Here is a 56564-nt window from a genome sequence, read left to right as displayed (position 1 = left end):
GGGGCCACGGCATGCGCGAGCCCTACCAGCGCTCGGAGCTTCGCCGGTTTGCGCAACAGATAAAGGCGGCGCTATAAGCCTCTCCCGTGTCCGTCCTGAAGTTGAGTCCCCTGAAGTTTGAGCCCCGCGATGAGCTTCCGCCTGTTTGACGCGCCCTTGCGCGAGCCGAGCCAGTTCGTCGGCTTCGCCGGCAACATGATCGACCGGCAATCCGAAAACCGCGCCGACGATTCCGTCGAAAAGGCACTCGCCGATCCCTCGGCCAGGCTCTTGCTGATGCACGGCGGCCGGCTCTACCTGAAGCTCGGCGATGGTGGCTTCGACCCCTGGTTCACTGCCGCCGAAAGCCAGTCGCTCCAGGCGTCGCTAGACCATGGCATCCTGCTCGGCTTCTCCGACAGCAGCCCGGTGCTCGCCGTGCCGGCCGGCATCGATCCCGAACAAATGCCGGAGACGATCAAGGCCATCGACTATCGCTCGGTCTATATGCAGGGGCTGATCGACGAGGCGGCGGCCGGCGCGATGGCGCAAGGGGCAGCGCTGCTCGCTTGGCATGCGAGCCACCGCTTCTGCGGCAAATGCGGCACCGTAACCGAGATGCGGGCCGGCGGCTACAAGCGGCTTTGCCCGGCCTGCGGCACCGAGCATTTTCCGCGCACCGACCCGGTGGCGATCATGCTGACGGCGACGCGCGAAAAGTGCCTGCTCGGCCGCGGCCGGCACTTCGCGCCGGGCATGTATTCGGCACTTGCCGGCTTCATCGAACCGGGCGAGACGATCGAGGCGGCGGTGCGCCGCGAAACGCTGGAGGAAGCCGGCATCCGGCTTGGCCGCGTCGTCTACCACGCCAGCCAGCCCTGGCCGTTTCCCTATTCGCTGATGATCGGCTGCTTCGGCGAACCGCTCGACGACGACATCCAGGCCGACCTCAACGAGCTGGAAGACTGCCGCTGGTTTTATCGCGACGAGGTGCTTTCGATGCTGGCCCGCGAGCATCCGGGCGGCCTGGTCACGCCGCCGAAGGGGGCGATTGCCTATAATCTCATCCGTGCCTGGGCAGACAGCGAATAACCAGTAAAACATCGGGGGAGCAAAAAGAATGATCCGTCATACGGTGGTGTTCAGGCTGAAGCACAAGGAGGGCTCGACCGAGGAGGCAAAATTCCTCGCCGACGCCAAAGTGCTGGCGGCCGTACCTGGCGTGGAGAAATTCGAGCAGTTGCGGCAGGTCAGCCCGAAGAACGACTATCGCTTCGGCTTCTCGATGGAGTTCGCCGACCAGGCTGCCTATTCCCGCTATAACGACCATCCCGACCACGTCGCCTTCGTTCGCGACCGCTGGGTCCCGGAGGTCGAGGCGTTTGTCGAGATCGACTACGAGCCGCTGAGCTAGATCAGAATCCAATTGCTCGGAACGAGCAAGTTCGACCCGTTGCAGTCTTGACCAGCCGCACAACAGACGGATGGTTTGAGCCCAGAGTTGATCTACAGAACCCCATCCGGCTGCAGTCGAGCAGGGATCATGATCGGTACCAATGGCGCACTTTCGACACTAATATACCCGCGACATCAATAGCTGGGGCAATTTGCGCGGGGATCATGCTTTGGCGCCGTAGATGCGTACGGATGCCCGACAGGTCGACAAGCTGATCGATTGAGCAAAGCAGTCGAATTCACATCCATGATCCGTACGCGACATTGGCCGTCGCATGCGTAGTGGTCCGGAATGGGGTCGTGAGCTGACGTTTGTCATGCGTTTCGCGTGGCCGCACCGGCTGCCTCTGGTTGGGCGGCTGGAACTGCGTGCTTGCGCGTCATGAGATTCCTCGGGAAAAGGCCGCTGATTGGCGCCGCCTGCCATTGTGCTGCGGGCCCTTCGGCCACGGGATTCATTTTCGGGTGAAGTGTCGCAGGGTTAACGCCAATGACCGCGGAGCAAGTACCGTCTGACCAATCGGCGGACTCGGTATCGTCTTCGATGAACCTTCACGAACGGGTTATCCCTGCTGCGCCTGGAGCACACCCATCATAGGCGCGGCGGGTCCTCCTTCCAATCGGCGAGACAACGGCGCGGCCAGGGGGACCGCGCCCCGCCCGCGCGTCAGACGAAGAAGAAATCGGAGGCATCGATCACCGCGGAGTCGAAATTGGCGATCTCTACGGTTCCCTCCGCGAAGCTCAGCACGGTCGACAGTCCGTCCTGCGTGACGGCGACGTCCTCGAAGCTCTCGACGCCCGTATAGGTCGCGATCTCGATGCGATCGGCGCCGTTCTCGAAGCCCCGGATCAGGTCACTGCCGAAAGGTATCAGGTCGAAGACAAAGACGTCCTCGGCGCCGGCCTCGCCAAAGAGGGTATCGTCGTCCGCGCCGCCGGACATCCGCGCGCCGTCGCCGCCGGCCCAGAGCCGGTCGTCGCCTTCACCGCCCTTGAGCTCGTCGAAGCCATCGCCGCCGAAGAGCCGGTCATTGCCCTCGCCACCCGCGAGTTCATCATCGCCGGCATCGCCCTGGATTCTGTCGCGGCCCTCGTCGCCATCGATCTCGTCGTCGCCCTCGCCGCCGAACAGCCGGTCGTGCCCCTCCTCGCCGGAGATCTCGTCATCGCCGGCGCCGCCATAGGCGCGATCGTTGCCGCCGCCGGCCTCGATCTGGTCATCACCGCCGCGACCCCGGATCACGTCATTGCCGTCCAGCGCGATGAGCTGATCGTCCTCATCGGTTCCGACGAGCCGATCCGAGCCGTCCGTGCCGACCCGCCGGCTGATGCCGGTTGCTTCAACCAGGGCATTGACTGTTTCGCCGCTGAGCGGCGCATCGCTGACGGCAACGAAAGCATCGTCGAAATCGCCGTCGAAGTCCTCGGTGCTGGCCAGGCCATCCTCAAAGCTCACCACCTCGACCCCGGCGAGGCCGTCGTCGATATCGCTTGCAAGGGCGTTCTCGCCGGCCACCGGGTTCAGGAAGTTGAAGCCGTCGCGGTTGCCGACCGAATGGAACGCCCGGATCGGCAGCAGGTTGCCGTCGGCGTCGGTGACGACCGGCGCCAGCCGGTCGTAGATGGTGGCCGGGCCAGGCGTGTAGGTCGTCGCGTCGTCGCCGTCGTAAACGTCGGCGACATCACCTGAGGTGAAGTCGCGGAAGTAGAGGCCGCCGTCTGCGTAGTCCTCGAGCTCGAGGCCGAGATCCTCGACATCCGGGATGAGGAACAGGCCGAGCGACTGCCCGGCCGCAACTGTCATCGTCGCCTTCGCGCTGGCCTCGACGTCCTCGGTGTCGGCAAAGAGGATGCGCGCCTCGCCGATCTCGCCCGTCGCTGTGTCGAAGGTATAGGCGCCGATCGCGCCGTTGGTGCTCGCGTCCTCGCTGAGGAAGGTGATGGTCTTGGCAGCGCCGTCCCCCGCGAAGGCGAGCTCTGTCGGATCGACGGGGGCGGAGACGTCGACCTCACGCCTGTTCTGGATCTCGATGACGAGCTCGGGCTCATCCTCCGAGAACACCACCTCCTCCTCCAACACTAGGCCGATGCCGGGCGCGAAGTATTTGTAGGCGCCCACGCCGGGCTCCAGCCCCGAAGTGTCGAGGATCTTGACGACACCGTGAAAGGAACCGAAGTCGGTCTCGACGTCGAGACCGGTCGCAATTACCTCGCCTTCGTCCTCCGCCACGCCGGCGTAGAACTCCTGGAAATAGCTGTCGCCCGGCATCGGTGCCGTGCGCATGATCCATCCCGGCGCGGCCCCATCGACGCCTGCCTCCCATGATCCGCCGAAGTCGGTCCCGATGAACTCGCCCTCGTCGTTGTAGTTGTAGTTCGTCGCGATCTCGCCCAGATACCAGACGTTGCCGTCATCGGCCTGCGCGTACCAGTCGAGCGTGTCCTCGACGAGAACGCCGTCAGCATAGGCCGTATCGCGGACGACGACCGTCTCGACGCCCTCGATGATCTTCGTCTCGAACGTGGGGAAGTGATCGTTGCGCTCCGTCTCCTCCTCGCCGGTCTCGGGATCGATAAGCGCGGCGCCGTAGCTATTGATGGTGCCTCCGGGCAACGGGAAGAACGTGTTGTCGATATTCGTGGAATTGCCGAACGTGGCGGCGGCAAAGTCGGGAAGGAGAGCCATGGGGATACCTCTCTGGTTTCAGCGACCTGAGCGTGGTCTCGGTAGCCGTTCCGGCCGATCAACACCCGCTGCGGCACGCGCCGCTCTCCGATAATGCTCTCACGGATATTTCCGGAGGAGTGACGCCAGCCAGCGCTGCGATCGTCGGATCGAGTTTGCCACGTCGGTGCGCAAATAACAGTACCCTCTAATTTAGTCCTTTATTGGCCCGTCTCGTTCTCTCCGCCTATGGCATGATCCTCGGCAACCTGCCTGGGTTCGGGAAGTCGAGGCGTTTCTCGAGATCGACTACGCGCCGCTGGGCTAGGATCCAACCGCTCTGAACGAGCAGTTCGACCCCAGTAGGCATCGAAGCACATCGCTCAAGTCCGAGATGCGCACGGAAAGCGGATGGCCAGGGTGAACGGACCATCGACACGGCCAAAGGGCTCGCTTCGAGACGCCTGCCTTCGCCAGGAAGCTCTCAGTGCGCCATGGTCACGGTGATTTTCCCGATCCGGGATCGCATGCAAGCCAGGGATGTGGAGGGGTCAATCGCGATCTGGGCTGCGCTTGACCTAGTGTCGTCCGCGTTCGCGACATTTTGCGAAGTCCGAGAACTGGGATTCGATATTCGAAGGGGTTTTCTTTCGAAGGCAACACGTATAACGTGCATGAAGAGGTGGAGGGGTGCCCGATCGGCCAAGCGGCGGTGCTGGTCTGCAGGGTTCCTTTTCGGAATCCAGTCATCCGGTCAATCCCTTGCTTGGCGCGACCATCACAGGATGGACGCCGTGGTGACCCGGCCCATACCATTCCGGCCCATACCATTAGAGCCAGGGCATTCTTCTCTGCGTAGGCGGATGCCGCCGAGAATGAACGTGAAGCGGCAGCCAAAGTTGGCAATCGCAAGAAATGCGGCGGTACTCGAGGCCGGTCCCGTTCTCTCGCGGCGCGCCGATGAATGGCGCATCTACGACATCCACTACGGGGATCGCGATCACTACGGGGATCTCGATGACGACTGGCGGCTGAGATTCGTGCTGGCCGAGGCGATCGAGGAAGAAATTCCGTAAATTCCGGGCGCAGTCAGTGCCCGGAGATAGCGCAGTCGAGTGAGGCGAAAGAGGAAAGAGAGAGATGCTGAAAGTCACAATTCCGGTGCTTACCGCCGTAAGCGTCGTGGCGGCGTCGATGTCGACGCCAGCCCATGCCCACCATAATCATGATGGCGCGCTGATAGCCGGCCTCGTCGCCGGCGCGGTATTGGGAGCCGCGGTCAGCGCGCGGCAGCGCCCGCGCCCGCGCTACTATTACGGGCAACCTTACCCTCCAGCTTATTATCGTCCGCCGCCCCCCTCCGTCTACTATTATCCTCCACCCCGGCGTCCTGCCTACTATCCGCCCTATGAACCGTACTGACGTCCGGCGAAACCGCGTCGAGATCCGTCGGTCGTCGCCTTCAACGTTGCACCAAGGATAGGAGGCTTCAAATGCACATCCTTTCACCAATCATCGCTGTCCTGATCGCCGGCGGCCTCATCAGCTTCGCCAACGCACAGCAGCCCGCGCCGGAAAATCAACCGCCTGCTGAACAGCAACCCGCGCCCCAGGGTCAACAGGCGGCCGGGACCGAACCATTGCCGCATCCGATCGATTGTACCTTTACCGAGGCCCGCCTCTGCAAGACAGGTTCCGGTTGCAGTGCGGCCGAGGCGCTTGGCGAGGTTCCACTGCCGGCGCGTTTTCTCATCCATTTCGAGCAGCAAATCATCGCGTCGGTCAATGCGGACGGCCTGCCGCATGTGTCGACGATCGGTGTCCTGGCTCAGTCGGGCGACAGCCTCATCCTTCAAGGCGTCGACGGGGCGACCGGCTGGACGATCCAGGGTTCGACAAGTGACGAGATGGCCTCCTTCACCGTGGCCTCGGACCACAGCGTGTTGAACGCGTTCGGAACCTGCAAAGCGATCGAGTGACAGCCGTGTCGCCCGGCCGGCCTGGATCGTCACCTTGCGCGCGCCTGAACTGCTCGTCAATCGTGCGTGACCGCCGCAACGGAGGCGCGTAGCGCGCCGGCGAAGTCGGGATGGCCATAGAGGTCGTTATGGCCAGCCGCTATGGCGATGTGGCTGCGCAGATTACGGGCGGCGTCGCGCAGGGGTGTCGAACGTGCCGCGGGGACGATGGTGTCGTGCTCGGCGATGATGACGGCCGCGGGGACATCGAGGTGGCGCAGAGCTCTTGCCGCCTCCATGCGATGCCGCAGCAAGAGGCGCACCGGCAGCCAGGGATAGTGGTGAGCGGCGAGTTCGCTCAGCGAATCGAAGGGCGTCACCATGACGATGCCGCGCAGCCGCCGGGCCGCCGCCAGATCGACCGCAACCGAAGCGCCGAGGCTGAGGCCGATGGCGACGATGCCGGCTCTGGCATCGGTGGCCAGGTGGTCATGAGCGCGTCGGGCGTCCTCGAACAGGGCGGAGGCCGACGGGCTTCCGCTGCTCGGCGCATAGCCGCGGTAGTGCAGCGCCGCGACCTCATATTCGGGGAACAGCTGGTGCAGCATGAGGGCAAGCGCGTCAGCATTCCAGGCGTTGCCGGCGAATCCCAGCAGAAGCGGGCGCGGCTCGGCCACCGCCTGTCTTGCCGGCAGGCGTACCAGAACGACGCGCTCGCCATCCTCCGTCGCCAGCTCGACATGGCGGGTCCCGGCCGGCAGATCGGGCCCGAAAGCCGCAAAGCCGGCCGGGAAGATCAGCCAGGACTGAAGCACATACGCGACCGTGACAACGACCGCATACAATCCAGCGACCGCGAGCGTCAGTTTCAGGAGCCACATCGCAGGAATGTCGCCCGGCGCACGTCACCTGGCAAGGCGCTACGTCAGGACGCCGCGGAGGGAGCAAACGATCCGTTTCTAGAGATCGAATAGGAGCGCTTGGTTGAGGCTGAGATTCGAGACGATAACCATGGCCGGCCAACATCTGAGATTATCGCGGGCCTCCATGACTTCGTCATCCTAGGGCGGAGCGACGCGAAGCGGAGCGTAGACCCTAGGATCCTGTGTGTTGGTTCAGGTGTATGGTTTGAAGTGGGAAGGAGGCCGAGTGGATCCTGGTCGTCCTTTCGGACAGGCCGTGGCATGGCCCGGTCCCTTCCCACCGGTGAACCATCAACCTGAACAGTTGCACGGGGCTGTTCCAAGCAGACCCCGCACCACAGGAAGAGGCATGGACATGATAGTGCAGAACTATGTCGGCTGCGACATCTCCAAGCAGTGGCTCGATTTTTTTGATGAGACAAGCAACCGATATCAGCGCATCGCCAACCAGGCCGATGCGATCGCTGCCTATGTGGCGGGCCTCGACCCCAGTCGAGACTTCATCGTCATGGAGGCGACAGGCGTCCATGACCGGCTGCTGCGCCACGCGCTGGCCAAGGCAGGCGTTCCATTCTCCCGGCACAACCCGGCGCACACTCACCCCTATGCCAAGTCGACGAGACGGCGAGCCAAGACGGATCGTCTCGATGCCAGGATGCTGAGCGGCTATGGCCGCCGCTATCAGCCTGCACCCGAGCCGGGGCCGTGCGAAGAAAACGAGCGACTTCAATCGCTTGCCCGTCACCGTGACCAACTGGTCGATATGCGGGCAAGGCTGAAGAAGCTCCTCGGTGAGGCCTTCGAGGAGACTGTCGTTGCCGAGCTGGAAGACATGATTGCCGGCTTCGACACACGCATCAAAGCGCTCGAGAGCCGGATCGCCAAAGTCATTCGTCAATCCGAGGACACCGCCCGCGATTATACGCTGATGATCTCCGTGCCCGGTGTCTCCAAGATCAGCGCGCTCTCGCTCCTAGCGCACCTGCCCGAGCTCGGCCAGCGCTCGCCTAAGTCGATCGCGGCACTCGCCGGCCTTGCCCCGTTCGATAATAAGAGCGGTAAGCTCCAACGCAGGAGCCAGATCCAGGGCGGTCGATCGCGTGTGCGTCGGGCTCTCTATATGGCGGCGCTGAGCGCCATCCGAGCCTGTGACCGCTTCAGAGCTTTCTACACCGACCTTGCAGCCCGCTCAGGCTCCAAGAAACTGGCCATCATCGCCGTCGCAAGGAAGCTCCTGGTCGTCCTCAACGCCATCATCCGCGATAAAACCGCATTCGCATGAACACAGTTGCCATGCCGTGAGTTCGGCCGAAGAACGCAGCGGTTAGAATTGCGGTTGATCCGCTACAGTGCGTGCTGTCTCATTAACCTTGCTGCCCAACGTCACAAGCGGAATTCAGTAACGCTGTGCAGATCGAAAGACACGGCATGGATCCTAGGGTCTCCGCGAGGAGCTTCGCTCCTGCTCCGCCCTAGGATGACGAAACACGGGGCTCCGCCCAATCTAAAAGACCTCAAAGAGCCAATCAGCCGTTGGCCAAGAAAACTTGCGCTAATCCGCCACCTTCCATTGTTCGCGCGATTCGCTGGCCGGATAGACGCCGAGAATCCGCATTTCGCGCGAGAAGAAGGCAAGCTCGTCGAGCGCCAGCTTGACCAGCGGATCGTCAGGATGGCCCTCGATGTCGGCGTAGAACAGGGTCGCCGTGAACGCGCCGAGCTGGTAGCTCTCCAGCTTGGTCATGTTGATGCCGTTGGTGGCGAAGCCGCCCATCGCCTTGTAGAGCGCGGCCGGCACGTTGCGGACGCGGAAGATGAACGTAGTCATCATTTTAGCGGCCGCGGAGGGGCGGTCGGCCCATCGCCTGTTCTTGGTCAGCACGACGAAGCGGGTGACGTTTGAGTCGGTGTCCTCGACATTCTCCTCGATGATGTCGAGCCCGTAGAGCGTCGCGGCCAGCGCCGGCGCCAACGCGGCCATGGTGCGGTCCTTCAGCTCGGCGACCAGCTTGGCGGCGCCCGCGGTGTCGCCGGCGACCACCGGCTTCCAGCCGTTCCTGCGGATGTATTTGCGGCATTGGCCGAGCGCATGAATGTGGCTGTGCACGCTTCTGATCTCGTCGCGCCTGACGCCCGGCAGGACCATCAGCTGGAAATGGATCGGCAGGAAATACTCTCCGACGATATGCAGCTTCGATTCCGGCAGGAGATGGTGGATGTCGGCGACGCGCCCGGCAATCGTGTTCTCGATCGGGATCATGGCGAGGTCGGCCTTGCCGGTCTCGACGGCATTGAAGGCATCCTCGAAGGTCGGGCACGGCAACGGCTCCATATCAGGGAACATGTTGCGGCAGGCGGTGTCGGAATTGGCGCCCGGCTCGCCCTGGAAGGCTATTCTGTTGGTTTTTTCAGGCATGCCAAATGTCTCGGATTGACCAAATGTCTCAGGTTGAAAGGATGCTTCTGGCGCGTTCAAGGTCGTCCGGCGTGTCGACGCCGAACGGTGCGGACCGCACGATCTCGGCGTCGATGCGCATGCCGGCCTCCAGCGCCCGCAACTGCTCGAGCTTCTCGCGCCGTTCCAGCGGCGACGGCTTCAGTGCGACGAAGCGTTCGAGCGCGGCGCGGCGATAGGCATAGAGGCCGATGTGGTGATAGAGCGGCCCCTCGCCCCATGGTGCCGTGGCGCGGGTGAAATAGAGCGCCCGCAGCCGTGTCCCCGACAGCGGCGAGCCGACGATCTTGACGACGTTCGGATTGGTCTTTTCCTCGTCGCGGACGATCTCGATGCCGAGCGTGGCGATGTCGACGGCCGCATCCTCGAAAGGCCTCAGCGCGGCGTTGATGATGTCGGGATCGATGGTCGGCAGGTCGCCTTGGACATTGACGATTGTTTCGACCTTGCGCCCGGGGTCGAGCGTGGCCAGTGCCTCGAAGATGCGGTCGGAGCCCGATTCGTGATCCGCCCGCGTCATCACCGCCTCGAAACCGTGCGCGCGCACCGCTTCGGCGACGCTTGTCGTATCGGTGGCGACCACCACCCGGCCGAGCCTGGCCTCGGCGGCGCGGCGGGCGACATGGACGATCATCGGAGCGCCGGCGATGTCGGCCAGCGGCTTGCCCGGCAGGCGGGTCGAGGCCATGCGGGCCGGGATGAGGATGAGCGTGGACATCGGGATGACGAAGCGTTCGAAAGAGGACGGGAAAAGTGGCAAAAGGTCTCACTGGAAGCGCCCTTATAGGTGTTGCAACGCCAGAGCAAAAGACCTAGTTTCCGCCCGATTTGACCGCCTCGCGAGGTGGTTCACGATTACCGACGGACGGAGTGGACGGATCGGTCCGCCGGAAAAGGGAGCCTGGGGCGTATGGACTCTTTCGAAATCAACAAGCTGATCGGCGGGCTGCTGGGAACCGTGTTCGTCGTCTTCTCGGTCGGCATTGTGTCCGATGCGCTGTTCGCCTCCCCCACACCGGAAAAGCCCGGCTTCGCCATCGAGGCAACCGAGGAGCCCGCCGAGGGCGGCCCGGCAGCCCCGGCGGCGGAAGCCAAGCCGATCGCCGACCTGCTGGCCAACGCCAATGCCGAAGCGGGTGCCGCCGTATTCAAGAAGTGCCAGGCCTGCCATTCTGGCGAGAAGGGTGGTCCGAACAAGGTCGGCCCCGATCTGTGGGACATCGTCGACCGCCCGGTCGCCGAGCATGCGGGCTTCGCCTATTCTGGCGGCATGAAGGAGTTTTCCAAAGACGGCGCCGAGAAGTGGACCTACGACAACCTCAACCACTTCCTCACCTCGCCGAAGAAGCTCGTGAAGGGCACGGCGATGAGCTTCGCCGGCCTGCCGAAGGACGAGGACCGCGCCAACGTCATCGCCTATCTGCGCACGCTGTCGGACAGTCCCAAGCCGTTGCCGACGCCTGGCGCTTCGGCCGATGCGGCAGCGCCCGCCGAAGGCGCGGCGCCGGCCAAGCCGGCCGAAGGTGAAGCACCGGCAGAGGGTGCGGCACCGGCCAAGCCCGCGGAGGGTGCAGCGCCGGCCGAGGGCGAGGCGCCGGCCAAGCCGCCTGAGGGTGAAGCACCGGCGGCACCGGCCCAATAACGCAATTGTCATGGACATATCCCTAGAAAAGCCGGGTTCAGCCCGGCTTTTTTAATGGGAAAAGCGCATGTGCGGCGACAAAGCCGGCCTGTCGCGGTTTTCATGAGCGTCAAATGATCTAGATTGTCCGACAGCTATCGCAAAGAGGAGAAGGCATGACGGTTGGCCGAACGTTTCTCAGATCGGTGCTGGTTGTGGCCGCTTTGGCCGGCGGCCTTCAGGCAGCGTTCGCCCAGGAATGGCGTACCACCTCGTCGCTGATCGGCGAATCCAAATATGGCGACAACTTCCAGCACTACGACTACGTCAATCCGGACGCGCCGAAGGGCGGCACGCTGAATTCGGTGGCGCCCGGCACGTTCGACAGCTTCAACCCCTATATTGTCCAGGGGACCTTCGCCGCCGGCTTCGTCCCGTTCGGCGGCGGGCTGCTCTACGATACGCTGATGGAGCAGGCGACCGACGAGGGCAGCGTCAGTCATCCGCTGATCGCCGACGCCTACAAACATCCGGACGACTATTCCTCGGTTACCTACCGTCTCGACCCGCGGGCGAAGTGGCATGACGGCAAGCCGATCACCACCGACGACGTGATCTGGTCGTTCCAGGTGCTGAAGGCCAACAGCCCGCAATACAGCCGCTATTTCGAAAACGTCACCGATGCCGTCGCGATCTCGGACCGCGAGGTCGAGTTCCATTTCGACCAGAAGGGTAATCGGGAGCTGCCGAAAATCATTGGCGATCTCGTCGTGCTGCCGAAGCACTGGTGGGAAGGCACCGACGCCAAAGGCAAGAAGCGCGACGTCACCAGGCCGACGCAGGAGCCGCCGCTCGGCTCCGCCGCCTACAAGATCGCCAGCTTCAAGCCGGGTTCGGAAATCGTCTGGCAGCGCGTGCCCGACTACTGGGCGGCCAAGCTGCCGGTGAAGATCGGCCGCGAGAATTTCGACACGCAGCGTTTCACCTATATTCTCGATGAGAACGCGGCTTGGCAGGCGTTCACCAAGGGCGGACTTGAGGACATCCAGGCGGAAAACAGTTCCAGACGCTGGTCGACGGCCTATAATTTCCCCGCGATCAAGCAAGGCGACGTCATCAAGAAGGAATTCAAGACCGAAACGCCCGAGCCGATGCAGGGTTTCGTACTCAATCTGCGGCGCCCGCAATTTCAGGATCGCCGAGTACGCGAGGCGCTGACCTACGTGCTCGATTTCGAAAGCATGAACCGCACGCTGTTCTTCGGCCTCAACACCCGTACGAGCAGTTATTTCCAAGGCACGGAACTGGCATCGAGCGGCCTGCCGCAAGGCAAGGAGCTGGAGATCCTCGAGCAGTATCGAGACAAGCTGCCGCCGGAGCTGTTTACAAAGGAATTCAAGCTGCCGGTCTACGATTCCCCACAGGCCGAGCGCAAATATCTGAAGGCTGCGGTTGACCTCTTCGCCCAGGCCGGCTGGGTCATCAAGGGCGGCAAGATGGTCAATGCCGAGACCGGCCACCAGTTCAAGCTGGAAATCCTCGGACGGGACCCGAGCGACGAGGTGATCGCCAATCCCTATGTCGACAATTTGCGCAAGATCGGCATCGATGCAGCGCTTCGCATCGTCGACCCCAGCCAATATGTCAACCGCACCCGCGGCTTCGACTTCGACGTGGTGACGGGGATGTTCGGACAGTCGGATTCCCCCGGCAACGAGCAGCGCGATTTCTGGAGTTCAAAAGCCGCCGATGCACCTGGCTCCCGCAATCTGATGGGCATCAAGAACCCGGTGGTCGACGCGCTGGTCGACCGCGTCATCTTCGCCACCGATCGCGACGATCTGGTTGCCGCCACCCATGCGCTCGACCGGGTTCTGCTGTGGAGCTACTATGTGGTGCCGCAATGGCACAGACCGGTGGTCTGGCTGGCCTACTGGAACAAGTTCGGCATTCCCGACAAGCAACCCGCCTATGTCGGCGCCGACATCGATTCCTGGTGGATCGACAAGGACAAGGAAAAAGCGCTGGCAGCAAAATACAAGAGTGGCAATTGATGGCGGCGCTCCCCCGCCGCGACTCTCTGGCCCGCCGCGACTTTCTGGCGCTCAGCGTCGCGGCCACGGCAGCGGCGCTGCTGCCCGGCCGGGCCTTCGCCACCATCCCGACCGGCGTAAAACTGCACGGCCTGTCGGCCTTCGGCGATCTCAAATACAAGGCTGACTTCACGCATTTCGACTATGTGAATGTCGATGCGCCAAAAGGCGGCCAGATGAATTTCGCACCGCCGAATTCCACCTTCAATCAGAGCTTCCTGACGTTCAACACGTTGAATTCCCTGGTGTTGAGAGGGGACTCGCCGCCGCGCACGGAACTCTGTTTCGATTCGCTGATGGCGAGCGCGCTCGACGAGCCGGACGCGGTCTATGGCCTGCTTGCCGAGTCCGTTACCCTGTCGGATGACCGCAACGGCTTCCGCTTCAGCCTGCGACCGCAAGCGCGCTTCCACGACGGTTCGCCACTGACGGCTGAAGACATTGCCTTCGCGTTGACGCTTTACAAGGACAAAGGCCATCCGAACCTTTCCCAGGCGTTGCGGCATATGACGGAAGCGGTCGCGGTCGATCCGGTTACCGTCGACCTCACCTTCAACGGCAAACAGTCCGCGCAGAATATCCTTGCGGTCGTCGCAATGCCGATCGTGTCCAAGGCCTTTTATACGGCCAATGAATTCGATGCCTCGACGATGAAACCGCCGCTCAGCTCCGGACCATACAAGATAGGGCGCGTGGCCGCCGGACAGACAGTCGAATATGAACGCGTCGCCGACTATTGGGGCCGCGACCTGGCGGTGAACCGCGGCCTCTACAATTTCGACCGCATCCGTATCGACTTTTACAACAATCGCCAGGCAGCGTTTGAAGCCCTGAAGAAAGGCGACACGCATTTTCGCGAGGAATTTACCGCGCGGGTATGGGCGACCGGTTACGACTTTCCGGCGCTGAAGGACGGCAGGGTCGTCAAACGCGAATTTCCCGGTGAAAAAACGCCATCCATGCAGGCTATGGCGCTGAACCAGCGCCGTCCGCAATTCCGCGATGTCCGCGTGAGACGGGCGATCGCCAATTGCTTCGATTTCGAATGGACCAAACGGGTTCTGTTTTACGGCGCCTACGAGCGCTCGCAATCGAACTTCGAGCGGTCGGATTACAAGGCCGAGGGCCTGCCCTCGCCCGAGGAATTGGCCCTGCTGGAGCCGTTCCGAGCCGAGTTGCCGCCGGAAACCTTCGGCGAACCGGTGATGCAGCCCGTCTCCGACGGTTCGGGTCACGACCGCAAGCTGCTGCGCGAGGCTTCGAGACTGCTTACTGAGGCCGGCTGGAAGCGAGCGGGCAATTTCGTCGTCAACGAAAAGGACGAGCGACTGCGGGTGGAAATGCTGGCCGAGGATGATGGCCTCGTGCGCATTTTCACGCCATGGGCCGAGAATATGAAGGCGATCGGGATCGACGCCTCGATCCGGCAGGTCGATTCGACGCAGTACGAAGCGCGGCAGAGCAATTTCGACTTCGATCTCAACATGCTTGCCTGGTCGATCGGGGCGACGCCCACCGCCGACGGCCTGGAAATCCTCTACGACTCCCGGATGGCGAAGACGCCGGGGATGCGCAACTATCCCGGTACGGAAAGCAAGGCAATCGACGCGCTGATCGAGGCAGCCGGCAAGGCGCAGAGCCGGATCGGCCTCGTCACGGCGCTCAAAGCACTCGATCGGGTCTTGCGCGCGCGGCTCGACTGGATTCCAACATATCACCTCACGAATCACCGAACCGCCTATTGGGACATGTTCGGCTTTCCCGAGCAGAAGCCCGATTTCGGCTTTCCGGTCGAGGCGCTGTGGTGGTTCGACAAGCACAAGGCGGCAAAAATTGGCAAAGCCTGAAATTTTCGCTCAAAGTACGCAGAGGGCCTGATGGGCGCCTACATCCTGCGCCGCATCCTGCTGATGATCCCGACCCTGTTCGGCATCATGGCAATATCCTTCGCCGTCATCCAGTTCGCACCGGGCGGGCCGGTCGAGCAGGTCATCGCCAGGCTGACGAACCAGGGCGGCAGCGACCGCCTCGGCGGCGGTGGCGGTGGGGACGCGGGCGGCAGTAGTTTCGATGCGGCCGGCGAGGTCAGCTCGAAATATCGCGGCGCGCAAGGGCTCGACCCCGAATTCATCACCAAGCTGGAAAAGCAGTTCGGCTTCGACAAGCCGCCGCTCGAGCGCTTCGGCATGATGCTGTGGAACTATGCCAGGTTCGATTTCGGCGACAGCTATTTCCGTGACATTTCAGTGATCGATCTGATCCTGGAGAAGATGCCGGTGTCGATCTCGATCGGACTGTGGATCACGCTCCTGTCCTACCTGATCTCGATCCCGCTCGGCATCCGCAAGGCCGTCAAGGACGGCTCGGCATTCGACGTCTGGACCAGCGGCGTCGTCATTGTCGGGTACGCCATCCCGGGCTTCCTGTTCGGCATCCTGCTGATGGTGCTGTTTGCCGGCGGATCGTTCTATGACTGGTTCCCGCTGCGCGGCATCACCTCCGACAATTGGGACCAGCTGTCCTGGCCGGCGCGGATTGTCGACTATTTCTGGCACATGACCTTGCCGCTGACCGCGCTGGTGCTGTCGGCCTTCGCCACGACGACGCTTCTGACCAAGAATTCGTTCCTCGAGGAAATCCGCAAGCAGTATGTGGTGACTGCGCGCGCCAAGGGCCTGTCGGAACGGCAGGTCCTCTACGGGCACGTCTTCCGCAACGCCATGCTGATCGTCGTCGCCGGTTTTCCGGGCGCCTTCATCTCGGCCTTCTTCACCGGCTCGCTGCTGATCGAGAACATCTTTTCACTCGACGGCCTCGGCCTTCTCGGCTTCAGGTCGGTGGTCGAGCGCGACTATCCGGTGGTATTCGCCAATCTCTACATCTTCTCGCTTCTTGGCCTGTTTGTCGGGCTGCTGTCCGACCTGATCTATACCTGGGTCGACCCGCGCATCGACTTCGAGCGGAGAGACGTCTGATGACGCAGACCGCGGTCGAAACGGCACCGGACCGGATTGCCCGACCTTGGCTGTCGCCGCTCAACAAGCGGCGCCTGCAGAACTTCAGGGCCAACCGGCGCGGCCATTGGTCGTTGTGGATATTCCTCGTGCTTTTCGTGCTGTCGCTGTTTTCCGAATGGATCGCCAACGACAAACCGGTCCTCGTTTCCTACAAGGGCGAGATTCTGTTTCCGGTCCTGGTCGCTTATCCCGAGGAGAAGTTCGGCGGCTTCTATGCGGTCACCGATTATCGCGACCCGGTCATCCAGGACGAGATCAATGCCCATGGCTGGATGATCTGGCCGCCGGTCCGCTACTCCTACCGAACCGTCAACAACGCCATCCCCGAGGCGGCGCCCACCAAGCCGTCCTGGCTCTATGACGCCAAGACGCGGTGCAACCAGTATCCGCAAGGTGCCGCCGACCCCAACTGCGTCGTCGGCAACTGGAACTGGCTGGGCACCGACGACCAGGCACGCGACGTGCTGGCGCGCGTCATCTACGGATTCAGGGTCTCGGTGCTGTTCGGCCTGATCCTCACCGCCGGCTCGGCGCTGATCGGCGTGATGGCCGGCGCGTTGCAGGGCTATTTCGGCGGCTGGACCGACCTTCTGTTCCAGCGCTTCATAGAGATCTGGTCGGCGATCCCGGTGCTCTATCTCCTGCTGATCGTCGCCGCCATCCTGCCGCCCGGCTTTTTCATCCTGCTCGGGCTGATGCTGCTGTTCTCCTGGGTGGCGCTGGTCGGCGTGGTGCGGGCCGAGTTCCTGCGCGCCCGCAACTTCGAATATGTCAACGCGGCCCGCGCGCTCGGCGTGTCCAACGGCACCATCATGTTCCGGCATCTGCTGCCCAACGCCATGGTGGCGACGCTGACCTTCCTGCCCTTCCTGCTCAGCGGCTCGATCTCGACGCTGACCTCGCTCGATTATCTCGGCTTCGGCCTGCCGCCCGGCTCCGCCTCGCTGGGCGAGCTCCTGAAGCAGGCCCAGCGCAACCTCAACGCGCCGTGGCTGGGCATTTCCGGCTTCGTCGTCATCTCGCTGATGCTGTCGCTGCTGGTTTTCGTCGGCGAGGCGACCCGCGACGCCTTCGATCCGCGCAAGACGTTCAGATGAGCGAAGCCCCCCTCCTTTCCGTCCGCGACCTCAGCGTCGCCTTCGCGCAGGAAGGCCGCCAGTCGATGGCCGTCGACCACATCTCGTTCGACATCGCCAAGGGCGAGACGGTGGCGCTGGTCGGCGAATCCGGCTCCGGCAAGTCGGTCACGGCGCTGTCGGTGCTGAAGCTGCTGCCCTATCCGGCCGCCAGCCATCCGTCGGGAAAGATCCTGTTCCAGGGCGCCGACCTGCTCGCCACCGACGAGAAGGAATTGCGCCGCGTGCGCGGCAACAAGATCACCATGATCTTCCAGGAGCCGATGACCTCGCTCAATCCGCTGCACACGGTCGAGCAGCAGATCGTCGAGGTGCTGACGCTGCACCAGGGCCTGGGGGACCGCCAAGCCAAGGCGCGCACCCTGGAGCTGCTCAACGAGGTCGGCATCCGCGAGCCGGAGAAACGGCTCGACGCCTATCCGCATCAGCTTTCCGGCGGCCAGCGCCAGCGCGTCATGATCGCCATGGCGCTGGCCAACGAACCGGAACTGCTGATCGCCGACGAGCCGACGACGGCACTCGACGTCACCGTGCAGGCGCAGATCCTCGAACTGCTCGCGGAGCTGAAGAGCCGCAAGGGCATGTCGATGCTGTTCATCACCCACGATCTCGGCATCGTCAGGAAGATCACCGACCGGGTCTGCGTGATGACGAAGGGCAAGATCGTCGAGACCGGGCCGACGAAAGACATCTTCGCCAACCCGCAGCATACCTATACGCGGCATCTGCTTGCCGCCGAACCGAAGGGCAAGCCGCCGGCGGCCAACCACGCCGCCAAGCCAGTCATGACCGGCCAGGACATCAAGGTCTGGTTTCCGATCAAAAAAGGCTTTTTCCGGCGCACCGTCGACAATGTGAAGGCTGTCGACGGCATCGACGTCACCGTGCGCGCCGGCCAGACGCTCGGCGTCGTCGGCGAATCCGGCTCGGGCAAGACGACGCTTGGCCTGGCACTGGCCAGGATGATCTCGTCGACCGGGACCATTCATTTCAACGGACGCGACATCAACGAGCTGACTTTCAACGCCATGCGGCCGCTGCGACGCGAGCTGCAGATCGTCTTCCAGGATCCGTTCGGGTCCTTGAGCCCGCGCATGTCGGTCTCCGAGATCGTCGAGGAGGGGCTGAGGATCCACGAGCCGAAGCTGTCGCCCGATCAGCGCGACAAGCGCATCGTCGATGTGCTCGGGGAAGTCGGGCTCGATCCCGCCACGCGCAATCGCTATCCGCACGAATTTTCCGGCGGCCAGCGCCAGCGTATCGCCATCGCCCGCGCCATGGTGCTCAACCCGCGCTTCGTCATGCTGGACGAGCCGACCTCGGCGCTCGACATGAGTGTGCAGGCGCAGGTGGTCGACCTTCTGCGCAGCCTGCAAGCCAAGCACGACCTCGCCTATCTGTTCATCAGCCACGACCTGAAGGTCATCCGCGCGCTTGCCAACGACGTCATCGTCATGCGCAATGGCAAGATCGTCGAGGCCGGCCCCTCCGAACAGATTTTCGAGCGACCGCAGACCGACTATACCAAGGCGCTGATCTCGGCCGCGTTCAGGATCGAGACGGCGCCGGTCGGCATCGTCAGCGAGTAATGGGCCAGCCCATGCCCCCCGAAAATCGGAATCGATTTTCGTTGAGGATTATGCGCAAAATCAAAGTGCTACAGCGTCCTTCGCGCGTCCAGGAGACGCGGGCGCCGTAGGTAAAAAGGAAAAAGAATCCGCAATGGAAAAAGGCCGTATCCTGCTTGCCCTCACCGGCTTTCATCCGCAGCGCTGGCGCGAATTGCTGTCGGCGGAACGCGAGGTGGTGCTCGAGCCGGACGGCGCCAGCGATCCTTCGATCACCTATGCGGTGGTCTGGAAGCAGCGGCCGAACCTGCTGTCGGCGCTGCCCAATCTGCGTGCCGTGTTTTCGATCGGCGCCGGCGTCGACCACATCTTCGCCGATCCCACCTTGCCCGACGTGCCGATCGTCAAGGTCGTGGCCGACAACCTTACCCAGTACATGACCGAATATGTCGTCTGGCGGGTGCTCGATCATCATCGCCAGGGCATGCTCTACCGATCGCAGCAGAAAAAGAAGATCTGGCACGAGCCGCCGCAACGGCCGGCCAGCGACATCTCCGTCGGCATCATGGGGCTCGGCACGCTCGGCCGCGCTGCGGCGTCGGTGCTTTTGTCGCTCGGCTTTCCGGTCAATGGCTGGTCGCGCAGCGACCGGTCGATGAAGGGCGTTTCGACCTATTCGGGCGAGGCAGGGCTGATCCCCTTCCTCAACGCCACCGACATTCTGGTGGTGCTTTTGCCGCTCACGCCGCAGACGCAAGGCATCGTCAATTACGGCGTGCTGAAGGAGCTGAGGAAACGCAACGGCCTCGGCGGTTCGGTGCTGATCAATGCTGGGCGCGGCCGCCTGCAGAAGGATGCCGACATCGTGCGCGCGCTGGAGGATGGCACGCTGAAGGAAGCGAGCCTCGACGTATTCGAGGTCGAACCGCTGCCGAAGACCAGCCCGCTATGGAGCCACCCGAAGGTGTTCGTGACGCCGCATGCGGCGGCGACCTCCGATCCCGTGCATCTGGCGCCGATCATGCTGCGCCAGATGGCCGCCTTCGAGCGCGGCGAGAAGCTCGAGAACGTCGTCGATCGCGACGCGGGGTATTAGAGCGCCGCGCGTCCAATTGGACGCGCAAAGGACGCTCTACACTTTTTGAATTGGCGCATGATCCTTTCCGGAAATCGATTCCGATTTCCAGGGTCATGCGCTAACCCGGCAGGCTGAGCTCGTCTGGCTTGGCCGGCCTGCCACATTCGCGGCGGGCAATCGAACGGTTCATGGCATCGATCTCGCCGCGTGCCTGGTCGGAATCGCGCTTGCTCTTCGAGCGCATGTCAGGCGTGAACGGGCCGAAGCCCATTGCCGGATTGGAGAAGGACGGCTTGGCATCCACCGGCAGCCGGTATTGCTGCGCCAGCCCGTCGCGCTGCGTCAGCAATTGGTCGCACGGCACGCTGTCGTACAGCAGCGAGGACCGGACGTTCGCGTCCTGCCGTTCGGACATCGAATTGCCGACGCAGCCAGCCGATACCAGGCAAGATGCCAAGACCAGTATGTTCCAGCGCATGCGACGTGCTCCGTGTCGGTGTTCTGCCTTCGATCGGGATGGCCGCATCAGTCGGACATGCGAATCGGGCTTTTTCGCAGCCGCCGCCACCAGTGGTACGGAATGCGGTCGATATCTCCTGCCTGTGCCGGTGTCAGCAGCCACTTGCAACAGGCTTCCCGCGCCGTAATTAACGCCTATCTTGGAGCCATGCGCGCCAGCGACCTGCTTCATCCCCGGCCCGAGGGCCTTTATTGCCCACCCGGCGACTTCTTCATCGATCCGGTGCGGCCGGTCAACCGGGCACTGATCACGCATGGGCATTCCGACCATGCCCGTTCCGGCCATCGCTCCGTGCTGGCGACGAGGCAGACGCTTGACATCATGGAGCTGCGCCATGGCGAGGGTTATGCCGAGGCGACGCAGGCGGCAGCACTCGGCGAGACGATTGCCGTGAACGGCGTCGGCGTCACCTTCCATCCGGCCGGCCATGTGCTCGGCTCGGCGCAGATCGCGGTCGAGCATCAGGGCACGCGCATCGTCGCGTCGGGCGACTACAAGCGCCAGAGGGATGCGACGTGCGAGCCGTTCGAGCCGGTCAAATGCGACGTGTTCATCACCGAAGCGACCTTCGGCCTGCCGGTGTTCCGTCATCCACCCGATGCCGAAGAGATCGCGCGCCTGCTGAAATCGACCGCGCAGTTTCCCGAACGCGCGCATCTGGTCGGCGCCTATGCGCTCGGCAAGGCGCAGCGCGTCATGCGCTTGCTGCGCGATGCCGGCCACGACAGGCCGATCTACATACACGGCGCGCTGGCCAGGCTCAGTGACTACTATCAGGGCCAGGGCATCGACCTCGGGACGCTGGAGCCGGCGACCGTCGAAAGCGGCGGCAAGGACGATTTCTCCGGGGCCATCGTCATCGGCCCGCCCTCGGCCTTCGCCGACCGCTGGGCGCGGCGCTTTCCCGATCCGATCTCCTGCTTCGCCTCCGGCTGGATGCGCATCCGCCAGCGCGCCAAGCAGGGCGGCGTCGAATTGCCGCTGATCATTTCCGACCACGCCGACTGGGACGAGCTGACCGCCACGATCAAGGAGACCGGTGCCGGGGAGATCTGGGTGACGCATGGCCGCGAGGAAGCCCTGGTGCGCTGGTGCGAACTCGAAGGCATCACCGCCAGGCCACTGCATCTCGTCGGCTACGAGGACGAGGGCGATTGATGGCAGGAGGTTCGGTAGTCACCTGCGTAGAGCTCTATGGCGCCCCCCTCTGTCCTGCCGGACATCTCCCCCATGAGGGGGGAGATCGGATGTCGCGCCGGCCTTCGCCAATCATCGACGTTGCTGGAAGGGCGGCAAGAACGAAACTGCCAATCTCCCCCCTCGTGGGGGAGATGTCTGGCAGGACAGAGGGGGGCGCGACAGAACGCAAACCTCGCCGATTAGCGCGGCTCACCCTGTCATGAACCGCTTCGCCGAACTCCTCGACCGCCTGGTGCTGACGCCGTCGCGCAACGGCAAGTTGACGCTGCTGACCGATTATTTCCGCAGCATCGAGGATCCGGATCGCGGCCTGGCGCTGGCCGCCATCACCGGCGACCTGACCATCGCGGCGGTCAAGCCGGCGATGCTGCGCACGCTGGTCATGGAACGCATGGACCCGGTGCTGTTCGGCTATTCCTACGACTATGTCGGCGACCTCGCCGAAACAGTTTCGCTGGTCTGGCCGCAAAAGCCTGCGGATAGCGCGAGCCACGAGCCGACGCTCGCCGAGGTCGTGGCAAAACTGCAGGCGGCGAGCCGTTCCGACGGGCCGAAAGTGCTGGCCGGGCTGCTCGACAGCGCCAGCGTCTCGGCGCGCTTCGCCATCATAAAGCTGGTCACCGGCGGCCTGCGCATTGGCGTCTCGGCGCGATTGGCCAAGCAGGCGCTGGCCGATTTCGGCAAGGTCGACATCGCCGAGATCGAAGAGCTCTGGCACGGGCTGACGCCGCCCTATGCCGGACTGTTCGCCTGGCTGGAAGGCAAGGCGGAAAAACCCGAAAAGACGGCGCTGGCGCTGTTTCGGCCAGTGATGCTGTCGAACCCGGTCGGTGACGGCGATCTCGAAAAGCTCGACCCGGCCGACTATGCGGCCGAGTGGAAATGGGACGGCATCCGCGTCCAGGCCGTATCGGAAGGCGGCATTCGCCGGCTCTATTCGCGCACCGGCGACGATGTTTCCGGCGCCTTTCCGGACCTTGCCGAGGCGATGGATTTTTCCGGCACCGTCGATGGCGAGCTTCTGGTCGGCGATCCCCGGCAGGCGACGGGCACCTTCTCGGACCTGCAGCAGCGACTGAACCGCAAGAGCGTGACAGCGAAGATACAGCAGCAGTACCCGGCGTTCATGCGCTGCTACGACGTGCTTCAGATCGGCGACGAGGATCTGCGGGCGCGCCCTTTCCGCGAGCGGCGTGGCCGGCTCGAGGCCTTCGTCAGGACGCTCGAACCGAGCCGGTTCGACCTGTCGCCGCTGGTGGAATTCGAGGGCTGGCAAGCGCTGGAGGAATTGCGCCGCAAGCCGCTGCATCCGGTCATCGAAGGCGTCATGTTGAAGCGCTGGGATTCGCCCTATCTCACCGGCCGGCCGAAAGGCCCGTGGTTCAAATGGAAGCGCGATCCGCACACGGTCGACGCCGTGCTGATGTATGCCCAGCGCGGCCACGGCAAGCGTTCGAGTTTTTATTCCGACTACACGTTCGGCGTCTGGTCCGGCCCGGAAGGATCGGAGGAACTGGTGCCGGTGGGCAAAGCCTATTTCGGCTTCACCGACGAGGAACTGAGGCAGATCGACAAATATGTCCGCGACAACACGGTCGAGCGTTTCGGCCCGGTCCGCTCGGTGCGGGCCGACCGCAGACAAGGCCTCGTGCTGGAGGTGGCGTTCGAGGGCCTCAACCGCTCGACACGGCACAAGTCCGGCGTCGCCATGCGCTTTCCGCGCATTTCACGGCTGCGCTGGGACAAGCCGACGACTGAGGCCGACCGCATCGAGACGCTGCAGGCGCTGCTCGACACTTGAGGTTTCAAGGCGCGATCGAGACGCGGATCTCGTAGATGTCGACCGACTTGCCCTGCTGGTCGAAGTCGGAATTGATGGCGATGGTGCCGGCAGCACCCGGACGCTTGTCGGGAAATCGCACGTCGAACAGATATTCGTTGTTCTCACGGCCGACCGCGTAGCGCTTGCGGCCGCAATCGCCGAGCTCGCCGAAATTGCAATCGACGGAGATCTGCGTCTCCTTGCCCTCCTCGGAGCGGGCGATGATATCGAACACGGCGTGCTTGCCGGCGAGCCTTTCCAGCACGCCTTGGCCGACGTCGAAGCTGATGGCCGAACCGGAGGCGCCCGACCGGATGCGCAGGAAGGAACCGCTCTCGTCCTGCATGACTTCGGCCTTGGCATCCGAAGGCGCACTGACAAGCGTCGGGTCGCTCGGCGAAAACACATTGATCCAGTCGCGCTCCTCATCGGCCTCGCCGGAGTTCAGCGGCGCGGCCGTGTCGCCTGGCGGCGTGAAATCATCGTCCTCCACCGTCGGAGGCGTTTGCGGCGGGGCGGTGTCGAGTTGGGCCGCCGACTTGAAGACGCCGGTCTGCGCAGCGAAATAGAGGCCGATGCCGGCAGCCGCGAGCAGCGTAACACCGAGGAAGATCGCTGTGAGAGGCAGACGGCGGCCTCTCACCCGCCTCTCGTCGCGGTCGGGCATCACCTCAGCGTCGTCGTCTCCGGCCGATGCAGGGGCCGACATGTCGATCTCCGGTACACCGGCAAAAACCGCTTCGGGCATAATATCGGGAACGACCGGCAAGACGCGCGACCGGGGCGCGTCGGATGCAGGAGGCTGCACCGGACCGTCGACAACGACGTCAGGCGGCGACGCAGGCTGGGCTTCGACCGCGCTATCGGCCTGGGGCTCCACCGGACCGTCGGCAACGACGTCAGGCGGCGGCGCAGGTTCGGCTTCGGCCACGCTATCGGCCGGCTGCTCCACCGCCGGTCCTGCGGCGTCATCATCGGCCGGCAGGCCGACATCGGGAACCGCCGGCAGGAACTCGGATTCGATTTCGGTGATCTTGGCCTGCACCGCCTTGCGGCGCCTGATGGCGACTTCCACCGTCACGCCCTGGTTGGCCTGCAGGGCACGGTCCAGTGCGGCGAAGGCCGACCGATAGACCCTCTCGCGAAACGCCCGGTCGTCGGCATTGCCTTTTTCGAAGGCGTTCCGGATCGCTTTTTCGATCGCGTCCAAGCGGGATCCCTCTGCACGTACGGTCACATTGCCCATGATCGTTAGCCGTAGGCGACCAATCAATCAACGGGCCAGCGGCCGCATTCTGCCTTGGCGATGCATCCAAAGCCCATTTCGGCGGTATTTCGGCAAAGGAATCAATATTTTTCACTGATTTTCCCAGCCCACCGCCAACGCCCGGCAGGGGCGCGACACGAATTGCCAAGTCCCATCTTGAATTCGCGGCCGGTTGCGTCTATCACCCAGCGCATCTTGGAGGCCTCGGCTTCCCGGGCCGCTTTAGCTCAGTTGGTAGAGCACATCATTCGTAATGATGGGGTCGCGTGTTCGAGTCACGCAAGCGGCACCAATTTCTTCAAACCGACAATCGCTGCTGCCGCCATGGCATCGTTGCCTTGTACCTTCGCGTCCTCAATTTCGAACGCGCCTATCACCAGGATGCGGGCGACCCAGTGCACGATCCCGGCCGCCGGGATCTGAAATCAAATGAGCGCAAATGAAAACCAGTTGAGACACAACTGAAACACATCTACGCGCGGGCGACATGCAAGCGAAACGCTTTGGGGGGATGGTCGAGCCTGGAAAACGCAGGAGCGTCGCCGATGACACCCGATCAGATCAGACTTGTCCAGGATAGTTTTCGCGAGATCGTCCCGATACGCGTGGCCGCCGCCGCGCTGTTCTACGAACGCCTGTTCGCGATCGACGCGGATCTTCGCGCGCTGTTTCCGGTGACAGACATGACCAAGCAAGGCGCCAAGCTGATGGCGAGCCTGGGCTTCGTCGTGCACGGACTGGACCGTGCCGACACCATCCTGCCGACGGTGCGCGTGCTCGCCAGGCGCCACGTGACCTATGGCGTCAAGGAGCATCATTATCCGATCGTCGGGCAAGCGCTCATCGAGACTTTGGCGGCCGGCCTCGGCACGGCTTTTACGCCGCCTGTCCGCGAGGCTTGGGAGGCAGCCTACGGGTTGCTCGCGAGTGTGATGATCATGGCTGCCCGCGAGGATCAGCTGGCAGCGTGACTTGCCAGGTGCAGCCGAAGGCGGCCATCCACCCGAAACAATAAAATCATAAATCGAGGAGAACACGATGTTACGATATACAACTCTTGCGGCGCTTTGCATTGTAGCGAGTTCCGCTTCTGCCGGCGAACTCATGGCCCGTCAGGGTGGGACGGTCGATCTCGGCAACTTCCACGGCGTCGTCTACTACACGGAGGCGGATGACGGCTATCGGGTGGTCACCACGATGGCGGCGGGCGAAGAAAGCCTGCCCGTACGCTTCGTCGCGACCCTCACCGAGGGCCAGACGTTCGTGATCTCGGTCCCGGGCGCCTCGAACAGCCCCGGCCAGGCACTCGAAATCGCGCGCGCCCAGGGCAAGCTCGTTGTCGCGAAGGTGGAGCCCACCCAGTAAACGGCTCGTCTCCACGGGCTCTTGTATCTCGCGCAGCGGCCAGAGCTCATCGAAACCGCAACGGGCGGAACATTGACGTTGCGACGCAACTGGGTAGTCTTGCGCTTGCTTTCCGCGCCTCCAACGACGCGAAGAGATGATGGGCACCGCCATTGGGACGGCTATCGTCCCTACCTCGGAGACCGAGATGTTCAGGGTGCAATGCGCGGAAGTACGATTTCGACTTTTTGAGTGCGGACAATTTCTCCTGACCCTGGTCGGCGCTGGCGTGCTTGCGTCGGCCGCTTTTGCCGACGTCGCCGAACCAACAACCCTCGCTGTGGCGGATTTCGAGTTCAAGGATACATCCGGCGAGGTCAGGGACCAGACCGCCGAGCACGAAGCGCGGCTGAAGGCATTTGGCGTTGCCTTGCACGATGCTCTTTCGGAGAAGATCGACCTCGTCGCGTTACCTTGTCAGGCAGAACAGTGCACCATCAAGGACCCCGGCCTTGTCGATCTCTCGAAGCAGGCAAGAACAGCCCGCGCGAAATATCTCCTGATCGGTCAGATGCACAAAATGAGCACGCTGGTTGGCTGGGTGAAGTTTGCAGTGCTGGATTTGAACGGCAACAAACCTGTCTGCGATCGATACCTGACTTACCGGGGGGATACCGACGAAGCGTGGCGACGAGCCGCAGAGTTCACGGCGCGCGACATCGAGAAGCACTGCATTCCGTAGGGTTGCACAGGAAGTCCGGCGACCGAAATGGGTCGCCCCGACAGCAACGCAACAGCGCAGGTGATCAGACAGGCAGGAATGCCCCAACGCGTTGTTGTGGTGTCGCCGCCGCTGCTGCCCCCGAACGCGGCGCAGTCCTCACCAGCTCGACTTTTCCAACTCCGTGTTCGATCGCATCAACGGTGCCTAGTTTGTCGGGCGCCATGGTTTGACTTGCGTCAACGCCAAAGCAGCTGGGTGGCCGGATGATCGCCCATCATTTGGATTGCCCGCGATCATGGAGACGACCGATGGACGAAGAGCTCAAAAAGAAGATCCTGACGCTGCTGGACCAACACCGGATCATGACGATCGCCACGCTAAGGCCGGATGGCTGGCCGCAGGCGACGACCGTCGGTTACGTGAACGAAGGCCTCGCCCTCTACTTCCTCTGCGGCCTGGACAGCCAAAAGGCGGCGAATCTGGCGCGCGATGATCGGGTGTCGGTGACGATCGATCACGACACTTCGGATTTGATGGCGATTACCGGCCTGTCCATGGCGGCGCACGCGAAAGCGGTGGCTGATCCAGCCGAAGCGGCTAAGGTCTTGCGTATGCTTCCGCTGAAGTATCCCGAGCAGGTCGCGCCGCTGCCAGTGCCGATGCCGACCCCGGAGGATGTCCACATATTCCGCGTCACTCCGACGGTCATCTCGGTGCTCGACTACTCCAAGGGCTTCGGCCACACAGACCTTGTCACTTGCTAAGCGCTTTTTGACGGGAGTAGGCGCCGCCGTTGCCGCCGCGCTCGTCCGGTGCGGGACGCGCGCGATGCAGGTCTGGAGTTGTTGCGATCTCACTGATCATGTGGGTGGAGCGGGTCCATTGCCCAGCGACGCCACCGTCTTCAGCGCGCCGTCGAGCATGTCGCCCTTTTCGTCCTTGAGTGCTGCTTCGCGCAGGCGCCGGATCCAGTCGGCGGCGTCGTCGCGGCCCTTGACCAGGTCGAGCGCCGACAGCACGCGATCGAACTTGGATTGCGCGCGGGCGTGGGTGTCGCTGTAGCCCTTGATCAGCCGGCGGCAGTTGAGGATCTCCGTGCCAAGCGCGTAGTCTTCCCCGGCATGGCCGAGCGCCAGCGCATACCAGCGATCGAGATGTGCGGTCTCGACCCTGTGGCGCAACAGGCGGCGGCGCCAGCGGCGCAGGCCGCCGATGAACCAGAGCGCGGCAAAGCCGACAAAGCTGTCGGTGCGGATGCGGCGGCCGCGATTGATGCGGCGGTCGAGAAAGGCGGCAAGCTTCGGCCGCGCCTCGATGTAGCTGCCCAGCCCGGCCGGCAGCGTGCCGCAGAATTCCTCGATGCGCGGATGGAAATATTCGGTCACCTGGAGGACCGTTCCGTCCTTGACGCCGACCTCGCGGCGCACGCGTTGGTCGCGGGTCGAACGCGTCTTGAGGTCGGCGACGCGGATCATGTCATCGTAGCACATGGCGTTGGCCAGATGCTTTGCCGCTGATATCGACAGCGCGTAGCCATGGTCGGCGCTGTCCAGCGCGACGGCCCGGTCGAGCCGGTCGAGATACTCGCCGCCATAGGCGATGTCCTGATAGTCGACGACTTTTTTCAGGCCGCGAAGCGCCATGTCGCGCGCGGGAAGCGGCAGCGCATCGACGCGGGCCGCAAGGTCCTGCCAGCCCCTCAGCAGGCTTTCTGGTCCGCTCACTTTTGCCGCCGCTCCCGAGCCGGTTTCGGCAACTCCAGGCTCTGCGGTCTTGTCGCCCGGAGCCGGCGCACTCGTGATGTCGCGCGCGCGATCATAGGACGCGCCGAAGGCAGCAAGGCTGGCCTTGACGCCGCGGCCGCCGGCACTGACCGCCTGCTCGTAGCTCTCGCGGGTGAACGGCAGCGCGTCGGACCCCGCCAGCGCGCCGAGCAGGCTGGCCGAGATCATCGAGCCGTTGTCGGCGGCGATCTTTTCCATGTCGAAGGCGATGAAGCGCTTGGCCGCCGCTTCAGCCGTGGCATGCACTTTTGACGACGCGGCCCTGCCATCGCCGGGTTCGATCTTCTCCGACACGGCGGCGATGCGGTGCGACGAGGCGATCAGCGTCGTGCGCTCGGGCGTGACGAAGCCGCGGATGATGGCGCGGCCGGCCTCCATCAGTTCGGCGGCGATCAATATGTCGACGTCGCCCTGCGACGGCGACAGGGCGAAGACCGGCAGGCGGCCGGTGTCTCTGGCCATCTCGACATAATAGATGGTGGCGCCGGTGCGCTGGGCGACGCCGGCGACCGAGGTCGATTGCGCGACGTAACCGTTGCGCTCGGCGACATCGGTGATCCAGTCCGCCAGCACGCCGCCGCCCTGGCCGCCGACCGCCAGCACCGCAAGCTTGATGACGCGCTCGTCATCAGGAGCGCCGGCTTTCGAGCGCGATGAGGGGACGGCGTCAAGCATCGGCGAACATCAGGCGCCGGCTTTCGCGGCGCCGCTGCAACAGGCCGATCGTGGCGCGACGGGCAGCTTCCAGGAAACGGTCCCAGCGGGTGGGATTGTGCACCACGTCGGCGCGGTAGAAGGACGGGCACAGCACCGCCGCATCGGCAACCTCGCCGCAATTGCCGCAGCCGACGCAGTTCTGGTCGATATGCGCCACCGGATCGTCGCGCAGCGGATCGTCGAGCGACTTCACCGACAGCGACGGGCAGCCGGACAGCCGCATGCAGGCATGGTCGCCGGTGCAGATGTCCTCATCGACGCCGAATTTGGGCTTGACGATCCTCGCTCCGCCTTTGATCGCCTTGTCGACCAACGGCCTTTCGCGCCGCTGCCGGTTGAGCATGCATTCGGACGAGGCGACGATGACCTTCGGGCCTTTCTCGTCGGTCGTCAGCGCTTCGCGCAGGGTCTCCTGCATCTTGCCGACATCATAGGTGCGGTCGATATGGCGCAGCCATTTGACGCCCATGCCCTTCACCGCCTCGGTGATCGGGTGCTTCGTCGATTTCGTCTTGTTGCCGGCGCGGGACGACAGAATGTCCTGACCGCCGGTGGCGGCCGAGTAAAAGTTGTCGACGATGACGATGACGCCGTCATTCTTGTTGAACACGGCATTGCCGATCGACGAGGTCAGGCCGTTGTGCCAGAAGCCGCCGTCGCCGACGAAGGAGATCGAGCGGCGCCTGGCGTCGGGCGAATTGAAGGCCGAGGCGGAAGCCGGCCCCAGCCCGTAGCCCATGGTGGTGGCGCCAAGCTCGAAGGGCGGCATGATCGAGAACAGATGGCAGCCGATGTCGGAGGCGATGTGATGCTTGCCGAGCTCCTGCTCGACCAGCTTGGTGGCGGCGAAGATCGGCCGCTCGGGGCAACCGACGCAGAAGCCGGGCGGACGGCCCGGAACGACATTGATCAGGTCGGCGGTATCGAGCCCGTCGCCGATCTTGTTCGGGGCGCGGACCTCGCTTGGCAGCAGATGGGGGATGGTGGCGCGCAGGAAAGATCCGATGCCGTCGAGCATGACCTGGCCGGTGTATTCGCCGGCCATCGGCAGATGTTCCTTGCCGACCAGCTTCGTGCCGCGCCCGGCCTTGTGCAGCATCGCGGCAAACGCCTGCTCGATATAGTTGGGCTGGCCTTCCTCGACGACGAGCACGGCGTCCTTGCCTTCGCAGAAGGACAGGAACTCGTCATCGACCAGCGGATAGACGGCATTGAGCACATAGAGCGGCACGTCTGTCACACCATAGGTGTCGGCAAGGCCGAGGCGCTGCAGCGCCCGGATGACCGCATTGTACATGCCGCCCTGCATGACGATGCCGACCGAACCGTGCTCCGGCCCGAAGAACTCGTTGATCTTGTTGGTGCGGATGAAATCGACCGCCGCCGGCCAGCGTTTCTGCACCTTCTCCTTCTCATGCAGGAACGAGGCGGGCGGCAGCACGATGCGGCCGGTGTCGCGGCGCGGCGCATCGAGCGCATCGGCCACCGTCATCGCCGGTCGCTTGTTGTCCTTGGCGATGAAACGGCCATGGACGTGGCAGCAGCGGATGCGGACCTGCAGCATGACCGGCGTGTTCGAGACCTCCGACAGCTCGAAGCCGTCCTCCACCGCCTTGACGATCGACGGCAGGTTCGGCCGCGGATCGAGCAGCCAGACCTGGCTCTTCATGGCGAAGGCGTGGCTGCGCTCCTGCATGATCGAGGAGCCCTCGCCATAATCCTCGCCGACAATGATCAGCGCGCCGCCGGTGACGCCGCCGGAAGCGAGATTGGCCAGCGCGTCCGACGCGACATTGGTGCCGACCGTCGACTTGAAGGTCGCCGCACCGCGGATCGGATAGTGCACCGAAGCCGCCAGCATGGCGGTGGCGGTCGCTTCGGAAGCGCTCGCCTCGAAATGCACGCCGAGCTCGCCCAGAATGTCCTGGGCGTCGGCCAGCACGTCCATCAGATGGCTGATCGGCGCGCCCTGATAGCCGCCGACATAGCCGACGCCGCATTGCAGCAGCGCCTTGGTGATGGCGAGAATGCCTTCGCCGGAAAACTCCTCGCCGGCGCCGAGCCTGAGCTTCTCGACTTCCTTGGCAAAAGATCGTTCGGCCATTTTTTGGCTCCTTCCGTAACCGCCGAAATCTGGCGGCGCGTGAGATCGTCAAATGTCGTGCTTGCGAATGTTCTTCAGCATCTTCTGCAGTGTGGCGATCAGCGCCGCGTATTCGGCATCGTCGACATCGTCGAACATCGCCTCGAACGCGTCATGCATGGCTGGCCAGGCGCGGGTGAACTCGGCGCGACCCTCGTCGGTCAAGAACACATGGCGGATGCGGCTGTCGGTGACTCCCTGCTCCCGCCGTACGAACCCTTGCCCTTCCAGCGTGTCGAGCGTCCGGCTCAACGTGGATTGTTCGATGACCGTATAAACCGAGAGATCGTTGACGGTGACACCGTCGGTGACCGACAGCACGGCGAGTGTGCGCACCTGCGGAATGGTCAGACCCTGCTTGCGGAAATCGTCGCGCAAGGTGGCGTTGTAGCGGCCCATGATGCGGTTCATCAGATAGGGCGCGAACTGCTGCAGGCCGATCTGGCCCAAGGTGGAGATGCGCTGGCGCTTTTCAACCTTCTGTTCCATCACAACCTCCCCGCCAGCAGGAAGCCGGAGCCGCCGCCCAAGCCCGCGCCGGGATGCGTCGAGGCGCCGATATGGTGGAGGCCCTTGATCCCGGTATCGTGATTGCGGCTCGTCTTGAACGGCCGCCACAGGAACGACTGGTCGATGGTAGAGGAGCCGCCATAGGGATCGCCGCCGACCAGATTGACGTTCATCGCTTCCAGATCGGCCGGCGAATAGGCGCGGCGGGCGATGACGCTGTCCTTGAACCCGTCGATATGGCCGGCAAGGATGGCCTCGACGCGGTCGGCATAGGCTTCGCGCAGCGCCTCGGTCCAACGGCCGTCGGCCGGCGTCTCGAGTTTGCCGGCGGCATCGCCCTTGACGGTGCGTGGCGCCTCGGGCAGTTGCAGCCACAGGATCGCCTTGCCGTCCGGACAGCGCGACGGGTCGAGCGCGTGCGGCTGGCCGACGCAGATCGTCGGCACTTCCGGTAGCACGCCGCGCACCGCCTCGTTGCAGGCTTTCGACACGCCGTCGAGCCCCGGCGTCAGGTGCAGCAGCGCGACCTTGTCCAGGCCGTCGCCCCGCCATGCCGGCGGCTTGTCCAAGGCATAGTGGATCTGGAAATTACCCTTGCCGTAGCGGTATTTTTGCGCTGCTTCGACCTCGGCTTTCGGGGCCGCGTCGCCGAGCAGACGCCCGTAAAGCTGGGTCGGCGTGACCGAGCAGATGACGCTCTTGTTCGCGATGACTGTTTCGCCCGAAGCTAGCCGCACGCCGGTGGCTCGGCCTCCGCTCTGGATGATGGAGGCAACGTCCGCTTCAGTCCGGATCACGCCGCCGCGCTCCTTGATCAGCGCCTCGAAAGCGGCCAGCAGGTTGCTGGCGCCGCCCTTGACGATCGGCGCGCCGGCAGCTTCGAGCGCAAACGCGATAACCCTGGCGATCTGGCCGGAAAACGCATCTTCGGGCCCGAGCCCGGCATGCAGCACCCAGGGTGCCCACAGCGCGCGGATGGTTTCGGATTGATAGGTGCTTTCCAGCCAGCCGCGCGCCGGCACCAGAGCCTGGCCGAGAAAGCCGGCAAGGCCGCGTGGCCCGCGCCGCCAGGCTTCGCCCGCCAGCAGCTTGGTCGTGGGATAGGACCACAGGCTGCCGCCGAGCAGCCCGAACAGCAGGCCGGCGTTGCGCTCGATCTCGCCGACATCGCTGCCGTGCCGGTCGCCATCGCCCGCGGCAAGCGCGTTGGCCGCCGCGACATTGGCGGCGCGATCGGTGCACAGGATGGCGTGGCTGCCGTCCGGCCGCAGCACGCCGGTCGGCGTGCCGGTGTTGCAGAATTCCAGGCCGTGCCGCGCCAGATCCTTGCCCAGCGCCGCATAGGCCGGCGAGGTGATGAACAGGACGAAGGTCGTCGCCATCACGTCGTGGATGAAGCCGGGCGCGGTGATCTCCTCGGTGCGCATGCAGCCGCCGATGCGGTCGTTGCGCTCGAGCACCAGCACCTTCGCCCCCTTGCCGCCAAGCATCGCCGCGCAGACCAGCGCGTTGATGCCGCTGCCGACGATGACGTGATCGGGGGCGGTCATAGAGGGTTGCTCGCTGGAAGCTGAGATTCAATCGCGCAAGTTGGCGTTCCTTCGCGCCCCCCTCTGTCCTGCCGGACATCTCCCCCTCTAGGGGGGAGATCGGTCATCACTGCCTTCGCCAATTTCCAACGTGGCAGGAATAAACGGGGCGCCGAAGCCGCTGATCTCCCCCCTAGAGGGGGAGATGTCCGGCAGGACAGAGGGGGGCGCCGTAGAGCGGCGGCGCCACAAGGCGGCCGCTCCGACTCCATCACTACAGCGTTGTCTGCGAGCATGATCTTCTCCCGAAGACCGCCACCTCGTCCTATTGCCGTGGCACAAGCGCCAGCGCGCGGATCGGGCTGCCGGTGCCGTGCTCGATCTTCAGCGGTGCCGCGATCAGGATCGCGCCCTTCGGCGGCAACCGGTCGAGGTTGCAGAGGCTGGCGAGGCCGTAGCGGTTGGCCTTGTGCATCAGGCTGTGCGCCGGGAACGGCGGCTCCATGCCGCCGGCCTTGCCGGCGTCGGTGCCGATCGTCTCGCTGCCCCAGCCCTTGATGTCCTTGCTGATCAGGAACTGGATCGCTTCTGCCGTCGGTCCGGGCGTATGCGGGCCGGTCTCGTCGGCGTTGAGGAATTCGGCTTCCGAGCCGTTGCGCTTGTACCAGTCGGTGCGCATCACCACCCATTCGCCGGCGTTGATGGCGCCGTGCTCGGCTTCCCACGCCTTGATGTGGTCGACGGTGAGCAGGAAGTCATGGTCGGCGGCGGCTTGCTTCGAACAGTCGATGACATTGACCGGGCCGACGAAGTTCTGCGCCGGAATGGTGTCGGTGCCGCCGTCCGGATAGTCCTTGCCGGTGATCCAATGGTTGGGCGCATCGAAATGCGTGCCCGAATGCTCGCCGAGTTTCAGCCAGTTCCACGCCCACCACGGCCCGTTCTTGTCAAAGTGGGAGATGGCGTGGATCTCGATCTTCGGCGTGTCCACCGCCAGTTCGGGCGGCAGCTTGATCAGCGGCGTGTCGGGACCGAGCGGCGCCGTCAGGTCGACCACCTGGATGGCGCCTGAAAGAAGCTGGCCGGCGACCTCGCCGAGGAGTTGTTGCGTGTCCATGGTCTCTGTTCCCTCTTCTTGGATGGCTCTGAAGGCTCGTTGCGGCCCTTAATATCCTACTAGACGAAAACATATGCATCTGCAATTATCTTTAAGCATAAAGGAAATGGGTTGGGTGGGCGTGAGCGAGTTTGACGCCATATTCGTCGGGGCGGGCCATAACAGTCTGGCATGCGCCGCGCATCTGGCGCTCAAGGGCTGGAAAACAGGGATTTTCGAGCGCAGCGCAACAATCGGCGGCGCCGTCCAGACCCGCAAATTCACGCTGCCCGGCTTCCGGCACGATTTCGGCGCGATGAATCTGAGCCTGTTCGCCGGCTCGGCCTTTCACAAGAAATATGCAAATGAATTGAAAGCCCACGGGCTGGAATTCGCGCCGGTCGCCGATTGCTTCGCCAGCGCCTTCCCGGACGGGAGCTGGTTCGGCGTCAGTAACGACCTGGAAAAGACCGCTGCCCGGATGGCCGCTCTTTCCCCGGCCGATGCCGCGACATGGCGCCGGCTGGTGGCGGCTTTCCCGGCGGAAGCCGAGCATCTGTTCCGGCTGCTGGGCGCGCCGATGAGCGGCCGGGCGCTGGCCGGCACCACATGGAAGCTGTGGCGGAAGAAGGGCTTGGCCGGGGCGCTCGACACCGGCCGGTTGCTGCTGTCTTCACCCCGCGCCTGGCTGGAGGAGACTTTCGAGTCTCCACATGTCAGGGCGACGCTCGCCACCTGGGGTATGCATCTCGATTTCGCGCCGGACATCGCGGGCGGCGCGGTGTTCCCCTACCTTGAGTCGATGGCCAACCAGTGCTTCGGCATGGTGCTCGGCAAGGGCGGCGCCGACACCATCATCCGCGCTTTGTCGGGCATGGTCACTTCTGCCGGCGGCAAGATCGCCACCGAAGCGGAGGTGGCCGAGATCACGGTCTCTGCCGGCAAGGCGACCGGTGTACGGCTCGCTTCCGGCGAGACCCATACCGCCAGCAAGGCCGTCATCGCCGGTGTGGCGCCCGGGGCGCTGCCCGGCAAACTGCTGCCTGATGGTTCAGGCGACGCCGGCTTCGACACGGCGATGAAAAAGTTCCGCCACGCGCCGGGCACGATGATGATCCATCTGGCGCTGGACGATCTGCCGGGCTGGCGCGCCGGGCCTGAGCTTCGGCAATTCGCCTATGTCCATCTGTCGCCGTCGCTCGACGCCATGTCGCGGACCTATCAGCAATCCATGTCGGGCATGCTGCCGGACGAGCCGGTGCTGGTCGTCGGCCAGCCAACCGCGATCGACCCGACGCGCGCACCGGAAGGCAAGCACGTGCTGTGGGTGCAGGTGCGCATGCTGCCTGCCGAGATCCTTGGCGATGCGGCGGGCACAATCGCGCCGGCTCACTGGGATCAGATCAAAGAACGCTACGCCGAGCGCGTGCTCGATATCATCGAGACCTATGCGCCCGGCCTTCGCAAAAAAATCCTCGGCCGCGCCGTGTTCTCGCCGCTGGACCTCGAACGCGAGAACCCCAACCTCGTCGGCGGCGACCAGATCTGCGGCAGCCATCATCTGGCGCAGAATTTCCTGTTTCGCCCGGCGCGTGGTTATGCCGGCTGGAACACGCCGGTCACGAATTTGCATCTCACTGGTGCTGCAACATGGCCAGGTGCCGGCACCGGTGCTGCCTCGGGCTACATGCTCGCCCAACAGCTTGGCGGGAGGTAGAGCCAGGACTTCTTCTAGGGTGAAGGACGAGCGAGGCGCGGTTGCCCAAGGAGCCTGAACCCACTGATTAGACAGACGCCGCGCAAAGAAAATACAACCAACAGGGGAACGACCATGACAATCAACAGACGCGAATTGCTCGGATATGGCGCAGCGGCGCTTGGCGCCACCGTCATCGGCCTGCCGCAAACGGCCAAGGCGGCCGGCGAACTGACCATCGCCTACAACGTCAACCTGCCGTCCTGGGACCCGACCACCGGGCCTTCGGCGGTCAACCCGACCATCCAGGGCCTCTACCAGTCGGTGTTCGACCAGTTCATTCCGCAGAAGCCGGACCTGTCCTTCGCGCCGGGCCTGCTGACCGAATGGGGCTGGAACGACGACCGCACCAAGATCATGATGACGGTGCGCGACGGCGTCACCTGGCACGACGGCTCGCCGTTCACCGCCGAGGACGTGGTCTGGTCGCTGCAGCGGGCGGGCGACGAAAAGACCGGCAACCCGATCCAGTTCGTCTGGAAGAACGTCAACAACTTCAAGATCGACGGCAACAAGATATCAGGCGATGTCGTGCAGTTTGACCCGGTCTATTTCAAGTGGATGTCGTTCCTGACCGGCTACATCATGCCGAAGGCCTATTACGAGAAGGTCGGGGCCGAAGGTTTCGAGAAGGCGCCGATCGGCACCGGCCCCTATATGGTCGACAAGTTCGAGCGCAACGCGTTCCTGCGGCTCAAGGCCAACCCGAACTACTGGGGCGGCAAGCCGGCCTTCGAGAATGTGACGATCAAGTTCGTCACCGACGCGGCGAGCCGCGTCGCCGAAATCGAGTCCGGTTCGTCGCAGGTCACGCTCGAAATTCCTTATGAGGAATATGACCGCCTGATCGCCAAGGACGGGCTTGCCGGCTCGCTCAAGAATGTTTCCGACATCGGCATGGTCTTCTTCAACGACATCGACGCGATGCTGGACAAGAACGTCCGCCAGGCAGCAGTGATGGCAGTCGACAAGAAGCTCTTGGTCGACCGGCTGCTGCGCGGCTACGGCCTGCCGATCGACACACTTGAGACGCCGGAATACGCGGCCTACGATGCGTCGATCAAGGTCGAACACAATCCGGAAAAAGCCAAGGAATTGCTGGCCGCGTCCGGCTATTCGCCGGAAAAACCGGTCAAGTTCACCATACAGACGACCAAGGGCTTCAAGCCCAAGGATTACGAGATGGTCCAGGCGATTGTCGGCATGTGGCGAAAGGTCGGCATCGAGGCGACGATCGAGGTCTACGAGATCGCCAAGCACTACGAATTGCGCGCCGCCGACAAGCTGGCGCCGGCGGCCTTCTACAATTGGGGCAACGCCATCGGCGATCCGACCACCTCGACCGGCTTTGCCACGTATGGCCCGAGCCCGCACTCGGTGTGGGACAGCCAGGATCTGATCGACATGATCAACCCGCTTTGGGGCGAGAAGGACGAGGCCAAACGCATCGCCGGCTGGAAGGCCGTCGACAAATATATCGCCGAGCAGGCCTATGTGCTGCCGCTGATCCAGTATGCGCAGCCGATCGTGCATGCCAAGGGCGTCAATGTCGTGCAGCATGTGTCCGGCGCGCTGCTGCCGGCGCTGATGACCCCGGCCTGATATTGGCGCGAAGAGGTGCGCCTTCTCCGCTTGCGCAGGCCCCCTCATCCGGCCTTCGGGCCAACTTCTCCCCGCTGGGGAGAAGAGGCTGGCTCAGCCGCCTGCGACCCTCTTCTCCCCTTGGGGAGAAGGTGGCCGCGAAGCGGCCGGATGAGGGGGCCTGTTCGTTAGAAACGCTCTAGGCCGACGCCAGAATGCTGCTGCAAAGATTTCTTATCCGCCTGCTGACGATGGCGATCACGCTGTTCGGCGTCGCCGTCGTCGTCTTCGTCGTCATCCGCGTCGCGCCAGGCGATCCGATCGCGATGATGCTGCCGCCCGGCGCCACCGATGCCGACATCGCCCGGCTGCGTGCGCTCTATGGGCTCGACAAGACCATCGTCGAGCAGTTCTTCATCTGGCTGTCCGGCGTCATCAAAGGCGATTTCGGCACCTCGATCTCGCTCAGGCAAGACGTGCTGGCGCTGGTCTTCAACCGGCTGCCGGCGACACTGGAACTCGCCATCACAGCCCTGCTGATGGCGCTGGCGATCGGCGGCACGTCGGCGATCCTCGGCGCGCGCGAACGCGGCACTGCGGTCGAGGCCGGCATCGACATCGCCAGCGGCGCGGCGCTTTCCATTCCCGATTTCCTGTGGGGCCTGGTGCTGATCCTGTTGTTTGGGGTGCTGGTGCCGGTTTTCGACATTTCCGGCCGGGTGTCGCCGCAGCTCGACCTGCCCTTCGTCACCCAGTTCTACCTGTTCGAGAGCCTGGTGCGGCTGCGCTTCGACCTGACCAGGGATCTTCTGGCGCACATGCTGATGCCAGCGATTGCGCTCGCGCTGCCGCTCGCAGCGATCATCTCGCAGCTGCTGAAACAGTCGCTGAAGGAGGTGCTCGATCTCGATTACGCCGTGCTGGCGCGGGTGAAGGGCTTTTCGGAAACGCAGGTCATCCTGCGTGAAGCGCTGAAGAATGCCGCGTTGCCGACGCTGACCCTGGTCGGCGTACAGTTCACCTTCCTGATCGGCGGCACGGTCATCGTCGAGCGGCTGTTTTCTTATGAAGGTCTCGGCAACATGGCGATCGACGCCGTCATCAACCGCGACCTGCCGCTGATCCAGGGCATCGTGCTGGTCTTCGCGCTGCTGTTCGTGCTGATCAACCTTGCCGTCGACATGATGTACGCGCTGCTCAATCCGAGGCTGCGCTATGGATGACGGCCGCATCTCAAGACATGGCTCGGGCGCAAGGCTGTGGCTGGCCGGCGGCTGGCTGCTGCTGGCTTTGCTTGCCGCGCTCTTCGCGCCGCTGGTGGCGCCACAGGATCCGCTGGCGCAGGATCTGATGTTCGAACGCCTGCCGCCGTTCTGGATGAGCGGTGCCGAGCCGGGCTACTGGCTCGGCACCGACAGCCTCGGCCGCGATCTCCTGTCGCGGCTCATCTTTGGCGCCCGCATCGCCTTCATCGTCGCCTTCGCGGCGGCCTTGGCCGCTTGCCTGGTCGGCTCGACGCTCGGGCTGATCGCGGGCTATTTCGGCGGCTGGGCCGACCGCATCATCTCGCGCATCGTCGATGTCTGGATGGCGTTTCCGCCGGTGCTGTTCGCCATCCTGCTGGTCGCCGTGCTCGGCACGGGCTTGAGCTCGGTCATCATCGCCATCGCGGTCATCGACTGGACGCGCTTCTGCCGAGTGATCCGCGCCGAGACCATGGGCCAGGCGCGCATGGACTATGTCGAGAACGCCCGCATCGCCGGCTATGGCCGCCTCGGCATCATGCTGCGCGAGGTGCTGCCCAATGTGGTGCCGTCGATCGTGGCCCTCTTGTCACTGGAAATGGGCATCGCCGTCATCGTCGAGGCGATCCTGTCCTTCGTCAATCTGTCGATCTCGACCGACGATCCGACCTGGGGCGGCATCATCGCCGAGGGCCGCCTGTCGATCCATCAGGCCTGGTGGGTGCTGGTGTTTCCGCTGGTCACGCTGATCCTGACGGTGCTGTCGTTCAGCCAGTTCGGCGAGGGCCTGAAGGCCCGTTTCGATCCGGTGCTGCGATGAGTGCGGCGAGATCCTGCCTCGACATCCGCTCCTTGAGCGCCGTGCTGCCGAATGGCGCGCGCGTGCTGCGCTCGGTGTCGCTCTCCGTTCAACCAGGTGAGGTGCGCGCGCTGGTCGGCGAGAGCGGCGCAGGCAAGACGATGATCGGCAAGGCGATGCTCGGCGTGCTGCCGCCCAGCGTGCGCATCGTCGAAGGCGACATGCTGCTCGAGGGCGAGGATCTCGGCCGGCTTCAGCCAAAGGCAAGGCGGACGCTGATCGGCGCCCGCACCGCGCTGATCCCGCAGGACCCGCTGACCGCGCTCAACCCGTCGCGCCGCATCGGCCCGCAGATGACTGACCGGCTGGTGCGCATCCTCGGCTGGAGCGGACAGCGAGCCGACGCCCGTATCCGCCAATTGCTGGACGAGGTGCAGATCCGCGATCCGGACCGTGTCACCAAAAGCTATCCGCACGAGCTTTCCGGCGGCATGCGCCAGCGCGTGCTGATCGCCGCCGCTTTCGCCGCCGAGCCAAGGCTGATCGTCGCCGACGAGCCGACCACGGCGCTCGACGTGACCGTACAGAAGCAGATCCTGCGGCTGATCGCGCAATTGCAGCGCGAACACGGCACGGCGATCCTGTTCGTCACCCACGATCTCGGCGTCGTCGCCAAGATCAGCCAGAAAGTGTCCGTGCTCTACGCCGGCAAGGTGGTGGAGGAGGCCGAGACGACGGCACTGTTTGCCGCGCCGCGGCACCCCTACACACAAGCGCTGATGGCGGCCACGCCGCGCTACACCGATCCGTTCGCCTCGCTGAAGCCGGTGGACGAAAAGGTGCTGGCCGGACTGGCGGCGGAGATCGCCGCCGCCGACCAGGCATGGAGGCGGCCGCATGGCTGAGCCGCTCATTTCCGTGCGCGGGCTGAAGGTCGCGCTGCCCGACATGACGCGCAAGCCACTGATCGGCCGGGCGCCGATGGCCGAGATCCTGAAAGGGCTGGATTTCGACCTGCCAAAGGGATCGGTGACCGGCATCGTCGGCGAATCCGGATCGGGCAAATCGACGCTCGGCCGCGCCTTGGTGCGGCTGCTGGAACCCAGCGCCGGCAGCATCATTTTCGACGGCCGCGACATCACGCATCTGCCGGAGGCGGAACTTCGGCCGCTGCGCCGCAACCTGCAGATGATCTTCCAGGATCCGATGTCGTCGCTCAATCCGCGCCGCACGATTTTCAGCATCATCGCCGCCCCGCTCAGGCAAAACGGGTTTGGCGACAATCTGAAGGCGCGTGTCGCCGAGGCTTTGCAGCGCGTCGGCCTGCCGCAAAGCTTCGCCAGCCGCTATCGCCACGAGTTGTCGGGCGGCCAGCGCCAGCGCGTCGGCATTGCCCGCGCCTTGGCGCTGTCGCCGAAATTCGTGCTGGCCGACGAGATCGTCTCCGGCCTCGACGTGTCGACCCAGGCGCAGATCCTGACGCTGCTGGAAAGGCTGGCCGCCGAAATGGGCCTGACCGTCGCCTTCATCAGCCACGACCTGTCGGTGATCCGGCGGCTCTGCCGGCAGGTGATCGTCATGCGCGAAGGCGCGATCGTCGAAGCCAGCGCCACCGACGCCTTGTTCGACAACCCGCAACAGGCCTACACGCGCGATCTCCTCGCCGCCATTCCGCTGCCCGAGATCGATGCCGACTGGCTGCTGCCCGCGGCGAAGGTGCCGACATGAAAGCGGCCGCAGCGATCGTCTATCTCATTCGCACGCCGAAGAGCGGGCCTCGGGCGTGCGCCCCGGCAAGTCACCCATGTCCCGCGAGAGGATGACCGAGATGAACAATGCACTCCGAAACGCAACGCTTGCAGCCGCCGTCCTGGCCAGCATCGGCACCGCTTCCGCCGGCTCCATTCCCGGCATGCGCGGGCACGATCACACCGGGGTTACGGTGCCCGACATGAAGCAGGCCGTCGACTTCTTCACCGAGGTCGTGGGCTGCAAGAAGGCGATATCCTTCGGCCCGTTCGCCGACGACAAAGGCACGTTCATGCAGGATCTGCTGGGCGTCGACCCCAAGGCGGTGATCGAGGAAATCACCCTGGTCCGCTGCGGCCATGGGTCGAATATCGAGCTGTTCAAATATACCGCGCCCGACCAGAGGGACCTGCGGGCCCGCAACAGCGACATCGGCGGATTCCACATCGCGTTCTATGTCGACGACATCGCCGCCGCAAAAGCCTATCTCGACGAAAAGGGCGTCAAAACGCGAATGGGTCCGCTGCCGGTCACCGAAGGGCCGGCCGCCGGCCAGACCATCCTCTATTTCCAGGCGCCGTGGGGTCTGCAGCTGGAAGCGATCAGCTATCCCAACGGCATGGCCTATGAAAAGGACGCGGAGACGGTGCTGTGGAGCCCGAAGACCCCGGAAAAATGATCCGGCAAACGCGTGCTTGCGGGTCTGACCGCAGGCACGCCACAGGCATCCGAGGCAAATCGCTTCAATTATGAAACTTCAAGCTTGAAATAATTTACCTCAGGCGCAATACTACGGACAGAAAGCGAAGAGGAGATCGCACGCATGAAGGTTGCGGTTCTCGGCGGTGGACCAGCCGGCCTCTACTTTGCCATTTCGATGAAGCTCAGGGACGCCGCCCACGAGGTGACGGTGTTCGAGCGCAACCGCGCCGACGACACATTCGGCTGGGGCGTCGTGCTGTCGGCCGAGACGCTCGACAATCTGGCAGGGAATGACCCGGTCAGCGCGGTCTGGATCAGGAAGCATTTCGCCTATTGGGACGACATCGCCGTCATCCATGACGGCGTGCGCACGGTCTCGACCGGCCACGGCTTTTGTGGCATCGGCCGCAAGCGGCTGCTCATCCTGTTGCAGCGGCGGGCGCGTGAGCTTGGCGTCAAGCTGGTCTTCGAAACCGATATTGACGATCCCAAACCCTATATGGAGTGCCACGATCTGGTGGTCGCCGCCGACGGTCTGAACTCGAAGGCACGGGGCGCCTTCGTCGACGTGTTCAAGCCCGATATCGACACCCGCAAATGCAAGTTCGTCTGGCTCGGCACCAGCCAAAAGTTCGACGATGCCTTCACCTTCATCTTCGAGAAGACGGAGCATGGCTGGGTGTGGGCGCATGCCTACCAGTTCGACAAGGATACCGCGACGTTCATCGTCGAATGCAGCGAACAGACATGGGAGCGCTTCGGCTTCGGCGCGATGTCGCAGCAGGAATCGATCGCGGTGTGCGAACGGATCTTCGCCAAGCACCTCGGCGGCCACGCGCTGATGACCAACGCCAACCATATCCGCGGTTCGGCCTGGATCAATTTCCCGCGCGTGCTGTGCGAGCGCTGGTCCTACAAGAATCTGGCGCTGATGGGCGACGCGGCGGCGAGCGCGCATTTCTCGATCGGCTCCGGCACCAAGCTGGCGCTGGAAAGTGCGGTGGCATTGGCCGACTATGTCGAGTCAGAACCGGACCTCGAGGCCGCCTTCCGCAAATATGAAGACGCCCGCCGCACTGAAGTGCTGAAACTGCAATCGGCGGCGCGCAATTCGCTCGAATGGTTCGAGGAGGTCGAGCGCTATCTCGGCCTCGACCCGGTCCAGTTCAACTATTCGCTGCTGACACGTTCGCAACGCATCAGCCACGAGAATCTGCGTCTGCGCGACGCCGAGTGGCTGGCCGGCGCCGAAGAGTGGTTCCAGCGCCAGGCCGGCGCCGGCAGCAACAGCCTGCATCGCGCGCCGATGTTCGCGCCGTTCCGGCTGCGCGACATGGCGCTGCAGAACCGCATCGTCGTCTCGCCGATGGCGCAGTACAAGGCCGTCGACGGCTGCCCGACAGACTGGCATTTCGCCCATTATGCCGAACGGGCCAAGGGCGGCGCCGGCCTCATCTACATCGAGATGACTTGCGTCAGCCCGGAAGGCCGCATCACGCCAGGCTGCCCCGGCTTCTACGCGCCCGAACACGAGGTGGCCTGGAAACGGCTGGTCGATTTCGTCCATACCGAGACCGAGGCGAAGATTTGCGCCCAGATCGGCCATTCGGGCGCCAAGGGCTCGACCCGGCTCGGCTGGCAAGGGAATGACGTGCCGCTGGCAGCAGGCAACTGGCCTGTGATGGCGGCGTCGGCGGTGGCATGGTCGCCTGAGAACCAGGTACCGAAGGCGATGGACCGCGCCGACATGGATCTGGTGCGCGACCAGTTCGTCGCCTCGGCCGAGATGGCTGATCGTTGCGGCTTCGACATGCTCGAGATCCACGCCGCGCATGGCTATCTCCTGTCCTCCTTCATCACGCCGATCACCAACCGGCGCACGGACGCCTATGGCGGCTCGCTCGAAAACCGCATGCGTTATCCCTTGGAAATCTTCCATGCGATGCGCGCTACCTGGCCGGCGGAGAAGCCTGTTTCGATGCGCATTTCCGCCAATGACTGGGTCGGCATCGAAGGCGTGACGCCAGCCGACGCGGTCGAGATCGCGCGGCTCTTACATGAGGCCGGCGTCGACATTTGCGATGTGTCGGCCGGCCAGACTTCGGCCGAGGCAAGGCCGGTGTATGGCCGCATGTTCCAGACGCCGTTTTCCGACCGCATCCGCAACGAGGTCGGCATGGCGACCATGGCGGTCGGCAACATCTACGAGCCGGACCACGTCAATTCGATCCTGATGGCCGGCCGCGCCGACCTCGTCGCCATGGCAAGGCCGCATCTCACCGATCCCTACTGGACGCTGCATGCAGCCGTCACGCTCGGGGACCGCGGCGTCAAATGGCCGGACCCTTATCTGCCGGGCCGCGACCAGATCTATCGGCTGGCCGAACGCGACGCGGCAGCGGGGCTGAAAGTATGAGCGCCGCGACGATGACAGCGCGGCACGCGCTGGTCACCGGCGGCGGCTCCGGCGTCGGCCGCGCTATCGCGCTGGCACTGGCCGGCTCCGGCATCGACGTGACCATCTGCGGCCGGCGCGAGGCAGCGCTTGCCGAGGTCGCTGGGGAAAGCGACCGCATTTTCGGAATCGCTGCCGATGTGACCGACGAGGCGGAAATGGCTTCCCTCTACAGCCAGGCGGAAGCGGCGCGCGGGCCGATTGATATCGTCGTCGCCAATGCCGGCATGTCCGGCAGCGCCCCGGCACAGCGGACATCGCTCGCGGACTGGCAGCGCACGCTCGACGTCAACCTGACCGGGGCGTTCCTGACGGTGAAGCCGGCGCTGGCCGGCATGGCCGCGCGGAAAACAGGCCGTATCATATTCGTCGCGTCGACCGCCGGCCTGAAAGGCTATCCTTATGTCGCGGCCTACGTGGCAGCCAAGCATGGCGTCGTTGGTCTGATGCGGGCGCTGGCGGTCGAGACCGCCAAATCCGGGGTGACGGTCAACGCCGTCTGCCCGGGCTTCGTCGAAACCGAGATGCTGGAAAGCTCCGTCCAGCGCATCGTCGAAAAGACCGGCCGCTCGGTTGAAGAAGCAAGGACGAGCCTTGCCTCGACAAACCCGCAAGGCCGCTTCATCCAGCCTGAAGAGGTTGCAGCGGCCGTCTTGTGGCTGTGCGGCGACGCCGCCCAATCGGTCACCGGGCAGACGATCTCGATCTCGGGAGGCGAGACATGGTAGCCGGCCCCCTGCCCGCGCCATCCGGACCCGGCAAGGACCGGCTGCGCCTGTGGGTGCGGCTGCTGCGCGCCTCGCGTAGCATCGAGGCCGAATTGCGCGAGCGCCTGCGGCAGGAGTTCAACACCACGCTGCCGCGCTTCGACGTGATGGCGGCACTCTATCGCGTGCCGGAAGGTATGCTGATGAGCGACCTGTCGCGGTTCCTGCTGGTGTCCAACGGCAATGTGACTGGCATTGTCGACAGGCTGGTTTCGGAAGGACTCGTTACCCGCGCCCGGCGCAATGGCGATCGCCGCACCTCGATGGTGCGCTTGACCGAAGAAGGATCGAAGGCTTTCGCCGTGATCGCCGCCGCGCATGAAAGCTGGATCGGCGAGCTGCTGGGCAATGTGAGCGAGGACGAGGCGCGCCGGCTGACCGGCATGCTGAATTCCTTCCGCAGCAACTGGGAGGGACGGGAATGACTGAAATGGCCGGCCGCAAGCCGAAGCATTTCCTCTGGCAGGTCGAAGGCAAGATCGCAACAATCCGGCTCGACCGGCCGGAGCGCAAGAACCCGCTGACCTTCGACAGCTATGCCGAACTGCGCGACACATTTCGCGATCTCGTCTATGCCGACGACGTCGATGCGGTGGTGTTCCTGCCCAATGGCGGCAATTTCTGCTCCGGCGGCGATGTTCACGACATCATCGGCCCGCTGGTCACGATGGACATGAAGGCGCTGCTCGCCTTCACCCGAATGACCGGCGATTTCGTCAAGGCGATGCTGAATTGCGGCAAGCCGATCATTGCGGCGGTCGACGGCGTGGCCGTGGGCGCCGGCGCCATCATCGCCATGGCCTCCGACATCCGCATCGCTACGCCGGAAGCCAAGACGGCCTTCCTGTTCACCCGCGTTGGTCTCGCCGGCTGCGATATGGGCGCCTGCGCGATCCTGCCGCGCATCATCGGCCAGGGCCGCGCCGCCGAGCTGCTCTACACCGGCCGGACGATGAGCGCTGAGGAAGGCGAGCGCTGGGGTTTCTACAACCGGCTGGTCGATGCGGCGACGCTCGAGGCCGACGCGCTCGACATGGCCGCGCGTATCGTTTCCGGCCCGACCTTCGCCCACGGCATCACCAAGACGCAGTTGAACCAGGAATGGTCGATGGGCCTCGACCAGGCGATTGAGGCGGAAGCCCAGGCGCAGGCGATCTGCATGCAGACCGGCGATTTCGAGCGCGCGTATCAGGCCTTTGTCGCCAAGCAGAAGCCGGTGTTCGAAGGGGATTGAGGATGGTCGTTTTAACGGAGATGTTGGCGGGACAGCGCCCCCCTCTGTCCTGCCGGACATCTCCCCCACTTGGGGGGAGATTGGACGTCACCACTGCTTTCGCCAATCGCCAGCGTTGCAGGAAAGGCGCTGCGGGCGGAGCTGCCAATCTCCCCCCTCGTGGAGGAGATGTCCGGCAGGACAGAGGGGGCGCCGTAGAGCGCTAGGCCTGAAGGACAGCGGAGGCAAACCCAATGCCTGACCGCTCCTTCCTCGACTGGCCGTTCTTCGAGGACCGCCATCGCGAGCTGGCCGAACGACTGGACGCCTGGTGCGCCAAGAATTTGCCGGTCGATCATGACGATGTCGACGCCGCCTGCCGCGCGCTGGTGGCGAAGTTGGGCCAGGACGGCTGGCTGAAACCAACGGCGCTCGACACGGACAATCCCGGACCGCTCGACGTGCGCGCGCTGTGCCTGACGCGCGAGACGCTGGCCCGGCATGACGGACTGGCCGATTTCGCCTTCGCCATGCAAGGGCTCGGCACCGGCGCGCTGAGCCTGTTCGGCACGCCGGACCAGCAGCGCTGGCTGGCGAAGACGCGCGCCGGCAAGGCGATTTCCGCCTTCGCGCTGTCGGAGCCGCGCTCCGGATCTGATGTCGCCAATATGGAGATGACCGCCGCGCGTGACGGCGACGACTATGTGCTGTCGGGCGAAAAGATCTGGATCTCCAATGGCGGCATAGCCGATCTCTACATCGTCTTTGCCCGCACCGGCGAGGCGCCGGGCGCCAAAGGGCTTTCCACTTTCATCGTGCCGGCCGAGACCAAGGGCCTGACCATCGCCGAGCGGCTGGAGGTGATCGCGCCGCATCCGCTGGCACGCCTCTCCTTCGACGAGGTCCGCGTTCCGGCCTCGGCCTTGATCGGCCGGCCGGGCGACGGTTTCCGCATCGCCATGTCGGTGCTCGACGTGTTCCGCTCGACGGTCGGGGCGGCGGCGCTCGGCTTTGCCCGGCGCGCGCTGGACGAAAGCATCGGCAGAGTGGCCGAGCGCAAACTGTTCGGCGCGCCGATGGCCGAGCTGCAGATGGTGCAGGGCCATATCGCCGACATGGCGCTGGATGTCGATGCCGCCGCCTTGCTGGTCTATCGCGCCGCCTGGACCAAGGACATGGGGGCGGCACGTGTCACCCGCGAAGCGGCGATGGCCAAGCTGTTCGCCACCGACAAGGCGCAAGAGGTGATCGACAAGGCGGTGCAGCTGCATGGCGGCGACGGCGTCCGCAAGGGCCATATCATCGAAAGCCTGTATCGCGAGATCCGCGCGCTGCGCATTTATGAGGGAGCGTCCGACGTGCAGAAGGTGGTCATCGCCAGGCAGGTGATGGGAGCGGCCTGAGGCCGAGAAATTGCGGATTGGACTGGTTCGAATTCCGAATACCGCGAACCAGATTTGACTATCGGGAGGCTTGATATGCACACCATCCTGCAGCCGGAAGGCTGGGCAAAACCTGTCGGCTACGCCAATGGCGTCGCCGCGCGCGGGCAGCTGATCTTCATCGGCGGCCAGGTCGGCTGGACCGGGCAAGGCCAATTCGAAACCGATGATTTCGTCGGCCAGGTGCGCCAGACGCTTGCCAACATCGTCGCCGTGCTCGCCGAGGCCGGCGCCAAGGCTGAGCATATCACCTCGATGACCTGGTACTTTACCGACAAGGCCGAATATCTGGCCAATCTCAAAGGGATCGGCGAAGCCTATCGCGAGGTCATCGGGCGACATTTTCCGGCCATGGCCGCCATGCAGGTGATGGCGCTGGTCGAGGATCGCGCCAAGGTGGAGATCCAGGCGACGGCGGTCATCCCGGAGTGAGGCTCGACGCTGGTTGGACGATGCAAGTCGCGCCCGGTGTGGCCGATCAATCGTCGAAGTTGGGCCGCAGCGACGTTCGAGCGGACGACGTCTGATTTCGATCGAACGTCATTGCTTGGCTTGGCCGGCAAGGAGCCTTGGCTGTTCGCCCAATCTGTGATCAGATGATCACGCCCGCTTCGGCTGGGCGATCACAGTGTGCTGTTTGCACATAGCTTCTGTCGGAGAAAAGCGAAACCGTGGCTCTGGGATTTGAACCGGTATCGGGACGTGTGACCGTCCAGGATGGTGTCTACCAGCAGCTTCGGCATGCGCTGATGGTCGGCAGCTTCGATCCGGCCCAGGTGCTGACCATTGCCTCGCTGGCGGAAGCCTTCGGCACCTCGAACATGCCGGTGCGCGAGGCCTTGCGCCGGCTCGCCGCCGAGAACGCGCTGGAGATATCGCAGAACGGCTCGGCCTGCGTGCCGGTCGTCACCCGCGCGCGGCTCGACGACCTCTGCCGAGCGCGCGTCGCCGTGGAGGGGCTGGCCGCCGAACTCGGGGCGCCGCGCCTGACCGCTTCCGACATAGCCATATTGCAGCAGATCACCGCCGACCAGCAGGCGATCGGGCGCAACGGCAGCATCTACGAGCTGATCGCCAAGAACCAGCAGTTCCATTTCATCATCTACCGCGCCTCCGGTTCCGACGTGCTGTTCCAGCTGATCGAGACGCTGTGGCTGCGCTTCGGGCCCTATATGCGGCTGTTGTCAAACCATGTCGCACCTTTGATGCGCGCCGGCACGATGGAGCCTTCCGGGCGGCACACGGCGATCATCGCGGCGCTGAAGGATCGCGATTTCCCCCGAGCCCGCGAAGAGGTGGTTGCAGACATCACGACGACGCAGGAGACGCTGCGCGCGATCTGCCCCGACATGCCCGAACCCAAGCCAATCGAGTTCGCCGGATTCGGCAAGGCCTCCTGAAGCTCCGCCGCGGTCAAACGCTAAATCGACGCCGGAAAGTGCCGATCCGCGACCGCTCGCGGTCGGAAAAAATCGCCCCGATTTCCCGATTGAATCGTATTTCTTCGCCGGCAGCGATTGATCCATATTTCGTTTTGTGATCACATGATCACAGGGAGCAAAGCGCAGTGTCTGGTTATTTTCTCTACCATTCGATCGGAACGTTTCCCGGCAAGGCGGAGCGCATGGCTGCTGCCCTGTCGGAATTCTCGAACATCTGGTCGGCGGAAGATGACGGCCAGTGGCCGGCGGCCCTTGCCGCGCGGCAGCGCTTTATCGATGCCTGGGGCTCGCTGATCGATGCCCCACAGGGGACCCTGACCACAGCCGAGAACGTCACATCGGCCCTTTACAGCCTGATCGGCGCGCTGCCGTCCGAGCGGCTGGCGGGAAAACGCCTGCTGGTCGCGGCCGACTGTTTTCCGAGCCTGCACTTCCTGCTTGCCGGACTTGCCGAGCGCTTCAGCTTTACGCTCGACACCGTGCCGCTGCGGGCCGGCGAGAGCTGGGTGCGCGACGAGGATTTCATCGCCCGCTGGCAGGACGATGTCGGCCTTGCCTTGCTGACCTTCGTCACCTCGACAGCCTCGCACCGCTGCGACGTGGCGCGGCTTGCCGAGCATGGCCGGGAGATGGGCAGCATCGTCGGTGTCGACATTACGCAAGGCGTCGGCGTGACGCCCTTCTCGATTGCGAAGACGCCGGTCGATTTCGTCGTCTCGACCTCATTGAAATGGCTGTGCGGCACTTCGGGCGCCGGCGTCCTGCAGGTGGCGCCCGATCTCCTGGCAACATGCCGGCCGGAACTGCGCGGCTGGTTCAGCCAGCCAAACCCATTTTCGTGGGATCTCGACAGTTTTGCCTATGCGGACGATGCGCGGCGTTTCGACCATGGCACGCCGGCCATCCTGGCCAGCGTCGCATCGCTGCCCGGCCTCGAATGGGTGGCCGAGACAGGTGTCGACGCTATCCGCGCACAGAACGCCAGCATGACCGAGCGCATCATAGGCTGCGCGCTGGACAATGGCTGGGCGGTCCGCTCGCCGCTCGATCCAGACGAGCGCGGCGGCAGCATCATGCTGACCTTGCCGCAAGGCGTCGACCCGGTGAGGACAGTGTCGACGCTGCGCGATGAGCGACTTTACTGCGACGCGCGCGGCGCGACGCTCAGGCTGTCACCCGGCATGGTCACCACGGACGACGCGGTGGACGCACTGCTGGAGCGTCTGCAACGGTTGATCGGCACGCGGCACCGCCGCGCGTCCTGACTTCAGGCGCCGCCTCGCCTGCAGCGTCCGGAAATACGGCGCTGAAAGGGGTGGAAGTGGAAAGCGCCACAGGGAGTGGCCGAACCAGAGGGAACGAAAATGAGCTTCACTCGCCGTAACCTGCTTCTTCTCGCTGCCGCCATCGGCATTGCCGCCGGCCCGGCCACCACCTATGCCGCGGACGTGCTGAACGTCGGCGCCTATCCGACAAACCCGCCCTTCGAATACAAGAACGAAAGCGGCACCTTCGAGGGCTTCGAAGTCGACATCGTCAACGAGGCGGCCAAGCGTATCGGCATGACCACGGAAATCGCCGATCTCGGATTTCAGGCGCTGTTCGCCGCCACCACGTCGAAGCGCATCGACGTTGCCATCTCCTCGATCACGATCACGCCGGAGCGGCTGAAGTCGCAGGCATTCACGCAGCCCTATTATGATTCCGACATGGGCATCGCCGCCAAGGCAGACAGCCCGATCAAGGCCGAGGCCGATCTCAAGGGCAAGATCATCGGCGTGCTGTCCGGCTCGACCGGGGAAGCCTGGACCAAGCAGCACCAGGAGGCCGGCGGGTTCAGCGAGGTGAAGGGCTACGACACGCAGCAGAACCTGCTGCTCGATCTCAGCGCCGGTCGCGTCGATGCCGCGGTCAGCGACGTTCCTGGCCTGGAATACGCCTTCACCAAGATGAAGGATCTCGCCGTAAAAGAGCGTATCAAGACCGGCGAGCAGTACGGACTGATGATGGCCAAGGACCACCCGCTGCTGGGCAAGCTGAACGACGCGCTGACCGCGATGAAGAAGGACGGCACGCTGGCCGCGATCCACATGAAGTGGTTCGGCAGCGACGCGCCCGCCGATTCTTCGACCGTCAAGGAAATGCCGGTGCCGAAGGCCTGAGCTATGCCGAGATTGTGCCGGCTTTCCACGCCGGCCCAATCTCATGGAGCCGCCGTCGTCCTTCGACTTTCACGCATGATCCGCTCCGAAGGCCGATTTCGGGGTTCGGAGTATGCTTTAGCGTTGCGGGACGCCAAATCTTTCGGGAATGCTCCCCATGTCGCTGCTCGAGACCTTCTTCAACGCCGATGTCATGATCTCCAGCCTGCCCGCGCTGCTGCGCGGCTTCCTGAACACGCTGCTGCTCGGGCTCTTGAGCATCGGCATCGGCATCCCCGTCGGCCTGGTGATCAGCCTGATGCGGCTCTATGCGCCAAAGCCGCTGCGGCTGCTGGCGGTCGGCTATATCGATATCTTCCGGGCAATGCCGGTGCTGGTCGTGCTGATCCTGATCTACTACGCGCTGCCGTTCCTCGGCATACGCCTGTCGTCCTGGACCTCCGCGGTAACGGCATTCGCCATCATCATGGCGGCTTATTCGGCAGAAGTGTTCCGCTCCGGCATAGAGAGCATTCCGCGCGGCCAATTCGAGGCGGCGCAGGCACTCGGCCTGCCGTTTTTACTGACCTTGCGCAAGGTGGTGCTGCCGCAGGCGATCCGCGTGGTCATTCCGCCGATGACCAGCAACTGCGTTTCGATGTTCAAGGACACCTCGCTTGCCTCCACCGTGGCGCTGCCCGAACTGCTGAAGGAAGCGACCAACGCGCAGTCGCTCTACGCCAACCCCTCGCCGCTGATCGGCGCTGCGCTGGTCTATCTCATCTTTCTCTGGCCGATGGTCCGTCTCGTCAGCCTGCTGGAACGCCGCTTCAAAACCGAAAAGACCCGCTGACGCCGCCAGCTTCCCCATCCGCCAATTTTCGTATCTGTCAATGTTACATCTGTCAGGCACTTCGCAGGAGACCATCTTGAACAAGCACCAGACCCCCAGTGCGAGCGACGTCTCCGCAGCCTTCCCGGTCGACACGATCCGCGCCATGTTTCCAGCCTTGCAGCAGGCCGGCGATTTCATCTTCATGGATAACGCCGCCGGCGCCCAGATCCCGCAAAGGGTGCTCGACGCGGTGACCAATCATCTGGTCGCGCACAATGTGCAGCGGGGCGGCCGCTACGGCCGCAGCGTCACCGTCGACCAGGCGATCGCTGATGCGCGCGAAAGCGTGGCGCTGCTGATCAATGCCTATAGCCCCGCGGAAATCTGCTTCGGCATGAACGCCACCTCGTTCATCCGCCTCGTCAGCCTCGGCATCGGCCAGATGCTCGGAGAGCGCCCAAATGGGGGACGGGACGAGATCGTCATCACCGATATGGACCACGACGCCAACATCGCGACCTGGCTGGCGCTCGAATCCGCCGGCGCCAAGTTCAAATGGTGGCGGATGCGCGACGACGGCAATCTCCATGTCGACGATTTGCGCCCGCTGGTCTCCGACCGAACCCGGCTCGTCGCCTGCACGGTGACGGCGCATTCGATCGGCTCGATCGTCGATGTCGCGTCAGTGGCTGACATCGCGCATGCGGCCGGCGCCGAAGTGTTCCTCGACTGCGTCCATTACGGGCCGCACGGGCTGATCGACGTGCAGGCCTGGGACTGCGACTATCTGGTCTGCTCCGGCTACAAGAATTTCTCGCCGCATATGGGCTTCCTATGGGGCCGCTTCGAGACGTTGAAACGCCTGCCGACCTTCCGCGAGGATTTCATTCCCGACGAGCCGCCCTACAAGGTCGAGGCCGGCACCTTCATCTACGAGAATGTTTCGGGCATGGATGCCGCGGTGCGCTATCTCGAATCGATCGGCCGCAACTTCCTGGCCGAGAACAACCGGTCGCGGCGCGACAACCTCGTCGCCGGCATGAACGCGATCCGCGACTACGAGCTGGTGCTGGCGCGCGAAATGCTTACCGTGCTCAAGGATTGCGGCGCAACCATCTATGGCGTCGCCGACGAAGCCCGCCTCAGCGAGCGCGTGCCGACCTTCTGCTTCAACATCGGCACGCTGTCGCCGCAAATAATCGTCGAGGCGATGGCCGAGATGCAGATCGGCATCCGCGACGGCCATATGTACGCGCCGCGGCTGATGAAGCGCCTGAACCTTGCCATGGACAGCGGCGCCATCCGCGCCTCGCTGGTGCACTACAACACGATCGAGGAAGTCCGGCGCTTCGGCGAGACACTGCGCGCCGTCATCGCGAGGCTGTCTTGATCGGCGTCTGGAGCGAGACGCATTTAGGTTGAACCGGGCATCTCGCTCTATCTGTTTTTAGCCGCATTTGCGCGAGTGCTTCCACTTGGCTGCAAAACGCTCAAGGTCAAAACTCGATCATCTTGCAGCCGCCAATGGCTGAGAGAAATGGACGTCAGGAACGCGCCGATACTGTTGAAAAAGTCCGCGCCGGGGCCGCCTATGGCATTTGCGTAGAATGGCGTTCCGAGAAGACCCCAAAAGTGAATCCTGATTCCATGCTATGAGCCAAGGTGGAACGGAATTCTATTATCTGTGGCGACTCCGCGGTGCGTGCGACTTTTTCAACAATATCCGCCAGAAGCGGACATCGGGTCCGCAGTCTGGAACGGCAACTCGCACCGAAGCCGTAGCCTCAGAGCCCAGGACCTCCGAGGAGCGTGGCCCGCTGCTTCTTGTCCCGTGTCTTGTTGAAATCTTCGATCGCCTCAACCGACTGGATGTATTCGGCAATATAAGCTGGCGGCAGGCCGTGTTCCCTGCCACCTGCAAGGACAAAGTCCTTGTACCAGCTATAAGGTTTGAGGCTATCGTCGATGTAGTTGGGGGTGGCGAGATAGGTAAGAACCTTCCGCCTGCGACCCTTGTCGTTGATGACAGTGACCGTCGCGTGCTCGTAGCCGCTCCCGACTCCTTCGGCTTTATCCAGCTTGGCACGCTCGGTAGGATCGAAGCTGAATAGGACGCCGATCACGCTATTCTCGTCGCCAGTGGCAAATGCGTTGCACTTCCCGGACTCGTCCACGCTGCGCTTATGAAATCGAAGCGCATGACCCGGCAAGGTAGCGATGCCGATTGGTTTGCAGTTCGGCATGCGATCGCGCAACCGGGCGGTCGACATATTGGACCCATAAGCAAAATAGACGACGTGCTCCGGAGGCCCGGTCTCTGCGTTCTTCAGCGGCTCGATCGAGGGATTTCCCGGCTTTAGGATCGTGCGTAGCGGTACTGTCATGATGCTGCACTCGTCGGTTTCTTCGCCTTCGCGTGCGATGATGGGCTGTCCGTCCCCGAGGTCGAGAATTGGAACGGGCCTGCCAGCCCATCCACAGTCAGCGCACTGCGGTCGTTCCCAGAGTACACCGGGTGCCTCAGTATTCTCGCCACGTCCGGGTTCGAGATGCGGTGAGCCGCAGTTCGGGCATTCCCAAGGCACACCGCGCAACTCGCGAATGATCAATGATGTCGCCATGCCGATGGCGTGTTGGATCAACGAGTGCGCCATCTCGGCGTCAATCCACGTCGCCGACTTTGAGTGCGTCAGCCAGTTGGAAAACGTCCATGCGGACTCAAGCGCACTCTTGAGGGCCCCACGACGCTCTTTGTTGGTGTCACCCGGCAGAAGATCGTTGCAAATGACCTCGGTCCACGCGCGGAAGTTCGCACGCTGTGGCGGTGTGTTCGTCCACATTGCCGCGTCCTGCGCGACGCCGATCAGTTCGAGTAGCGCCTCGCGGCAGCGAACACCGACGGCCTGATAGTCCGAGAGGTTATGCGCCTTTGTCACAGCGGTTCCAGCCTCTTCCATCTTTTCGAAGACTGGACCGAACGGAAGAATGCGAAGATCATCTTCCTGTTGTTTTTCCGTACGCGGGATACGGAGCATCAGGCCAATATGGAAGGTCAGAGCAAGGTCCATATTTGGGAATTGCTCCTGAGAGTAGAGGTTTGTGCCGCCCGTTATGACCCACCAGCGATCCTTGTTGGTGTGAATGTCCCACACGTCGTGGCGGGTGTTCAGGATCGCCTCCGAGTAGACCTTCTGCATAAAGCTCACTTCGAGGTCGGGCGCCTGCCATTCAAAGTATTCCCGGACCTCCTCGATTTCCTCTTCGGTAGCTTTCAACATGATCGTCTCCGGCGAATGCTCGTCACACTGCGCTGCAAAGGGTTTGCGGAAGCCTCAACAACAGTCCGAGCTTTCAAAATCCGGCGCGGCAACGCGGGAGGTCCATTCGCGCTAACTCGGTCATTCAGGAGTAGTCGGGTTTTGACTCTAGGCCGCCTTCTTCCTCGCCAGCCTCGCCTTGATGCTGGCGACGTCGGCGCGCGGCGTCGCCGCGAACAGCGTCTTGGTGTAGCTGTGCTTGGGGTCGGCAAAGACTTCGTCGCGCGAACCGTATTCGACCGCCTCGCCGTAATACATGACCATCACGTCGTCGGCGATGTAGCGCACCACCGACAGGTCGTGGCTGATGAAGACGTAGGTCAGCTTGAATTCGTCCTGCAGGTCAGCGAGCAGGTTGAGCACCTGCGCCTGCACCGACAGATCGAGCGCCGAGACCGGCTCGTCGAGCACCAGGAGGCTTGGATTGAGCATCAGCGCGCGGGCAATGGCGATGCGCTGGCGCTGGCCGCCCGAGAACATGTGCGGGTAGCGGTTGTAATGCTCCGGTCCGAGG

At 63.8% G+C, this 56564-nt stretch carries 51 protein-coding genes and 1 tRNA gene (2 of these 52 cut by a window edge); 38 read left to right on the top strand and 14 right to left on the bottom strand.

The features are described 5' to 3' along the window. The 3 genes in view from EJ066_RS10835 to EJ066_RS10825 are tightly spaced (at most 52 nt apart) and all read left to right on the top strand, a layout consistent with a single transcriptional unit that may run on beyond the window. Positions 1-77: the 3' portion of an HIT family protein gene (locus tag EJ066_RS10835; protein ID WP_126037532.1), read on the top strand. The gene continues 343 nt to the left of window position 1, outside the view; 77 of the gene's 420 nt are visible here — the last part of the coding sequence; the start codon falls outside the window, past its left edge; its stop codon occupies positions 75-77. A gap of 52 nt (positions 78-129) precedes the next feature. Then, positions 130-1071 carry an NAD(+) diphosphatase gene (gene nudC / locus EJ066_RS10830; RefSeq protein ID WP_126037529.1) on the top strand — a complete coding sequence of 314 codons (942 nt, stop codon included), beginning with the start codon at positions 130-132 and terminating at the stop codon, positions 1069-1071. A 28-nt stretch (positions 1072-1099) separates the two neighbouring features. After that, positions 1100-1393 carry a Dabb family protein gene (locus tag EJ066_RS10825; protein WP_126037526.1) on the top strand — a complete coding sequence of 98 codons (294 nt, stop codon included), beginning with the start codon at positions 1100-1102 and terminating at the stop codon, positions 1391-1393. A 708-nt stretch (positions 1394-2101) separates the two neighbouring features. Here the strand turns inward: EJ066_RS10825 and EJ066_RS10820 are convergent. Beyond that, complete coding sequence (locus EJ066_RS10820; RefSeq protein ID WP_126037523.1) at positions 2102-4123, bottom strand: hypothetical protein; 2022 nt, start codon at positions 4121-4123, stop codon at positions 2102-2104. Between the two features lie 878 nt (positions 4124-5001). On the opposite strand from EJ066_RS10820, the gene EJ066_RS31280 reads away from it, so the two are divergent. Beyond that, positions 5002-5178: a hypothetical protein gene (locus EJ066_RS31280; RefSeq protein WP_189644472.1), complete on the top strand. Its 177-nt coding sequence runs from the start codon at positions 5002-5004 to the stop codon at positions 5176-5178. A 417-nt stretch (positions 5179-5595) separates the two neighbouring features. Next, positions 5596-6081: a hypothetical protein gene (locus EJ066_RS10810; RefSeq protein ID WP_126037517.1), complete on the top strand. Its 486-nt coding sequence runs from the start codon at positions 5596-5598 to the stop codon at positions 6079-6081. Positions 6082-6137: 56 nt separating this feature from the next. Here EJ066_RS10810 and EJ066_RS10805 read toward each other — a convergent pair whose 3' ends face one another. Then, positions 6138-6941: a hypothetical protein gene (locus EJ066_RS10805; RefSeq protein ID WP_126037514.1), complete on the bottom strand. Its 804-nt coding sequence runs from the start codon at positions 6939-6941 to the stop codon at positions 6138-6140. A gap of 391 nt (positions 6942-7332) precedes the next feature. On the opposite strand from EJ066_RS10805, the gene EJ066_RS10800 reads away from it, so the two are divergent. After that, positions 7333-8265: an IS110 family transposase gene (locus tag EJ066_RS10800; RefSeq protein WP_126034559.1), complete on the top strand. Its 933-nt coding sequence runs from the start codon at positions 7333-7335 to the stop codon at positions 8263-8265. 270 nt (positions 8266-8535) lie between these two features. Here EJ066_RS10800 and EJ066_RS10795 read toward each other — a convergent pair whose 3' ends face one another. Further along, positions 8536-9399, bottom strand: coding sequence for a prephenate dehydratase (locus EJ066_RS10795; RefSeq protein WP_126037512.1), 864 nt, complete (start codon positions 9397-9399; stop codon positions 8536-8538). 28 nt (positions 9400-9427) lie between these two features. Next, entirely contained in the window at positions 9428-10156 is a 729-nt protein-coding gene (locus tag EJ066_RS10790; protein WP_126037510.1) for a 3-deoxy-manno-octulosonate cytidylyltransferase, read from the bottom strand. Positions 10157-10348: 192 nt separating this feature from the next. On the opposite strand from EJ066_RS10790, the gene EJ066_RS10785 reads away from it, so the two are divergent. The 7 genes from EJ066_RS10785 to EJ066_RS10755 all read left to right on the top strand — a co-directional run bounded on the left by EJ066_RS10785 (position 10349) and on the right by EJ066_RS10755 (position 19969). Then, on the top strand, positions 10349-11080 hold the full coding sequence (locus EJ066_RS10785) for a cytochrome c family protein (protein ID WP_126037507.1): 732 nt from the start codon (positions 10349-10351) through the stop codon (positions 11078-11080). A 155-nt stretch (positions 11081-11235) separates the two neighbouring features. Beyond that, on the top strand, positions 11236-13113 hold the full coding sequence (locus EJ066_RS10780) for an extracellular solute-binding protein (protein ID WP_126037505.1): 1878 nt from the start codon (positions 11236-11238) through the stop codon (positions 13111-13113). Continuing rightward, the gene (locus EJ066_RS10775; protein WP_126037503.1) at positions 13113-14999 is read left to right on the top strand and encodes an extracellular solute-binding protein; all 1887 of its coding nucleotides are present in this window, start codon (positions 13113-13115) and stop codon (positions 14997-14999) included. The genes EJ066_RS10780 and EJ066_RS10775 overlap by 1 nt, the downstream gene beginning before the upstream one ends. 30 nt (positions 15000-15029) lie before the next feature. Then, entirely contained in the window at positions 15030-16127 is a 1098-nt protein-coding gene (locus EJ066_RS10770) for a microcin C ABC transporter permease YejB (RefSeq protein ID WP_126037501.1), read from the top strand. Further along, positions 16127-17266 carry an ABC transporter permease gene (locus EJ066_RS10765; RefSeq protein WP_126037499.1) on the top strand — a complete coding sequence of 380 codons (1140 nt, stop codon included), beginning with the start codon at positions 16127-16129 and terminating at the stop codon, positions 17264-17266. The genes EJ066_RS10770 and EJ066_RS10765 overlap by 1 nt, the downstream gene beginning before the upstream one ends. Then, a complete protein-coding gene (locus EJ066_RS10760; protein WP_126037497.1) occupies positions 17263-18894 on the top strand; it encodes an ABC transporter ATP-binding protein in 1632 nt (543 codons plus the stop codon). Before EJ066_RS10765 ends, EJ066_RS10760 begins: the two co-directional genes overlap by 4 nt. A gap of 133 nt (positions 18895-19027) precedes the next feature. Further along, positions 19028-19969, top strand: a complete 942-nt coding sequence (locus EJ066_RS10755) for a glyoxylate/hydroxypyruvate reductase A (RefSeq protein WP_126037495.1) — start codon at positions 19028-19030, stop codon at positions 19967-19969. 100 nt (positions 19970-20069) lie between these two features. Here EJ066_RS10755 and EJ066_RS10750 read toward each other — a convergent pair whose 3' ends face one another. Beyond that, positions 20070-20429: a hypothetical protein gene (locus tag EJ066_RS10750; protein WP_126037493.1), complete on the bottom strand. Its 360-nt coding sequence runs from the start codon at positions 20427-20429 to the stop codon at positions 20070-20072. A 189-nt stretch (positions 20430-20618) separates the two neighbouring features. Between EJ066_RS10750 and EJ066_RS10745 the strand changes: the two genes are divergently transcribed. Both EJ066_RS10745 and EJ066_RS10740 read left to right on the top strand, forming a co-directional pair. Beyond that, entirely contained in the window at positions 20619-21629 is a 1011-nt protein-coding gene (locus EJ066_RS10745) for a ligase-associated DNA damage response exonuclease (protein ID WP_126037491.1), read from the top strand. Between the two features lie 241 nt (positions 21630-21870). Further along, positions 21871-23472 (top strand): cisplatin damage response ATP-dependent DNA ligase, encoded by a 1602-nt coding sequence (locus tag EJ066_RS10740; RefSeq protein ID WP_126037489.1) that lies wholly within the window; start codon positions 21871-21873, stop codon positions 23470-23472. A 4-nt stretch (positions 23473-23476) separates the two neighbouring features. On the opposite strand, the gene EJ066_RS10735 is transcribed toward EJ066_RS10740, so the two are convergent. Continuing rightward, a complete protein-coding gene (locus EJ066_RS10735) occupies positions 23477-24703 on the bottom strand; it encodes a hypothetical protein (RefSeq protein ID WP_126037487.1) in 1227 nt (408 codons plus the stop codon). Between the two features lie 273 nt (positions 24704-24976). On the opposite strand from EJ066_RS10735, the gene EJ066_RS10730 reads away from it, so the two are divergent. Continuing rightward, a tRNA-Thr gene (locus EJ066_RS10730) sits at positions 24977-25052 on the top strand. On the opposite strand, the gene EJ066_RS32365 is transcribed toward EJ066_RS10730, so the two are convergent. After that, positions 25036-25161 carry a hypothetical protein gene (locus tag EJ066_RS32365; RefSeq protein WP_281035457.1) on the bottom strand — a complete coding sequence of 42 codons (126 nt, stop codon included), beginning with the start codon at positions 25159-25161 and terminating at the stop codon, positions 25036-25038. The genes EJ066_RS10730 and EJ066_RS32365 overlap by 17 nt on opposite strands. A 144-nt stretch (positions 25162-25305) precedes the next feature. Here EJ066_RS32365 and EJ066_RS10725 point away from each other — a divergent pair, with 144 nt between their 5' ends. From EJ066_RS10725 to EJ066_RS10710, 4 genes are all read left to right on the top strand, one after another. Next, positions 25306-25731, top strand: coding sequence for a globin family protein (locus EJ066_RS10725; protein WP_126037485.1), 426 nt, complete (start codon positions 25306-25308; stop codon positions 25729-25731). A 67-nt stretch (positions 25732-25798) separates the two neighbouring features. Beyond that, a complete protein-coding gene (locus EJ066_RS10720) occupies positions 25799-26125 on the top strand; it encodes a hypothetical protein (RefSeq protein WP_126037483.1) in 327 nt (108 codons plus the stop codon). Positions 26126-26312: 187 nt separating this feature from the next. After that, on the top strand, positions 26313-26846 hold the full coding sequence (locus EJ066_RS10715) for a DUF2380 domain-containing protein (RefSeq protein ID WP_189644471.1): 534 nt from the start codon (positions 26313-26315) through the stop codon (positions 26844-26846). A gap of 290 nt (positions 26847-27136) precedes the next feature. Then, positions 27137-27592, top strand: a complete 456-nt coding sequence (locus EJ066_RS10710; protein ID WP_126037479.1) for a pyridoxamine 5'-phosphate oxidase family protein — start codon at positions 27137-27139, stop codon at positions 27590-27592. Positions 27593-27688: 96 nt separating this feature from the next. Here the strand turns inward: EJ066_RS10710 and EJ066_RS10705 are convergent, their stop codons facing one another. The 5 genes from EJ066_RS10705 to EJ066_RS10680 all read right to left on the bottom strand — a co-directional run bounded on the left by EJ066_RS10705 (position 27689) and on the right by EJ066_RS10680 (position 34628). Further along, the gene (locus EJ066_RS10705; protein WP_126037477.1) at positions 27689-29287 is read right to left on the bottom strand and encodes an indolepyruvate oxidoreductase subunit beta family protein; all 1599 of its coding nucleotides are present in this window, start codon (positions 29285-29287) and stop codon (positions 27689-27691) included. Further along, positions 29280-31433, bottom strand: coding sequence for an indolepyruvate ferredoxin oxidoreductase subunit alpha (locus tag EJ066_RS10700; protein ID WP_126037476.1), 2154 nt, complete (start codon positions 31431-31433; stop codon positions 29280-29282). The genes EJ066_RS10705 and EJ066_RS10700 overlap by 8 nt, the downstream gene beginning before the upstream one ends. 48 nt (positions 31434-31481) lie before the next feature. Continuing rightward, positions 31482-31961 carry a MarR family transcriptional regulator gene (locus EJ066_RS10695; RefSeq protein WP_126037474.1) on the bottom strand — a complete coding sequence of 160 codons (480 nt, stop codon included), beginning with the start codon at positions 31959-31961 and terminating at the stop codon, positions 31482-31484. Then, on the bottom strand, positions 31961-33532 hold the full coding sequence (locus tag EJ066_RS10690) for an NAD(P)/FAD-dependent oxidoreductase (RefSeq protein ID WP_126037472.1): 1572 nt from the start codon (positions 33530-33532) through the stop codon (positions 31961-31963). The genes EJ066_RS10695 and EJ066_RS10690 overlap by 1 nt, the downstream gene beginning before the upstream one ends. A gap of 304 nt (positions 33533-33836) precedes the next feature. After that, a complete protein-coding gene (locus tag EJ066_RS10680; protein ID WP_126037470.1) occupies positions 33837-34628 on the bottom strand; it encodes a cyclase family protein in 792 nt (263 codons plus the stop codon). 121 nt (positions 34629-34749) lie between these two features. Between EJ066_RS10680 and EJ066_RS10675 the strand changes: the two genes are divergently transcribed. The 18 genes from EJ066_RS10675 to EJ066_RS10590 all read left to right on the top strand — a co-directional run bounded on the left by EJ066_RS10675 (position 34750) and on the right by EJ066_RS10590 (position 54123). Then, the gene (locus EJ066_RS10675; RefSeq protein ID WP_126037468.1) at positions 34750-36324 is read left to right on the top strand and encodes an NAD(P)/FAD-dependent oxidoreductase; all 1575 of its coding nucleotides are present in this window, start codon (positions 34750-34752) and stop codon (positions 36322-36324) included. 114 nt (positions 36325-36438) lie between these two features. Then, positions 36439-37965 carry an ABC transporter substrate-binding protein gene (locus EJ066_RS10670; protein ID WP_126037467.1) on the top strand — a complete coding sequence of 509 codons (1527 nt, stop codon included), beginning with the start codon at positions 36439-36441 and terminating at the stop codon, positions 37963-37965. 194 nt (positions 37966-38159) lie between these two features. After that, positions 38160-39167, top strand: coding sequence for an ABC transporter permease (locus EJ066_RS10665; protein WP_126037465.1), 1008 nt, complete (start codon positions 38160-38162; stop codon positions 39165-39167). Continuing rightward, complete coding sequence (locus EJ066_RS10660; RefSeq protein ID WP_126037463.1) at positions 39160-40008, top strand: ABC transporter permease; 849 nt, start codon at positions 39160-39162, stop codon at positions 40006-40008. Before EJ066_RS10665 ends, EJ066_RS10660 begins: the two co-directional genes overlap by 8 nt. Then, positions 40005-40892 (top strand): ABC transporter ATP-binding protein, encoded by an 888-nt coding sequence (locus tag EJ066_RS10655; protein WP_126037461.1) that lies wholly within the window; start codon positions 40005-40007, stop codon positions 40890-40892. The genes EJ066_RS10660 and EJ066_RS10655 overlap by 4 nt, the downstream gene beginning before the upstream one ends. Continuing rightward, complete coding sequence (locus EJ066_RS10650; protein WP_126037459.1) at positions 40885-41715, top strand: ATP-binding cassette domain-containing protein; 831 nt, start codon at positions 40885-40887, stop codon at positions 41713-41715. Before EJ066_RS10655 ends, EJ066_RS10650 begins: the two co-directional genes overlap by 8 nt. Positions 41716-41815: 100 nt before the next feature. Further along, positions 41816-42415 (top strand): VOC family protein, encoded by a 600-nt coding sequence (locus EJ066_RS10645; protein ID WP_126037457.1) that lies wholly within the window; start codon positions 41816-41818, stop codon positions 42413-42415. A gap of 144 nt (positions 42416-42559) precedes the next feature. After that, the gene (locus EJ066_RS10640; protein WP_126037455.1) at positions 42560-44854 is read left to right on the top strand and encodes a bifunctional salicylyl-CoA 5-hydroxylase/oxidoreductase; all 2295 of its coding nucleotides are present in this window, start codon (positions 42560-42562) and stop codon (positions 44852-44854) included. Beyond that, complete coding sequence (locus EJ066_RS10635) at positions 44851-45621, top strand: SDR family NAD(P)-dependent oxidoreductase (protein ID WP_126037453.1); 771 nt, start codon at positions 44851-44853, stop codon at positions 45619-45621. The genes EJ066_RS10640 and EJ066_RS10635 overlap by 4 nt, the downstream gene beginning before the upstream one ends. Further along, a complete protein-coding gene (locus EJ066_RS10630; RefSeq protein WP_126037451.1) occupies positions 45615-46085 on the top strand; it encodes a MarR family transcriptional regulator in 471 nt (156 codons plus the stop codon). Before EJ066_RS10635 ends, EJ066_RS10630 begins: the two co-directional genes overlap by 7 nt. Further along, positions 46082-46894 (top strand): enoyl-CoA hydratase family protein, encoded by an 813-nt coding sequence (locus tag EJ066_RS10625; protein WP_126037449.1) that lies wholly within the window; start codon positions 46082-46084, stop codon positions 46892-46894. Before EJ066_RS10630 ends, EJ066_RS10625 begins: the two co-directional genes overlap by 4 nt. A 233-nt stretch (positions 46895-47127) precedes the next feature. Further along, the gene (locus EJ066_RS10620) at positions 47128-48276 is read left to right on the top strand and encodes an acyl-CoA dehydrogenase family protein (protein ID WP_126037447.1); all 1149 of its coding nucleotides are present in this window, start codon (positions 47128-47130) and stop codon (positions 48274-48276) included. 75 nt (positions 48277-48351) lie between these two features. Next, entirely contained in the window at positions 48352-48747 is a 396-nt protein-coding gene (locus EJ066_RS10615) for a RidA family protein (RefSeq protein WP_126037445.1), read from the top strand. Positions 48748-48986: 239 nt separating this feature from the next. Next, positions 48987-49715, top strand: coding sequence for a GntR family transcriptional regulator (locus tag EJ066_RS10610; RefSeq protein ID WP_126037443.1), 729 nt, complete (start codon positions 48987-48989; stop codon positions 49713-49715). 167 nt (positions 49716-49882) lie between these two features. Next, complete coding sequence (locus EJ066_RS10605; protein WP_126037441.1) at positions 49883-51022, top strand: aminotransferase class V-fold PLP-dependent enzyme; 1140 nt, start codon at positions 49883-49885, stop codon at positions 51020-51022. Between the two features lie 99 nt (positions 51023-51121). Further along, the gene (locus tag EJ066_RS10600) at positions 51122-51919 is read left to right on the top strand and encodes an ABC transporter substrate-binding protein (protein WP_126037439.1); all 798 of its coding nucleotides are present in this window, start codon (positions 51122-51124) and stop codon (positions 51917-51919) included. A gap of 157 nt (positions 51920-52076) precedes the next feature. Further along, the gene (locus tag EJ066_RS10595; RefSeq protein ID WP_126037437.1) at positions 52077-52751 is read left to right on the top strand and encodes an amino acid ABC transporter permease; all 675 of its coding nucleotides are present in this window, start codon (positions 52077-52079) and stop codon (positions 52749-52751) included. A gap of 76 nt (positions 52752-52827) precedes the next feature. After that, complete coding sequence (locus EJ066_RS10590; RefSeq protein ID WP_126037436.1) at positions 52828-54123, top strand: cysteine desulfurase-like protein; 1296 nt, start codon at positions 52828-52830, stop codon at positions 54121-54123. A gap of 394 nt (positions 54124-54517) precedes the next feature. Here EJ066_RS10590 and EJ066_RS10585 read toward each other — a convergent pair whose 3' ends face one another. Then, positions 54518-56011: a gamma-glutamylcyclotransferase family protein gene (locus EJ066_RS10585; protein ID WP_126037433.1), complete on the bottom strand. Its 1494-nt coding sequence runs from the start codon at positions 56009-56011 to the stop codon at positions 54518-54520. A 147-nt stretch (positions 56012-56158) separates the two neighbouring features. Then, positions 56159-56564 carry the final stretch of a dipeptide ABC transporter ATP-binding protein gene (locus EJ066_RS10580; protein WP_126037431.1) on the bottom strand. The gene runs 425 nt beyond the window's last position, so the window shows 406 of its 831 coding nt (coding positions 426-831); its start codon lies off the right edge, out of view; its stop codon occupies positions 56159-56161.

It is taken from the genome of Mesorhizobium sp. M9A.F.Ca.ET.002.03.1.2 (assembly GCF_003952365.1).
Taxonomy (GTDB): Bacteria; Pseudomonadota; Alphaproteobacteria; order Rhizobiales; family Rhizobiaceae; genus Mesorhizobium.
Note: the sequence above shows the minus strand (reverse complement) of the source record. Positions and strands in the feature narration are given on the sequence as shown.

What these genes read in the sequence shown, in the direction of transcription:
- EJ066_RS10690 (WP_126037472.1), bottom strand. Translation starts at nt 33,532, where the DNA reads ATGACCGCCCCCGATCACGTCATCGTCGGCAGCGGCATCAACGCGCTG.
- EJ066_RS10660 (WP_126037463.1), top strand. Translation starts at nt 39,160, where the DNA reads ATGGATGACGGCCGCATCTCAAGACATGGCTCGGGCGCAAGGCTGTGG.
- EJ066_RS10810 (WP_126037517.1), top strand. Translation starts at nt 5,596, where the DNA reads ATGCACATCCTTTCACCAATCATCGCTGTCCTGATCGCCGGCGGCCTC.
- EJ066_RS10625 (WP_126037449.1), top strand. Translation starts at nt 46,082, where the DNA reads ATGACTGAAATGGCCGGCCGCAAGCCGAAGCATTTCCTCTGGCAGGTC.
- EJ066_RS10760 (WP_126037497.1), top strand. Translation starts at nt 17,263, where the DNA reads ATGAGCGAAGCCCCCCTCCTTTCCGTCCGCGACCTCAGCGTCGCCTTC.
- nudC (WP_126037529.1), top strand. Translation starts at nt 130, where the DNA reads ATGAGCTTCCGCCTGTTTGACGCGCCCTTGCGCGAGCCGAGCCAGTTC.
- EJ066_RS10715 (WP_189644471.1), top strand. Translation starts at nt 26,313, where the DNA reads ATGTTCAGGGTGCAATGCGCGGAAGTACGATTTCGACTTTTTGAGTGC.
- EJ066_RS10615 (WP_126037445.1), top strand. Translation starts at nt 48,352, where the DNA reads ATGCACACCATCCTGCAGCCGGAAGGCTGGGCAAAACCTGTCGGCTAC.
- EJ066_RS10600 (WP_126037439.1), top strand. Translation starts at nt 51,122, where the DNA reads ATGAGCTTCACTCGCCGTAACCTGCTTCTTCTCGCTGCCGCCATCGGC.
- EJ066_RS10585 (WP_126037433.1), bottom strand. Translation starts at nt 56,011, where the DNA reads ATGTTGAAAGCTACCGAAGAGGAAATCGAGGAGGTCCGGGAATACTTT.
- EJ066_RS10680 (WP_126037470.1), bottom strand. Translation starts at nt 34,628, where the DNA reads ATGGACACGCAACAACTCCTCGGCGAGGTCGCCGGCCAGCTTCTTTCA.
- EJ066_RS10655 (WP_126037461.1), top strand. Translation starts at nt 40,005, where the DNA reads ATGAGTGCGGCGAGATCCTGCCTCGACATCCGCTCCTTGAGCGCCGTG.
- EJ066_RS10785 (WP_126037507.1), top strand. Translation starts at nt 10,349, where the DNA reads ATGGACTCTTTCGAAATCAACAAGCTGATCGGCGGGCTGCTGGGAACC.
- EJ066_RS10755 (WP_126037495.1), top strand. Translation starts at nt 19,028, where the DNA reads ATGGAAAAAGGCCGTATCCTGCTTGCCCTCACCGGCTTTCATCCGCAG.
- EJ066_RS10740 (WP_126037489.1), top strand. Translation starts at nt 21,871, where the DNA reads ATGAACCGCTTCGCCGAACTCCTCGACCGCCTGGTGCTGACGCCGTCG.
- EJ066_RS10665 (WP_126037465.1), top strand. Translation starts at nt 38,160, where the DNA reads ATGCTGCTGCAAAGATTTCTTATCCGCCTGCTGACGATGGCGATCACG.
- EJ066_RS10750 (WP_126037493.1), bottom strand. Translation starts at nt 20,429, where the DNA reads ATGCGCTGGAACATACTGGTCTTGGCATCTTGCCTGGTATCGGCTGGC.
- EJ066_RS10765 (WP_126037499.1), top strand. Translation starts at nt 16,127, where the DNA reads ATGACGCAGACCGCGGTCGAAACGGCACCGGACCGGATTGCCCGACCT.
- EJ066_RS10645 (WP_126037457.1), top strand. Translation starts at nt 41,816, where the DNA reads ATGAACAATGCACTCCGAAACGCAACGCTTGCAGCCGCCGTCCTGGCC.
- EJ066_RS10700 (WP_126037476.1), bottom strand. Translation starts at nt 31,433, where the DNA reads ATGGCCGAACGATCTTTTGCCAAGGAAGTCGAGAAGCTCAGGCTCGGC.
- EJ066_RS10805 (WP_126037514.1), bottom strand. Translation starts at nt 6,941, where the DNA reads ATGTGGCTCCTGAAACTGACGCTCGCGGTCGCTGGATTGTATGCGGTC.
- EJ066_RS10795 (WP_126037512.1), bottom strand. Translation starts at nt 9,399, where the DNA reads ATGCCTGAAAAAACCAACAGAATAGCCTTCCAGGGCGAGCCGGGCGCC.
- EJ066_RS10695 (WP_126037474.1), bottom strand. Translation starts at nt 31,961, where the DNA reads ATGGAACAGAAGGTTGAAAAGCGCCAGCGCATCTCCACCTTGGGCCAG.
- EJ066_RS10705 (WP_126037477.1), bottom strand. Translation starts at nt 29,287, where the DNA reads ATGCTTGACGCCGTCCCCTCATCGCGCTCGAAAGCCGGCGCTCCTGAT.
- EJ066_RS10710 (WP_126037479.1), top strand. Translation starts at nt 27,137, where the DNA reads ATGGACGAAGAGCTCAAAAAGAAGATCCTGACGCTGCTGGACCAACAC.
- EJ066_RS10745 (WP_126037491.1), top strand. Translation starts at nt 20,619, where the DNA reads ATGCGCGCCAGCGACCTGCTTCATCCCCGGCCCGAGGGCCTTTATTGC.
- EJ066_RS10650 (WP_126037459.1), top strand. Translation starts at nt 40,885, where the DNA reads ATGGCTGAGCCGCTCATTTCCGTGCGCGGGCTGAAGGTCGCGCTGCCC.
- EJ066_RS10825 (WP_126037526.1), top strand. Translation starts at nt 1,100, where the DNA reads ATGATCCGTCATACGGTGGTGTTCAGGCTGAAGCACAAGGAGGGCTCG.
- EJ066_RS10620 (WP_126037447.1), top strand. Translation starts at nt 47,128, where the DNA reads ATGCCTGACCGCTCCTTCCTCGACTGGCCGTTCTTCGAGGACCGCCAT.
- EJ066_RS10800 (WP_126034559.1), top strand. Translation starts at nt 7,333, where the DNA reads ATGGACATGATAGTGCAGAACTATGTCGGCTGCGACATCTCCAAGCAG.
- EJ066_RS10770 (WP_126037501.1), top strand. Translation starts at nt 15,030, where the DNA reads ATGGGCGCCTACATCCTGCGCCGCATCCTGCTGATGATCCCGACCCTG.
- EJ066_RS10725 (WP_126037485.1), top strand. Translation starts at nt 25,306, where the DNA reads ATGACACCCGATCAGATCAGACTTGTCCAGGATAGTTTTCGCGAGATC.
- EJ066_RS10670 (WP_126037467.1), top strand. Translation starts at nt 36,439, where the DNA reads ATGACAATCAACAGACGCGAATTGCTCGGATATGGCGCAGCGGCGCTT.
- EJ066_RS10595 (WP_126037437.1), top strand. Translation starts at nt 52,077, where the DNA reads ATGTCGCTGCTCGAGACCTTCTTCAACGCCGATGTCATGATCTCCAGC.
- EJ066_RS10635 (WP_126037453.1), top strand. Translation starts at nt 44,851, where the DNA reads ATGAGCGCCGCGACGATGACAGCGCGGCACGCGCTGGTCACCGGCGGC.
- EJ066_RS10775 (WP_126037503.1), top strand. Translation starts at nt 13,113, where the DNA reads ATGGCGGCGCTCCCCCGCCGCGACTCTCTGGCCCGCCGCGACTTTCTG.
- EJ066_RS10630 (WP_126037451.1), top strand. Translation starts at nt 45,615, where the DNA reads ATGGTAGCCGGCCCCCTGCCCGCGCCATCCGGACCCGGCAAGGACCGG.
- EJ066_RS10820 (WP_126037523.1), bottom strand. Translation starts at nt 4,123, where the DNA reads ATGGCTCTCCTTCCCGACTTTGCCGCCGCCACGTTCGGCAATTCCACG.
- EJ066_RS10780 (WP_126037505.1), top strand. Translation starts at nt 11,236, where the DNA reads ATGACGGTTGGCCGAACGTTTCTCAGATCGGTGCTGGTTGTGGCCGCT.
- EJ066_RS10640 (WP_126037455.1), top strand. Translation starts at nt 42,560, where the DNA reads ATGAAGGTTGCGGTTCTCGGCGGTGGACCAGCCGGCCTCTACTTTGCC.
- EJ066_RS10720 (WP_126037483.1), top strand. Translation starts at nt 25,799, where the DNA reads ATGTTACGATATACAACTCTTGCGGCGCTTTGCATTGTAGCGAGTTCC.
- EJ066_RS10790 (WP_126037510.1), bottom strand. Translation starts at nt 10,156, where the DNA reads ATGTCCACGCTCATCCTCATCCCGGCCCGCATGGCCTCGACCCGCCTG.